General features: G+C 68.7%; 61 protein-coding genes (1 of these 61 only partly in view). 31 read left to right on the top strand and 30 right to left on the bottom strand.

All coding sequences use genetic code 11. From position 1 onward, the window contains the following. Nucleotides 1-1,175 carry the 5' portion of an NAD(P)/FAD-dependent oxidoreductase gene (locus ASD13_RS15910; protein WP_055871392.1) on the bottom strand. It extends 79 nt beyond the left edge of the window, so only the first 1,175 of its 1,254 coding nucleotides appear in the window; it begins with the start codon at nt 1,173-1,175; its stop codon lies off the left edge, out of view. A gap of 231 nt (nt 1,176-1,406) precedes the next feature. Continuing rightward, nucleotides 1,407-2,111, bottom strand: a complete 705-nt coding sequence (locus ASD13_RS15905) for a hypothetical protein (protein ID WP_235562648.1) — start codon at nt 2,109-2,111, stop codon at nt 1,407-1,409. Between the two features lie 255 nt (nt 2,112-2,366). Here ASD13_RS15905 and rpsF point away from each other — a divergent pair, with 255 nt between their 5' ends. From rpsF to rplI, 4 genes are read left to right on the top strand one after another with little or no spacing between them, the layout of a single operon-like run. Further along, complete coding sequence (gene rpsF, locus ASD13_RS15900) at nt 2,367-2,735, top strand: 30S ribosomal protein S6 (RefSeq protein WP_017829852.1); 369 nt, start codon at nt 2,367-2,369, stop codon at nt 2,733-2,735. 5 nt (nt 2,736-2,740) lie between these two features. Then, entirely contained in the window at nt 2,741-3,256 is a 516-nt protein-coding gene (locus tag ASD13_RS15895; RefSeq protein WP_021201451.1) for a single-stranded DNA-binding protein, read from the top strand. A 56-nt stretch (nt 3,257-3,312) separates the two neighbouring features. Next, nucleotides 3,313-3,567: a 30S ribosomal protein S18 gene (rpsR, locus tag ASD13_RS15890; protein WP_017829850.1), complete on the top strand. Its 255-nt coding sequence runs from the start codon at nt 3,313-3,315 to the stop codon at nt 3,565-3,567. A gap of 11 nt (nt 3,568-3,578) precedes the next feature. Next, nucleotides 3,579-4,031 carry a 50S ribosomal protein L9 gene (gene rplI, locus ASD13_RS15885; RefSeq protein WP_017829849.1) on the top strand — a complete coding sequence of 151 codons (453 nt, stop codon included), beginning with the start codon at nt 3,579-3,581 and terminating at the stop codon, nt 4,029-4,031. Nucleotides 4,032-4,103: 72 nt separating this feature from the next. Here rplI and ASD13_RS15880 read toward each other — a convergent pair whose 3' ends face one another. After that, nucleotides 4,104-4,802 carry a helix-turn-helix transcriptional regulator gene (locus ASD13_RS15880; RefSeq protein ID WP_055871387.1) on the bottom strand — a complete coding sequence of 233 codons (699 nt, stop codon included), beginning with the start codon at nt 4,800-4,802 and terminating at the stop codon, nt 4,104-4,106. Nucleotides 4,803-4,872: 70 nt separating this feature from the next. Here ASD13_RS15880 and ASD13_RS15875 point away from each other — a divergent pair, with 70 nt between their 5' ends. Continuing rightward, entirely contained in the window at nt 4,873-5,613 is a 741-nt protein-coding gene (locus tag ASD13_RS15875) for an alpha/beta fold hydrolase (RefSeq protein ID WP_055871383.1), read from the top strand. Nucleotides 5,614-5,757: 144 nt separating this feature from the next. On the opposite strand, the gene ASD13_RS15870 is transcribed toward ASD13_RS15875, so the two are convergent. Then, the gene (locus ASD13_RS15870) at nt 5,758-9,375 is read right to left on the bottom strand and encodes an efflux RND transporter permease subunit (protein ID WP_055871381.1); all 3,618 of its coding nucleotides are present in this window, start codon (nt 9,373-9,375) and stop codon (nt 5,758-5,760) included. Between the two features lie 209 nt (nt 9,376-9,584). Between ASD13_RS15870 and ASD13_RS17455 the strand changes: the two genes are divergently transcribed. After that, entirely contained in the window at nt 9,585-9,794 is a 210-nt protein-coding gene (locus tag ASD13_RS17455; protein ID WP_127483271.1) for a hypothetical protein, read from the top strand. A gap of 149 nt (nt 9,795-9,943) precedes the next feature. Next, nucleotides 9,944-10,414 (top strand): hypothetical protein, encoded by a 471-nt coding sequence (locus ASD13_RS15865; protein ID WP_055871379.1) that lies wholly within the window; start codon nt 9,944-9,946, stop codon nt 10,412-10,414. Between the two features lie 22 nt (nt 10,415-10,436). On the opposite strand, the gene ASD13_RS17450 is transcribed toward ASD13_RS15865, so the two are convergent. Further along, nucleotides 10,437-10,733 carry an ABC transporter ATP-binding protein gene (locus ASD13_RS17450; RefSeq protein WP_162246303.1) on the bottom strand — a complete coding sequence of 99 codons (297 nt, stop codon included), beginning with the start codon at nt 10,731-10,733 and terminating at the stop codon, nt 10,437-10,439. Then, nucleotides 10,658-10,849: an ATP-binding cassette domain-containing protein gene (locus ASD13_RS17840; protein WP_442922332.1), complete on the bottom strand. Its 192-nt coding sequence runs from the start codon at nt 10,847-10,849 to the stop codon at nt 10,658-10,660. Before ASD13_RS17840 ends, ASD13_RS17450 begins: the two co-directional genes overlap by 76 nt. Nucleotides 10,850-11,014: 165 nt before the next feature. On the opposite strand from ASD13_RS17840, the gene ASD13_RS15850 reads away from it, so the two are divergent. Beyond that, nucleotides 11,015-11,272, top strand: coding sequence for a hypothetical protein (locus tag ASD13_RS15850; RefSeq protein WP_157535662.1), 258 nt, complete (start codon nt 11,015-11,017; stop codon nt 11,270-11,272). A 60-nt stretch (nt 11,273-11,332) separates the two neighbouring features. Next, nucleotides 11,333-11,791, top strand: a complete 459-nt coding sequence (locus ASD13_RS15845; RefSeq protein WP_235562673.1) for an NUDIX hydrolase — start codon at nt 11,333-11,335, stop codon at nt 11,789-11,791. Here the strand turns inward: ASD13_RS15845 and ASD13_RS15840 are convergent. Both ASD13_RS15840 and ASD13_RS15835 read right to left on the bottom strand, forming a co-directional pair. Then, nucleotides 11,782-12,039, bottom strand: coding sequence for a type II toxin-antitoxin system RelE family toxin (locus ASD13_RS15840; protein ID WP_055871362.1), 258 nt, complete (start codon nt 12,037-12,039; stop codon nt 11,782-11,784). The genes ASD13_RS15845 and ASD13_RS15840 overlap by 10 nt on opposite strands. Continuing rightward, the gene (locus ASD13_RS15835) at nt 12,036-12,305 is read right to left on the bottom strand and encodes a type II toxin-antitoxin system Phd/YefM family antitoxin (protein ID WP_055871358.1); all 270 of its coding nucleotides are present in this window, start codon (nt 12,303-12,305) and stop codon (nt 12,036-12,038) included. Before ASD13_RS15835 ends, ASD13_RS15840 begins: the two co-directional genes overlap by 4 nt. Before the next feature lie 168 nt (nt 12,306-12,473). On the opposite strand from ASD13_RS15835, the gene ASD13_RS15830 reads away from it, so the two are divergent. Next, nucleotides 12,474-12,821 (top strand): hypothetical protein, encoded by a 348-nt coding sequence (locus ASD13_RS15830; protein WP_157535661.1) that lies wholly within the window; start codon nt 12,474-12,476, stop codon nt 12,819-12,821. Nucleotides 12,822-13,178: 357 nt separating this feature from the next. Here the strand turns inward: ASD13_RS15830 and ASD13_RS17760 are convergent, their stop codons facing one another. Both ASD13_RS17760 and ASD13_RS15820 read right to left on the bottom strand, forming a co-directional pair. Beyond that, nucleotides 13,179-14,723, bottom strand: a complete 1,545-nt coding sequence (locus tag ASD13_RS17760; protein ID WP_055871351.1) for a chaplin family protein — start codon at nt 14,721-14,723, stop codon at nt 13,179-13,181. Nucleotides 14,724-14,825: 102 nt separating this feature from the next. Beyond that, nucleotides 14,826-15,821, bottom strand: coding sequence for a hypothetical protein (locus tag ASD13_RS15820; RefSeq protein ID WP_055871348.1), 996 nt, complete (start codon nt 15,819-15,821; stop codon nt 14,826-14,828). Between the two features lie 559 nt (nt 15,822-16,380). On the opposite strand from ASD13_RS15820, the gene dnaB reads away from it, so the two are divergent. From dnaB to ASD13_RS17285, 3 genes are all read left to right on the top strand, one after another. Continuing rightward, nucleotides 16,381-17,754, top strand: a complete 1,374-nt coding sequence (gene dnaB / locus ASD13_RS15815; protein WP_082524306.1) for a replicative DNA helicase — start codon at nt 16,381-16,383, stop codon at nt 17,752-17,754. Between the two features lie 673 nt (nt 17,755-18,427). Continuing rightward, a complete protein-coding gene (locus tag ASD13_RS15810) occupies nt 18,428-20,632 on the top strand; it encodes a PQQ-like beta-propeller repeat protein (RefSeq protein ID WP_235562643.1) in 2,205 nt (734 codons plus the stop codon). 183 nt (nt 20,633-20,815) lie between these two features. After that, nucleotides 20,816-21,130, top strand: a complete 315-nt coding sequence (locus ASD13_RS17285; protein WP_235562641.1) for a Gfo/Idh/MocA family oxidoreductase — start codon at nt 20,816-20,818, stop codon at nt 21,128-21,130. Between the two features lie 111 nt (nt 21,131-21,241). Here ASD13_RS17285 and ASD13_RS15805 read toward each other — a convergent pair whose 3' ends face one another. Continuing rightward, entirely contained in the window at nt 21,242-21,580 is a 339-nt protein-coding gene (locus tag ASD13_RS15805) for a hypothetical protein (protein ID WP_157535660.1), read from the bottom strand. Nucleotides 21,581-21,917: 337 nt separating this feature from the next. Next, on the bottom strand, nt 21,918-22,289 hold the full coding sequence (locus ASD13_RS15800; protein WP_082531540.1) for a rhodanese-like domain-containing protein: 372 nt from the start codon (nt 22,287-22,289) through the stop codon (nt 21,918-21,920). A gap of 55 nt (nt 22,290-22,344) precedes the next feature. Between ASD13_RS15800 and ASD13_RS15795 the strand changes: the two genes are divergently transcribed. Then, nucleotides 22,345-23,037, top strand: coding sequence for a DUF4395 domain-containing protein (locus tag ASD13_RS15795; protein ID WP_082524304.1), 693 nt, complete (start codon nt 22,345-22,347; stop codon nt 23,035-23,037). Between the two features lie 25 nt (nt 23,038-23,062). Here the strand turns inward: ASD13_RS15795 and ASD13_RS15790 are convergent, their stop codons facing one another. Continuing rightward, nucleotides 23,063-23,653 carry a DUF2165 domain-containing protein gene (locus ASD13_RS15790; RefSeq protein WP_055871336.1) on the bottom strand — a complete coding sequence of 197 codons (591 nt, stop codon included), beginning with the start codon at nt 23,651-23,653 and terminating at the stop codon, nt 23,063-23,065. Nucleotides 23,654-23,758: 105 nt separating this feature from the next. Here ASD13_RS15790 and ASD13_RS15785 point away from each other — a divergent pair, with 105 nt between their 5' ends. Next, nucleotides 23,759-24,373, top strand: coding sequence for a class I SAM-dependent methyltransferase (locus ASD13_RS15785; protein WP_055871957.1), 615 nt, complete (start codon nt 23,759-23,761; stop codon nt 24,371-24,373). 28 nt (nt 24,374-24,401) lie between these two features. Here ASD13_RS15785 and ASD13_RS15780 read toward each other — a convergent pair whose 3' ends face one another. Next, entirely contained in the window at nt 24,402-24,857 is a 456-nt protein-coding gene (locus ASD13_RS15780; RefSeq protein WP_017829836.1) for an Lrp/AsnC family transcriptional regulator, read from the bottom strand. Nucleotides 24,858-24,955: 98 nt separating this feature from the next. On the opposite strand from ASD13_RS15780, the gene ASD13_RS15775 reads away from it, so the two are divergent. Continuing rightward, the gene (locus ASD13_RS15775; protein ID WP_055871334.1) at nt 24,956-25,579 is read left to right on the top strand and encodes a LysE family translocator; all 624 of its coding nucleotides are present in this window, start codon (nt 24,956-24,958) and stop codon (nt 25,577-25,579) included. A gap of 37 nt (nt 25,580-25,616) precedes the next feature. Here ASD13_RS15775 and ASD13_RS15770 read toward each other — a convergent pair whose 3' ends face one another. The 5 genes from ASD13_RS15770 to ASD13_RS15750 form a co-directional block, all read right to left on the bottom strand. Beyond that, the gene (locus tag ASD13_RS15770) at nt 25,617-25,844 is read right to left on the bottom strand and encodes an RNA-binding S4 domain-containing protein (protein ID WP_017829834.1); all 228 of its coding nucleotides are present in this window, start codon (nt 25,842-25,844) and stop codon (nt 25,617-25,619) included. A 124-nt stretch (nt 25,845-25,968) separates the two neighbouring features. Next, on the bottom strand, nt 25,969-26,829 hold the full coding sequence (locus ASD13_RS15765) for a hypothetical protein (RefSeq protein ID WP_055871329.1): 861 nt from the start codon (nt 26,827-26,829) through the stop codon (nt 25,969-25,971). Nucleotides 26,830-26,908: 79 nt separating this feature from the next. After that, the gene (locus ASD13_RS15760) at nt 26,909-28,225 is read right to left on the bottom strand and encodes a sensor histidine kinase (RefSeq protein WP_055871326.1); all 1,317 of its coding nucleotides are present in this window, start codon (nt 28,223-28,225) and stop codon (nt 26,909-26,911) included. Beyond that, the gene (locus ASD13_RS15755) at nt 28,218-28,895 is read right to left on the bottom strand and encodes a response regulator transcription factor (RefSeq protein WP_017829831.1); all 678 of its coding nucleotides are present in this window, start codon (nt 28,893-28,895) and stop codon (nt 28,218-28,220) included. The genes ASD13_RS15760 and ASD13_RS15755 overlap by 8 nt, the downstream gene beginning before the upstream one ends. 53 nt (nt 28,896-28,948) lie before the next feature. Beyond that, on the bottom strand, nt 28,949-29,482 hold the full coding sequence (locus tag ASD13_RS15750) for a putative immunity protein (RefSeq protein ID WP_055871324.1): 534 nt from the start codon (nt 29,480-29,482) through the stop codon (nt 28,949-28,951). A 273-nt stretch (nt 29,483-29,755) separates the two neighbouring features. On the opposite strand from ASD13_RS15750, the gene ASD13_RS15745 reads away from it, so the two are divergent. Next, nucleotides 29,756-30,700: a TY-Chap domain-containing protein gene (locus ASD13_RS15745; protein ID WP_055871321.1), complete on the top strand. Its 945-nt coding sequence runs from the start codon at nt 29,756-29,758 to the stop codon at nt 30,698-30,700. A gap of 71 nt (nt 30,701-30,771) precedes the next feature. On the opposite strand, the gene ASD13_RS15740 is transcribed toward ASD13_RS15745, so the two are convergent. After that, a complete protein-coding gene (locus ASD13_RS15740; RefSeq protein WP_055871317.1) occupies nt 30,772-31,521 on the bottom strand; it encodes a DeoR/GlpR family DNA-binding transcription regulator in 750 nt (249 codons plus the stop codon). Between the two features lie 54 nt (nt 31,522-31,575). Here ASD13_RS15740 and ASD13_RS15735 point away from each other — a divergent pair, with 54 nt between their 5' ends. Continuing rightward, a complete protein-coding gene (locus tag ASD13_RS15735) occupies nt 31,576-31,941 on the top strand; it encodes a DUF4406 domain-containing protein (protein ID WP_200942494.1) in 366 nt (121 codons plus the stop codon). A gap of 9 nt (nt 31,942-31,950) precedes the next feature. Further along, on the top strand, nt 31,951-32,127 hold the full coding sequence (locus ASD13_RS17585; RefSeq protein ID WP_055871313.1) for a hypothetical protein: 177 nt from the start codon (nt 31,951-31,953) through the stop codon (nt 32,125-32,127). Between the two features lie 7 nt (nt 32,128-32,134). On the opposite strand, the gene ASD13_RS15725 is transcribed toward ASD13_RS17585, so the two are convergent. Beyond that, complete coding sequence (locus tag ASD13_RS15725; protein ID WP_055871310.1) at nt 32,135-33,076, bottom strand: SDR family oxidoreductase; 942 nt, start codon at nt 33,074-33,076, stop codon at nt 32,135-32,137. Nucleotides 33,077-33,199: 123 nt separating this feature from the next. Between ASD13_RS15725 and ASD13_RS15720 the strand changes: the two genes are divergently transcribed. Next, entirely contained in the window at nt 33,200-34,042 is an 843-nt protein-coding gene (locus ASD13_RS15720) for a helix-turn-helix transcriptional regulator (protein WP_055871307.1), read from the top strand. A gap of 4 nt (nt 34,043-34,046) precedes the next feature. Here the strand turns inward: ASD13_RS15720 and ASD13_RS15715 are convergent, their stop codons facing one another. Beyond that, the gene (locus ASD13_RS15715) at nt 34,047-35,429 is read right to left on the bottom strand and encodes an LLM class flavin-dependent oxidoreductase (RefSeq protein ID WP_055871303.1); all 1,383 of its coding nucleotides are present in this window, start codon (nt 35,427-35,429) and stop codon (nt 34,047-34,049) included. Nucleotides 35,430-35,552: 123 nt separating this feature from the next. On the opposite strand from ASD13_RS15715, the gene ASD13_RS15710 reads away from it, so the two are divergent. The 6 genes from ASD13_RS15710 to ASD13_RS15685 all read left to right on the top strand — a co-directional run bounded on the left by ASD13_RS15710 (nt 35,553) and on the right by ASD13_RS15685 (nt 41,257). Next, entirely contained in the window at nt 35,553-36,995 is a 1,443-nt protein-coding gene (locus tag ASD13_RS15710) for an adenosylhomocysteinase (protein ID WP_055871300.1), read from the top strand. Continuing rightward, on the top strand, nt 36,992-38,305 hold the full coding sequence (locus ASD13_RS15705; protein ID WP_055871297.1) for an amidohydrolase family protein: 1,314 nt from the start codon (nt 36,992-36,994) through the stop codon (nt 38,303-38,305). Before ASD13_RS15710 ends, ASD13_RS15705 begins: the two co-directional genes overlap by 4 nt. After that, the gene (locus tag ASD13_RS15700; RefSeq protein WP_055871295.1) at nt 38,302-38,730 is read left to right on the top strand and encodes a cupin domain-containing protein; all 429 of its coding nucleotides are present in this window, start codon (nt 38,302-38,304) and stop codon (nt 38,728-38,730) included. Before ASD13_RS15705 ends, ASD13_RS15700 begins: the two co-directional genes overlap by 4 nt. A 78-nt stretch (nt 38,731-38,808) precedes the next feature. After that, nucleotides 38,809-39,660, top strand: a complete 852-nt coding sequence (locus ASD13_RS15695; protein ID WP_055871287.1) for an ABC transporter substrate-binding protein — start codon at nt 38,809-38,811, stop codon at nt 39,658-39,660. After that, nucleotides 39,657-40,523 carry an amino acid ABC transporter permease gene (locus ASD13_RS15690; RefSeq protein ID WP_017829818.1) on the top strand — a complete coding sequence of 289 codons (867 nt, stop codon included), beginning with the start codon at nt 39,657-39,659 and terminating at the stop codon, nt 40,521-40,523. The genes ASD13_RS15695 and ASD13_RS15690 overlap by 4 nt, the downstream gene beginning before the upstream one ends. Beyond that, nucleotides 40,520-41,257 carry an amino acid ABC transporter ATP-binding protein gene (locus ASD13_RS15685; RefSeq protein WP_055871285.1) on the top strand — a complete coding sequence of 246 codons (738 nt, stop codon included), beginning with the start codon at nt 40,520-40,522 and terminating at the stop codon, nt 41,255-41,257. The genes ASD13_RS15690 and ASD13_RS15685 overlap by 4 nt, the downstream gene beginning before the upstream one ends. Before the next feature lie 22 nt (nt 41,258-41,279). On the opposite strand, the gene pnuC is transcribed toward ASD13_RS15685, so the two are convergent. The 3 genes from pnuC to ASD13_RS15670 all read right to left on the bottom strand — a co-directional run bounded on the left by pnuC (nt 41,280) and on the right by ASD13_RS15670 (nt 43,850). After that, nucleotides 41,280-41,990 (bottom strand): nicotinamide riboside transporter PnuC, encoded by a 711-nt coding sequence (gene pnuC / locus ASD13_RS15680; RefSeq protein WP_055871280.1) that lies wholly within the window; start codon nt 41,988-41,990, stop codon nt 41,280-41,282. Between the two features lie 2 nt (nt 41,991-41,992). Further along, nucleotides 41,993-42,520, bottom strand: coding sequence for a GNAT family N-acetyltransferase (locus tag ASD13_RS15675; RefSeq protein ID WP_055871278.1), 528 nt, complete (start codon nt 42,518-42,520; stop codon nt 41,993-41,995). Nucleotides 42,521-42,644: 124 nt separating this feature from the next. Then, a complete protein-coding gene (locus ASD13_RS15670; protein WP_055871275.1) occupies nt 42,645-43,850 on the bottom strand; it encodes a hypothetical protein in 1,206 nt (401 codons plus the stop codon). 82 nt (nt 43,851-43,932) lie between these two features. Here ASD13_RS15670 and ASD13_RS15665 point away from each other — a divergent pair, with 82 nt between their 5' ends. Beyond that, nucleotides 43,933-45,282, top strand: a complete 1,350-nt coding sequence (locus tag ASD13_RS15665; RefSeq protein WP_055871273.1) for an HNH endonuclease — start codon at nt 43,933-43,935, stop codon at nt 45,280-45,282. Nucleotides 45,283-45,330: 48 nt separating this feature from the next. On the opposite strand, the gene ASD13_RS15660 is transcribed toward ASD13_RS15665, so the two are convergent. Together ASD13_RS15660 and ASD13_RS15655 are read right to left on the bottom strand one after the other, a co-directional pair. Further along, nucleotides 45,331-45,570, bottom strand: coding sequence for a hypothetical protein (locus tag ASD13_RS15660; RefSeq protein ID WP_055871270.1), 240 nt, complete (start codon nt 45,568-45,570; stop codon nt 45,331-45,333). A gap of 89 nt (nt 45,571-45,659) precedes the next feature. Beyond that, the gene (locus ASD13_RS15655) at nt 45,660-46,577 is read right to left on the bottom strand and encodes a DUF808 domain-containing protein (protein ID WP_017829806.1); all 918 of its coding nucleotides are present in this window, start codon (nt 46,575-46,577) and stop codon (nt 45,660-45,662) included. Between the two features lie 164 nt (nt 46,578-46,741). On the opposite strand from ASD13_RS15655, the gene msrB reads away from it, so the two are divergent. Together msrB and msrA are read left to right on the top strand one after the other, a co-directional pair. Beyond that, the gene (gene msrB / locus ASD13_RS15650; RefSeq protein ID WP_055871267.1) at nt 46,742-47,242 is read left to right on the top strand and encodes a peptide-methionine (R)-S-oxide reductase MsrB; all 501 of its coding nucleotides are present in this window, start codon (nt 46,742-46,744) and stop codon (nt 47,240-47,242) included. Beyond that, nucleotides 47,239-47,784 (top strand): peptide-methionine (S)-S-oxide reductase MsrA, encoded by a 546-nt coding sequence (gene msrA, locus ASD13_RS15645; RefSeq protein ID WP_055871264.1) that lies wholly within the window; start codon nt 47,239-47,241, stop codon nt 47,782-47,784. The genes msrB and msrA overlap by 4 nt, the downstream gene beginning before the upstream one ends. A gap of 45 nt (nt 47,785-47,829) precedes the next feature. On the opposite strand, the gene ASD13_RS15640 is transcribed toward msrA, so the two are convergent. The 3 genes from ASD13_RS15640 to ASD13_RS15630 all read right to left on the bottom strand — a co-directional run bounded on the left by ASD13_RS15640 (nt 47,830) and on the right by ASD13_RS15630 (nt 50,745). Further along, a complete protein-coding gene (locus tag ASD13_RS15640) occupies nt 47,830-48,630 on the bottom strand; it encodes an alpha/beta fold hydrolase (protein ID WP_157535658.1) in 801 nt (266 codons plus the stop codon). A gap of 163 nt (nt 48,631-48,793) precedes the next feature. After that, complete coding sequence (locus tag ASD13_RS15635) at nt 48,794-50,245, bottom strand: catalase (RefSeq protein WP_017829798.1); 1,452 nt, start codon at nt 50,243-50,245, stop codon at nt 48,794-48,796. 77 nt (nt 50,246-50,322) lie between these two features. After that, nucleotides 50,323-50,745 (bottom strand): Fur family transcriptional regulator, encoded by a 423-nt coding sequence (locus tag ASD13_RS15630; protein ID WP_017829797.1) that lies wholly within the window; start codon nt 50,743-50,745, stop codon nt 50,323-50,325. Between the two features lie 196 nt (nt 50,746-50,941). Between ASD13_RS15630 and ASD13_RS15625 the strand changes: the two genes are divergently transcribed. Continuing rightward, nucleotides 50,942-53,227 carry a DUF7507 domain-containing protein gene (locus ASD13_RS15625; RefSeq protein WP_055871261.1) on the top strand — a complete coding sequence of 762 codons (2,286 nt, stop codon included), beginning with the start codon at nt 50,942-50,944 and terminating at the stop codon, nt 53,225-53,227. Further along, nucleotides 53,128-53,589 (top strand): DUF7507 domain-containing protein (locus ASD13_RS17835; RefSeq protein ID WP_442922331.1); only part of this gene is annotated, 462 nt, incomplete at its 3' end. The genes ASD13_RS15625 and ASD13_RS17835, both read left to right, overlap by 100 nt.

Here is a 53,589-nt window from a genome sequence, read left to right as displayed (position 1 = left end):
GTGTCACGGTGATCGCCGGCGATGTACATCCGCGCGGCGAAGCGCGGCGAGCGGGCCGGCTCCAGGGGCGCCGGTTGGGTCGGGAGTGCGTCGGCGATGTCATCGCGACGAAGCAGCTCCCACGCGCTCACGTCGGTGCCCCAGATCCCGCTCAGGTGGCGGCGCACCTCGCTCTCGGTGGAGGGATCGCCGCCGTGCGGAAGCAGACATGTCGCGGCGATGAGATGGCGTCCGGCCGGGGCATACGACGGGACCGTGTTCGTCATCACCACCGTGTTCACGATCGGACCTCGGCGCCGGCCGTCGACGGTGAGCAGTGCGGAGGAGGTCGGCGCTTCGGCGGCGGCGAACCACCAGGTCTGCAGGCCGTTCGTCGCCGGCGTGGAGAGTCCGGTGAGTTCGTTGACCGCTTCCGGCCCGACCGCGACGACGACCCGGGCCGCGTGGAGGGAGTCGCCGTCGGCCACCTCCACCTGCACGCCCTCACCGAGTGAGCGCACGTGTGCGACGGGGGAGCCGAGACGGAGTTCGGCTCCGGCTCTCCGTGCCTGTGCGGCAAGCTGCTCCGGCACCGCAGCGATCCCCTGAGCCGGCAGGCCGGGGCGCCCGAGCGCGAAGTACCGCACCAGCAGCCGCGCGAAGGCGTTCGATGTCACGCCGCGGTCCTCTGCCAGCACCCCGGCGAGGAACGGCTCGAGCACGGCGGTGCGGAGAGGGCCGCGCAGACCTGCGGCATCCCACCCCTCACGTACCGTGACATCGTCCTGCGCGAGACGGGAGAGCGGGCGCACCAGAGCCGGCGCCGCCCAGCGCGCGAGCGCGACGGCATCTGCTCCGTTCACCAATCCGCTGCGCAGCGTGGGGATGATCGAGAGTGGATGCCGCAGGGGATGCCGTAGCTCAGCCGTGCCGTGAGCGGTGCGTACCCGCACGCCGACCGGGAAGCTGCGCAGGGCGAGGGCATCCAGATCGATGCTGCGGCGCAGTGCCGGGTAGGCCGGATTCAGCACCTGGAAGCCGCGATCCAGCCGGAACCCGTCGACGATGTCGGTGCGCTGGCGGCCCCCGACGGCATCCGAAGCCTCGAGCACCACGACCTCGAGTCCCTGTGACGCGAGCATCCCGCCGCAGCGGAGTCCTGCCAGCCCTGCCCCGATCACGATCACGTCAGGCATTCGCTCCGACCTCTCCTCTGCGGATCGCCGCCGCGCGTCCGCTGATCGCGGCCCGTTCCTCTTCGTCGAGCAGACGTGTATTGCGCAGCCTCGGGCTTCCCCTCCGGTCTCATGAGGATCCCGAAGCGTCGACGCTGTTCGCGGTGCGGACGGGCTGCATGGCACCAGCGTACGACCGTCACGCACGACGGGCCGAGGCAGCTGCCCCGGCCCGTCGTGCCACGCTCCCGCTCAGACGGGTGCGACGATCTCCTGCCTCACGTCCCACTCGGTGATCTCCATCGTGACCTCCACCGTCTGGCCCTCAAGCGACGCGCTGCTGGACGAGGCGAGGACGACGTAGTCCGCCGTGACCTCGAAGACGACCTCGACCGCGGTTCCCTGCTGCTCCATGGTGCCGGACAAGAGGTAGACCGCCTGCCCGAGGCGCTCTCCGGTGCCGGTCACGGTGAACGCGCCCGTGACGGCGTCGGCGGCCTTGGTCGGGTCGAGCAGGGAAGCATCGGCGGCGCTCGCGCTGAGCGCGGCGATGACCGGGTCGCTCGACGACGGGTCCGCGGCCTGCCAGTCGCTCGTCGCCGACTTCACCCAGACGTCATCGCCGATGACGATCAGGGAGCCCGCGGGCGAGATCGTCTCGATGGCCTTGTCGGACGGATTGACGCGGGCCGTCGAATCGATGCCCATGACGCTGGACGTGGCGGCATAGCCTGCGGTCTCCGACATCGCGTCCGCGACGCAGTCGCCGAGCACGGAACCGTCGAGGCTCGCGCCGTCCTTCAATTCGGGGCAGTCCATCTCGGGTGCTTCCGCCTCCTGCGAGGCGCCGGCACTGGGCTTCTTCTCGGTGGTCGAGTCCGACCCGCCTCCGGTGCAGCCGGTGAGCAGTACGGCGGTGGCGAGTACGACGCCGACCCCCCATTTGTTGACGTGCATCGCGTCCCCCCTCTGGTCGAGTGCCCGATGACCGTCATCCGGCACTCTCTCCAGCATGCCAACAACCGCCGTCGTCCCGTCACCGCTTGCCGCTGTGCCCGGGGATCCGTTCGCGGCATCACTACTCTTCCGCTAGACTGTCAAGGTTGTCTGTCTCGCGGCGTCCATTCGGGATTCCAGAGACCGGCACGTGCACACACCCTCCTGCTCCCGGGAAAGTCCCGAGAGCCGTTCTAGTCCGAAGGAGGTGGGTAAGTGACGCACCAGTACGAACTCATGGTCATTCTGACCCCCGAGATCGACGAGCGCACGGTCGCCCCGACGCTCGACAAGTTCCTGAAGGTCATCACCAACGATGGTGGCTCGATTGACAAGGTCGACATCTGGGGCAAGCGCCGTCTGGCTTACGAGATCCAGAAGAAGACCGAGGGCATCTACGCCGTCGTCAACTTCACCGCTACCAGCGAGGCCACGCAGGAGCTCGACCGTCAGCTGAAGCTGAACGAGCAGATCATGCGTACCAAGGTCCTCCGCTCGGAAGAGGCTCAGGCGATGGTCGCTTCGGAGGCCAAGCGCTCCGAAGAGAAGGCTGCTCGCAAGGCCGCCAAGGCTGCGAAGGCCTAAGTCCCATGGCCGGCGAAACCGTCATCACCGTGGTGGGAAACCTCACGGCCGACCCCGAGCTGCGCTACACGCAGAACGGGCTGCCGGTGGCGAACTTCACCATCGCATCGACGCCTCGGAACTTCGACCGTGCCGCGAATGAGTGGAAGGACGGCGACGCGCTGTTCCTCCGCGCATCCGTCTGGCGCGAGTTCGCCGAGCACGTGGCGGGTTCGCTGACGAAGGGCATGCGCGTCATCGCGCAGGGCCGTCTGCGTCAGCGCTCCTACCAGGACCGCGAGGGCAACCAGCGCACCGCGATCGAGCTGGAGGTCGACGAGATCGGCCCCTCGCTCCGGTACGCGACCGCGCAGGTCACCCGTGCGGCCTCGACCGGCGGTGCCGGCGGTGCCGGTGGCGGTGGACAGTCCCGTCCCGCGCAGCAGCAGGTGTCGGAGGAGCCGTGGTCCACGCCCGGTTCGTCGACCAGCGCGGATGCCTGGAGCACTCCCGGCAGCTTCGGCGACGACACCCCGTTCTGAACAACTTCTGGATCCGGCCTTCACGGCCGGCATCCGCTCATCACTAAGGAAAAACAATGGCTGGAAAGTCGAGCGGCGACCGCCGCAAGCCGCGGAAGGGTGGCAAGCCCACCGCTCCCGCGAAGTCCATCCGGGTCGGTGTCATCGATTACAAGGATGTCGCCACCCTTCGCAAGTTCGTCTCGGAGCGCGGCAAGATCCGTGCCCGTCGTATCACCGGTGTCTCGGTGCAGGAGCAGCGTCTGATCGCCACGGCGATCAAGAACGCGCGCGAAATGGCGCTCCTGCCCTACGCTGGCGCCGGCCGGTAAGGGGTATCGAGATGGCAAAGCTGATTCTCACGAACGAGGTCGCCGGGCTGGGTAGTGCCGGTGACGTTGTCGAGGTCAAGAACGGGTACGCCCGTAACTTCCTCATCCCGCAGGGCTTCGCTACGGCGTGGACCCGCGGTGGCGAAAAGCAGGTCGCATCGATCCAGGCCGCGCGTCAGGCACGCGCGATCCACGATCGTGACGACGCTGTCGCGCTGAAGAACGCTCTCGAGGGCACCAAGGTGCGCCTCACGGTCAAGGCCGGCAAGGAGGGTCGTCTCTTCGGCTCCGTCAAGACGGACCACGTCGCGGATGCTGTCGCAGCCGCCGGCCTGGGCTCGATCGACAAGCGCAAGGTGCACATCACGTCGCCCATCAAGGTGACCGGTGAGCACGAGGCGACCGTGCGTCTGCACGACGACGTCACCGCAGTGATCACGCTGCAGGTCGTCGCCGCCAAGTAAGGCACGTCGAGAACGCCCCTGTCCTCCGGGACAGGGGCGTTCTGCATTCCCCGGCCCGGTCGCTCGTGCGCCTCACCCGTCTCGACCGTGCACCGGCCGTGCACCGGCCGGCGGCTCTCCGACCTCATCGACGGTGTGACCGCTGCAGGCCGCCTTCGTGACGCTGGCCCTCTCGACGCGCGACACGGCGAACCACCGCATGGCGTCACGCAGACGGCACCACCCGACCAGGTACCACTGGCCGTTCGTGGAGGCGAACAGCACGGGCTCGACATCACGCGTTGTCGTGTTCCCGTCTCTGGCCGTGTACCGGAGGCGGACCACGCGCTGGTCCGACATCGCCTCCTCCAGCGCCGACCGGATCGCGCGGGAGGAAGAGGGCGGCGCATCGATCCACACACGGTGGGCGAGCGCGTCGGCTCGGGCGCGCGTGTGAGGGTCGAGGACGTCCAGGATCTTCCGCACACCCGCCGCGGCCAGGTCGGCGTAGGGGGCGTCGGGCGCTGCGGACACGGCAGCCATGAGCGCCACGGCCTGCGCGGGAGACAGGCTCACCGGCGGCAGCGATGCTCCCACGGCCAGGCCGTAGCCGCCTCCGGGACCCGGGCGCGACCACAGCGGTGCGCCGCTGCGCTCCAACGCCGCCAGGTCGCGCTTGACGGTGCGCACGGAGACGTCGAACTCCCGCGCCAGACGCTCGGCCGAGCAGCCCCGCGATCCGCTGCGTCGCAGCATCTCGGACAGGGCATGCAGGCGCTCTGCGCGCTTCACGATTCTGCCTGGAAATTCATGACATAAATAGTGACACACACCTGCCCGCAGTGCGGAACAAGCTGGGGGTATGACACAGACGACGAGCAGCCCGACCATCCTCTTCATCGCCGGCCACTGGTTGGGTGCCTGGGCGTGGGATGAGGTCCTCGAACACCTGAACGCCGCGGGCCCTCGTGCGGTCGCGATGACGCTGCCGGGTCTCGACGCGAACGATCCCGAGCGTGCGACGAAGACGCTCGACGATCAAGCCGCCGGGATCCTGGGGGAGCTCGCCCGGCTCGGTGTCTCAGAGCAGCATCCCGCGATCATCGTCGCGCACAGCGGCGCGAACGCGCCCGTCAGCCTCGTGCTCGATCGGCACCCGGAGCTGTTCGGCCGGGTGGTGTGGGTCGACTCCGGCCCGGTGGCGACCGGGAGCGTGTTCGCGCCCGACCTCCTGGAGCAGGTGGACGAGCTTCCTCTGCCGCCGTTCGAGGTGCTGGGGCAGCAGGCGAGCCTGGAGGGACTGAGCACGGAGGTGCTCGAGCGCTTTCGCGAGCGGGCAGTGCCGCAGCCCGGCCCCGCGCTGCGGCAGCCCGTCGAGCTCGTGGACGATGCGCGTCGCAGGATCCCGACCACGCTCGTGTGCTGCTCGATCTCGGGCACGCAGGTGCGGGAGCTGGCGCAGGCGGGTCATCCCATGTTCGTCGAAGTCGCGGAGCTCGACCACCTCGACGTCATCGACCTGCCGACGGGGCACTGGCCGATGTGGAGTCGTCCCGGCGACCTCGCGGAGCTGATCCAGGCGGTCGCCTCCTCCAGCGACTGAACCCTGCGCCGTGCGGGCCTCAAGCCCGCACGGATGTCGGGAGAATGCACGGAAGTCGGGAGGATCCGGCAGATCCGTACGGGATCCGCGGGAACCTCCCGACATCCGTGCGGCGATCACCGCACCTCAGGGGCGCGCGAGGGGTTACTCCCTGTCGGCCGCCACCTCGAAGACGTCCGTCGTCTCCTCGGCGGAGGCGGCACGGCGTTCCTCACGGCGGGCCCGTCGCTCGGCACGCTTGGCGATCCGGCGATCCCGGCTGCGCTCCACGAGCGTGTACAGGACCGGCACCAGCACCAGGGTGAGCAGCGTCGATGAGACCAGTCCGCCGATCACCACGATCGCCAACGGCTTCGAGATGAACACGCCACCACCGGTCAGGCCGAGCGACATCGGGACCAGCGCGAACACGGTCGCGGCCGCCGTCATCAGGATCGGACGCAGACGCAGACGCGTTCCGTGCTCCACGGCCTCGTCCAGGCTCGCCCCGGCCACCCGGAGGCGGTTCACGAGGTCCATCAGCACGATGGCGTTCGTCACGACGATGCCGATGAGCATCAGCAGTCCGATCAGCGCCGGAAGCCCCATCGGCGTACCGGTGAGGAGGAGCCCGAGGATCGCACCGGTCGCCGCGAACGGGATCGAGATGAGCAGCACGAGCGGGCCGCGGAAGTTGCGGAACGTCGCCACCATCACCAGCAGCACGAGAACGATGGCCCCCAGCATCGCCAGACCGAGCTGACTGAACGCCTCGTCCTGCTGGGCGGACGCGCCGCCCTGCTCGAACGTGACGCCCGCCGGCAGGTCGGTCTCGGCGATCGCCTCGTCGATCGCCCGGCTGGCCGCCGACAGACCACCCTTCTCCGGCGTGACCGTCAGGGTGACCTGCCGCTCGCCTTCCGCGCGGGTGATGGTCGGAGCGGTGAGCTCTTCCTCGACCGTGGCGATCGCGGCCAGAGGGATCGCGGTGCCCGTGACCTCGGTGGCCGCCTTCTGCTCCGCCTCGGCGGCTTCGGCCTCGACCTGCTGGGCGGCGGCGTCGGTGCGGCTCTGACGCAGGGCCTTGATCTGCTCGTCCGCCGCCTTGATGCCGGACTGCGCGCCTTCGATCGCGCTCTGCAGCGCCGAGAGCTGCTCGGCGCGCTCCGCCTGCGCCTGGAGCACCGCCTCGTCCTCAGGACTCAGCGGGTCTGCGGGGACGATCGGCGCCGCCGACAGCTCCGCGAGCTGCTTGTTCAGGGCGCCGATCTGACCCGCGAGCTCGGCCCGCTGCTTCGTGGCCGTGTTGATCTGCGAGTCGAGTTCTTTCTCGGCCTTTGTCTTGGCCTCCTCGGCCTTGGCCTTGGCCTTGGCCTCGAGTGCGTCGGCGGCGGCCTTCTGCGCCTCTGCCGTCTGCTGGGCCGTGACGGGCAGCATGATCTCGCCGAGCTTGTCGGCGGTTCGTGCCGAGCCCGGCGTGCGCACGACGATGTCGCGCTCCCGACCCTCGTACATGAGGGTGCCGACGGTGGTGCCCGAGAGCGCCTCCTGCACGGCCTTCGCGATCGTGGCCCGGTCGAAGCCGAGGCGCGCGGCCAGCGGCTCGTCGACCTTCACGCGCAGCACCGGCTGCTCGCCCGCGAGCTCGCTCTTCACGGAGCGCACCCCGTCGGCGTCGGCAAGCTGCTTCTCCAGCAGATCGCTCGCGGTCCGCAGCGCGGCCGGGTCGTTGCCCTGGATGGCCAGGGCGATGCCGTCACCGGCACCTGCGAGGGAGGCGTCCTGCGAAGCGAGCTCGATCGTGCCGCTGTCGGCAAGACCGTCCAGCGCCTTCTGCACCTTCGACTCGACCGCGGCGACGTCGGCTCCGTCCTTCACCCGCAGGTCGTAGGTGATCGACGTCGGGGTGCCGGGTGTGGGGACCGGGATCGAGGTGGTGATGTCATCGATCTCCGCGATCTTCCCGAGCGTCTTCTCGACCGGCTCCGCGGCGGCGACCAGGTCGGCCGTGGCCTCCTTCGGGGGCGTCTGCACGACCTGCAGGCTCGCCTGACCCGATGAGCCCAGGAAGTCGGTCTGGATGAACGGCGTCATACCCAGCGTCGCGACGAGCAGCAGGGCCGAGGCGACCAGGGTGATGACCGGGTGTCGACGGGTCGCGTTCAGGGCCGGCATGAACGTGCGCTGCAGGCGGTCGGGAGCCGTATGGATCTCGTCGAGCTCGGACGGCACCTCGTTCTCGTGGGCGAGCGGTGCGTCGTCCGCCGATCCCTCGGACACTGGCTGAGCCGCTTCGGCAACTGCGGCACGGTGCTTCGGAGCCCTGTTGAGGAACCAGGAGGCGAGCACCGGCACGATGGTGAGCGAGACGACGAGAGAGGCGAGAAGGGCGATCGAGACCGTCACCGCGAACGGCCGGAACAGCTGCCCGGCGATTCCGGAGACGAAGGCGATGGGCAGGAAGACCGCGACGGTGGTGAGCGTCGAGGCGGTGATGGCACCGGCGACCTGGCGCACCGACGCGACGATGCCGTCGATGGTGAGCGGTCCGTCGCCGCGTCGTCTCGAGATGTTCTCGATCACCACGATGGAGTCGTCGACGACACGTCCGATGGCGATCGTGAGCGCGCCGAGGGTCAGGATGTTGAGGGTGTTGCCGCTCCACCACAGGCCCACGAGCGTGATCAGCAGCGACAGCGGGATCGACACGGCAGCGATGACCGTCGAGCGCCACGAGCGCAGGAACGCGAGGATCACGAGCACGGCGAAGAGCAGGCCCAGCCCGCCCTCGACGGAGAGGTCGTGGATCGACTGCTCGATGTAGGGCGCCTGGTCGAAGATCGTCACGAACTCGGCCTTGACGATCGGGGCGAGCCGGTCGAGCTCGGCGTTCACGCCGTGCGAGATGTCGACCACGTTGGCTCCCTGCGACGGGATGATCTGGAGCGTGAGCGACGGGTTGCCGTTGACCCGTGAGATGGTCTGCGCCGGCACCGTCTCGATCGAGACGTCGGCGAATTCGGCGACCGTGACGGCTCCCTCGGGCGTGGGTACAGGAAGGGCCTGGATGTCTTCGAGAGTGGCGAGTCGCGACCCCACGGTGATCGACAGAGGCCCCTCGGCGGAATCCGCCTGCCCTGCCGGAAGCGCGGCGCCGTGCGCCTCGAGGATCGGGCCGAGCGTCGAGGGCTCGACCTTGAGCCGCGTGACATCCGCGGGGCGGAGATCGATCGTGATGCGCTGCGTCTCCTGGCCCGCGAGCTCGACGGCGCGCACACCCGGTACGCCCTTGAGCGCCGGGACGACGGTCTGCTGCAGAGCATCGCCGAACTTCTCCTGGTCGCCGCTGGTGCCCGCGCTGAGGACCATCGCGGGCAGATCACCGGCACCGCCCGACGCCACCTGGACCTCTGTGCCCGAGGGGAAGCTCGGCTTCAACGACTCGGTCGCACTGCGGATCGTGCGCAGGGTCTCCTCGTCGTTCTCCCCGAACGACCACTCGACGAGGATCTGCGCACCCCCGCTGGAGGTGGTGGACGTGACGCTCGTCACGCCGGGCACGGCGCGGACGGCCTGCTCGACGGGCTCGGTCACGCTGCTCGCCATCTCTTCGGGCGCGAGACCCTGCGACTGCGCCGAGATGAACGCCATGGGCGCCTGCAACGACGGCATCAGCTCCTGCTTGAGCGAGCCCATCGAGATCAGGCCGAGAGCGACGATCGCCAGTGTCGCGAGCGACAGGATCAGGCGGTTCTTGAGACTGCTGCGTGTGAGGAACGACATGGAGCGATGAGGTGCTTTCGGCTGGGTCGCAGCGGCGGGCGAAGTGGCACGCGCGCGACGCGGAAGCCGCCTGTGATCACTCGACTCACGTCGCCCCGTGCCGAATCCTGTGGGTCCGGCTCAGCGCGACGAGAGGCGACTGAGCTCCGGCGACACGATCGACGATTCGAGCCTGCCGGGTCGCGCGCGCCGGGGCATCCTCCCGCAGGGTGATCCTCGTCCCCCCGCGGGAGGACTCGGGCGCCCTGGGCGCATGGGAGGCGGCCGTGTGCGGAACCGCTGCGGCCACTCTCGCCGCCGCAGCGCTCGACTCGGCAGCGCTCGACTCGGCAGCGCTCGACTCGGCCACCACTGCCCCGTTCGCGGTCGATTCGGCCTCGAACGGCCTCGCTGTGCACGATCTGACCCAAAAGTCGTAGTCCGAGGCGCGAAAACACTGGCCGAAAGTTCTCAGGGTTTCGGCGTAATGACTGGGCCCTCACCTTCGTCTCTTCACTGTGAGGGTTGTCCGGCCGAAAGGGGGCCGGGCTTTGCGAGGGGTGAGGGAATCGTGAGTGGTCGAAGTCGAGTGGATCGACTCTTCGAAGAGTTGGAGGTCGAGTGCGGCACGAGTGTGCAGTGCATCCTGGAACGAGCGTCCGCCCTGCTGAGGCTGGACATCGAGGTCGAGGTGCTGAACGAGGAGGAATGGAACGCGGTCCCGCGCTTCGTTCTCCTCGACGGTGACCGGGCGAGGATCCCGGTCCGCCGGGCCGATCCTCAGTGGTTCCGCCTGCACGTGGTGATCCACGAGCTCGCGCATCTGCTGTGCGGACATGCGCGTTGCGAGAGCCTGCCCATGACTTTCGACCAGCTTCGAAAGCCCGCGCAGGCCTGTGTTCTGGCGGGAGTGGGCGGGGGTGCCGGATCCGCCGCGTTCGCCGATTCTCCGCAGGAGGCGGATCAGCAGGCGGATCAGGAGGCCGAGGCGGAAGCACTCGCGCACCGACTGGGCTCATTCGTCGTCGTCCCGCAGTTCGCCTCCGCCGAGGCCGGCTGAGGCTGCGGCCGTACGGTTCCGATCAGCGCGCGAGTGCGTGCTCCGCGTCGAACACGATCAGCGGGCGGTCGCTGCCAGGGCGTGACAGCACCTCGGCGTCGACGCGCCAAACGCGGGCGATGAGCTCGCGCGTCAGCACGCTCTGCGGGGAACCTGCGGCCTGCACGTGGCCGTCGGCGATCACTACGACCCGGTCGGCGAAGGCCGCGGCGTGGTTGAGGTCGTGGAGCGCGGCCAGCGCCGTCATGCCGTCGCGCGCGAGGACGTCGAGAAGGACGAGTGCGCCCGGATGTCGAGGTGGTTCGTCGGTTCGTCGCACAGCAGCAAGGTCGACCTCTGGGCCAGGGCCCGCGCGAGGTTCACCCTCTGGCACTCACGGCCGGACAGGGTCGCCGCATCACGATCCGCGAACTCGAGTGCACCGGCGCGGAGCATCGCCGCATCGGTGGCCGCCGACCGCGTCATCGGCCCGATCGCCTGGACTATCTACGCGACGCCGTCGATCGCGTATCAGTACGTACTTCGGGGCGGATGGAGAGGGAGCCTTCGATGGTTTGGTGATGCGTGGCCCACAACCCATCCTTAGCGTTCGCTTCTGACATGGCCTCTGTTGCATCGGGAAGCCGTGAAGTAGCATCGCTCATCATGGAGCGCTATGGAAAATGGAATCTGCTGGGGGCGGCCGCTTTCTTGAGCGTTGGTATCTTCTCGCTCGTCAAGGGTGTGGGACCGGAGTGGTACTCGTACGTCACTGTGGTCGTCGCGTTCCTCGCATCTGCGGCGTGGATTTTTCGCTTTGTCTATGAGGTGCGCAAGAGCAAGACTGAGGAGTCTTCAGATCGCGCCCCCAGCACCTAAACCCACTGGACGGACGGTGCGTGATTTGGTCGTCGTGTTCAGGGGATCGCCGTGGCGATCATGGTAGAGCCTGCTCCGTCAATCGATCGAAGTCATATCCGCGTCAAGGCGATGCTCGTCGCGCCGAACGTGAAAGGGACCGCGCATGCGGTCAGCGTCAATGCCGCGACCGCGGAGAATCCGGGCGGGTATCACCGCCTCATCGGCGGCAGCGTCGAGGTCGGCGAGACCCACATCGATGCGGTCCGGCGCGAGGTGCGCGAGGAGCTGTCGGCGACGATCCAGGATCTGAGCTACCTCGGGGTGGTGGAGAACATCTTCCACCTGGACGGGGACGTCGGACACGAGATCGTCTTCGTGTACACCGGACGCCTCGATCCGGAACCCGCAGCGGAGGGCGCGACGCTCACGGAGAGCGACGGGGCGGTGGTTCCCGTCGTCTGGCGCAGCTTCGACGACGCCGCCGAGGTGCTGCCCCTCTATCCCGCCGGGGTCATGGGGCTCTTCGCTCAGCGGTAGATCTCGCGGCGATGCCCTGCGGCGAGAACGAGCACGACCAGACGATCGTCCTCGATGTCGTAGATCACCCGATAGTCGCCCACGCGGACGCGCCACGCGCCATCGCTGTTGGCGAGCATCTTCGCCGCGGGCGGTCGTGGTTCTTCGGACAGGAGTTCGATCGCCGCCTGCACGCGACGTCGGGCCTGCGGATCCAGCTTTCGCAACTGCCGCTGTGCCGGCGCAGCGATGTCGATCCGATAGCTCACACGAGCCCCAGTTCCGCCTTCACTTCCTCCCACGGCACGGGGAGCGATTCGGTTTCCGCAGCTTCGCGGCGTGCTGCCACGGCGGCGGCAGCGTCCTCGGCGTCCTCGGCGATCTCGCGAAGTCGATCGAATTCATCCGCGTCGACGATGGCCACGACGCGACGCCCACGGCGGGACAGGAACACGGGCTCGTGCGTGAGGTGGGCACGATCGACGAGCGCGCCGAGTTGACGCTTGGCATCGGAGACGGGCAACACATCAGTCATGGGCTAATGGTACCAAACGATCAAATCGATCGTTTGGTAGCTCGGCCTCAAGGAGAAGTCGCGCCGGAAGATCCTGCTCGCCGCGATGCAGGGCCGCCCCGCCGACCTCGCCGAGGCGACGACCTCGCGCTTCGCATCCAGTCCGTTCTTCCTGTGGAGGGCCGCATCGTGAGCCGGTACATGATGAACAAGTTCATCCGCGCCGTCGAGATGAGCACCGCGAACGTGAACGCCTACGTCGCCGACACCGAGGGTTTCGTCGATGGCTGGCTCGCCGGGGGAGCGGGCCCCGATGCGGCTGCCGACGACCGGGTGCTGACCCCCGAGGAGCGCACTGCTTTCGTGGAACGCGACTACGGGGCGCTGTACGGTCTCGGCGCGCACCCCTATCTGCTCTGGCACTTCACCGAAGCGGTCTACGAGCACGAGTACACCGAGGGTTCCGGATGGCGGGAACTCGTGGAGCGCTACCGCGCCGCGATCATCCCGCACGGCGAGGTCGACGACATCCCCTGATCCTGCCTCACCGCGTGCACCGGGTGCCCCCGATTCCCGGCGCGGGTTCGCGGGACCAGCTGCGCACCGGTTTCGCGGGACGTCTGTCGGGAGGATCCGGCCGCGCGCGGTCCGGGCGGGCACTTGCTCCCTGCATCCGTCCGAACTCCCGACAGGCGGACCGCCGGGTGCTTCCGCGCGGGCGCGACGGATGCCCCGTGGGTGGGGTTTCCACGGGGCATCCGCCCGATCTGCGCCGGCGTCGCACGACGGGGTGAGCGGGGGGCTACGACCTCGTCGATGTGTGGGGTGGACGCAGCGGCGCACCGGCGGTGCGGGTCTCCTCCCCCGAGGACGGCCGCACCACCGGCGTCATCGCTACGCCGTCAGGCGACGTCGCAGGAGTCCCGCACCTCCGAGGAGGAGCAGGACGGCGGCGAGTGCGACCAGTCCGACCGACGACGTGCCGCCGGTCATCGCGAGTCCTGAAGCCTGACCGGTCGTCGCCGCGCCAGAGGCGAAGGCGGCTGCGGTCGTGCGGACAGGGGTCGTGCCGGGGTCGGTCCCCGGGTTCGTGCCCGGGTTCGTGCCCGGGTTCGTTCCCGGGTTCGTGCCGGGGTCGGTGCCGGGGTCGGTCCCCGGGTTCGTCCCGGTGCCGGGGTCGGTCACCGTCGCCTCGCCGACCACGGAGATGGCGTTGCCGCCCAGCGTGATCGGAAGGCTGATCGGCAGCGCCAGCTGGGTGCCGCCGAGGATGCTGTCAGCTCCCGTGGTGGTGCTGCCTCCGGTCGCGGGTGCGGCCGGAGCGGTGGAGGCACCGGTACCGGTGCGGGTGACGGTGGCGTCGTCGAGCAGCGAGATCGCGTTGCCGGTCACGCCGATGGGAGCGGTGACGGGCGCGGTGATCTGGGTGCCGCCGAGGACGCTGTCGGTGCCGGTGGTGGTGTTGCCTCCGGTGGCCGGGGTGACCGCTGCGGGGGTGGTGCCTCCGGTGCGGGTGACGGTGGCGTCGTCGATCAGCGAGATCGCGTTGCCCGACACCGTGACAGGTGCCGTGATGGGCGCCGTGACCTGCGTGCCGCCGAGGATCGCGTCGTCACCCGAGGTCGCCGCCGAGGTGGCGGGAGCGGTGGAGCCGCTCGGACCGGCAGCGCCGGTACTCGTCGACCGCGCGTCGTCCAGAAGCGAGATCGCGTTGCCCGACACCGTGATCGGTGCCGTGATGGGCGCCGTGACCTGCGTGCCACTGCCGATGCCGTCGTCGCCGGACGTCGTGGCGTCCACCGGGGCGGAGGATGCCGGTGCTGCGGCGCCCTGCCCGGTCGGCGCGGTGCTCTCGCTGTCGCCGAGCAGCGACACGGCGTTTCCCGTGACGGTGATGGGTGCGTTGACCGCGAGCAGCGCCTGGGTGCCCGAGAGCACTCCGTCCAGGCCGTTCGTGGTCACCAGAGGCGCCTCGGCCGGGGTCCCGGCCTGGGGAGCCGGGCTCTGGGGAGTCGCGGCCGGGGCGACGGTCGTCGACGTGTCGAGTACGCTCACCGCGTTGTTCGCCACGGTGACCGGGAGGTTCACGGTGACAGCCGCCTGGGTGCCGGATGCCGTACCGGAAGCGCCGTTGGTCTCGACGGCGACAGGCGCCGGGGCCGGAGCGGGTGCGGGAGCCGGTGCTGCGGCGGGTGCCGGAGCCGGAGCGGGTGCCGGAGCCGGTGCTGCGGCGGGAGCCGTGGACACGGCGTCGCCCAGCACTGAGATCGCGTTGTTCACGACCGAGATCGGTGCGGTGATCGCCGTCTCCACCTGTGTGCCGGAGAGAAGTCCGTCGTCCCCGGTCGTCTCGGCCGCGTTCGCGGCCGTCGCGCCGAGAAGCGTGACGCCTCCGGCGATGAGCGCGCCCCAGAGGGCCCGCTTGATGAATGTACGCATGGTCTTTCTCCTGACTGGATCGTTCGTCTGAAGGGTGCGCGCGATCAGAGTGCGCGCGCAGCACTGCTTCTGTCGTTCCCGGGGGAACGACGTGACGAACCGTCAGTCAGGAGAGACGTCGGTGTCGGCGACCGGCGACGAAGGAAGCTCGTCGTCGGAGGCCCCGGATGTCCGCTCACCAGCACGGAGCGGAGAAGAGTTCGCGTCGCTGAGGCGCGCGGGAGAGGCGCCGCTTCCTCCGCCGGAACCGGCGGAGGACGACGCGGGAACCGTGCTGCCCGGCGGGCTCGACGGCGGCGGGTCGGCGGGCACACGAGTGGTGTCGTCGCCGGCGCCGGTGGCGCCGTCCGCGGCGGAGAGCACGCTCGGAGGCGGGGATCCGGCCGGGGGCAGAGCTGTCGACGTGACCGGGGGTATCGTCGCGATGTCCTCCGCGATGATCACGGTCGGGGTCGTCGTCACCGCAGGCTCGGTGATGCTCTCCGGCCCCTCGCCGGGTTCGGGCGAGGTCGGGTCGAGGGCCTCGAGCACGGGAGGAATGGTCTCATTCGTGACGTTCCCGAGAAGTGCGGTGGTGTCATCGACCACGCCGACCACGTCGCCCACCGCGGAGATCAGGCCGAGGTCGGAGGCGAGCCCGCCGACCACCGGGATGCCGGAGACCGTGTCGAGAATCGGATCGGTGATCTGGGAGACCGGTGCGCCGGTCAGTACGTCGGTGACCGGCGCGACGACCGCCGTCGTGGTCTCCGTCACGGCATGGACCACGGGAGCGACCGCCGGCCCGACGACCGGAGCGTTCACGACCGGCGCGGTCACGGTGGTGACGACGGCCGGGACGGCCTGCTGCACGGGGGCGACCACCTGTGTGACCACGGGAGCGACGACCTCTGTGACGATGGGTGCCACGGGGGCCGTGACGGCCGACACCGTGTTGCTGACCAGCGAGGTGAGCCCGTCGAGCGGCCCGTCTTCCTGGTCGTCCGCATGCGCGGATCCGCCCGAGAGGAGGACGGTGAGCGTCGCCCAGGCGAGCACGCCGATGCCACCCCAGAAGACGACGGCAGGTGTGCCGCGTCGGGTGGCCCGAACGTCCACGTCAACCTCCCCCTCAGAAGGTGATCTCGTGTGCCTCCCCCTCAGAAAGCCACGAATCTCGACGGAGCTGCGTCGATTGGAGGCGACGATACTCGCGGCCGCACGATCTGTCTAGGGGGTTCTCCGCGCGTTTCCGGGGATGTCGGGGTGTGACGCGCCCGGAGAAATCTCGGCTTGACTTTCCCCAGGTTCTACACATCCCATCCCCGAAGAGGGCAACCTTCAACGCCCGATTTAAACTGATTTTCATCCACAGGCTGGGGAAAGGGTAAACGCCAGATCAGGGCAGATAAAAAAGTTTGCTTTCCCACTCCTCCACGGGGTTATCCACACCCGTTGTGCACAGACACTCCGACTTTGTCCGCACGCTTTCCACATGGTTATCCACAGGCCGTGTTGCATGTGGAAAGAGTCGCTCGTAGCGTGGGCGAGCGACCGAATGTCGGAGGCACCTGTTTTGCTGTTCAGGGTGGCGTGAGGGCCGAGATCCATACAGGCCCCGCCGTCGAGGCGTCTCCTCGGAACATCGCATCGGAAACGTCGCATCGAAGGGAAGACTGTGTCGATCGCTGACATCTCAGAGGAGCGCATGGGCGCGAAGCGCGCGCCCGAGCGCACGCCTCCCCACGACCTCCTCGCCGAGCAGAGCGCGCTGGGCGGAATGCTCCTGTCGAAGGATGCGGTCGCCGATGTGATCGAGACGCTCAAGGGCGCCGACTTCTACATCCCCAAGCACGAGCTGATCTTCGAGGCCATCCTCTCGCTGTACTCGCACGGCGAGCCCACCGACGTGGTCGCCGTCACCGATGAGCTCATCAAGACGGGCGAGCTCGGCCGTGCCGGCGGTGCCGACTACCTGCACACCCTGACCTCGATCGTGCCCACGGCCGCGAACGCCGGCTACTACGCCGGCATCGTCTCGGAGCGCGCGATCCTGCGCCGGCTCGTCGACGCCGGCACCCGCATCGTGCAGCTCGGCTATGCCGGTGAGGGCGACGCGACCGACATCGTCAACAACGCCCAGGCCGAGATCTACTCGATCACCGGATCCGAGACCGCCGAAGACTACGTCCCCCTGCAGATCGCCGTCGATGCCGCCCTCGAGGAGATCGAGGCCGCCAGCGGTCGCGACGGATCAATGACCGGCGTTCCGACCGGCTTCAAGGAGCTCGACGAGCTCACGAACGGCCTGCACGGCGGTCAGATGATCGTCGTCGCCGCTCGACCCGCCATGGGTAAGTCCACGCTCGCGCTCGACTTCGCCCGCTCGGCATCCATCGGCCACAACCTCCCCTCCGTCTTCTTCTCGCTCGAGATGGGCAAGAGCGAGATCGCGATGCGTCTGCTCAGCGCCGAGGGTGCGATCCCTCTGCAGAACATGCGAAAGGGAAACCTCGACCCGCGCGACTGGACCACCGTCGCCGCGACCCGAGGCCGCATCAACGACGCCCCGCTCTACATCGACGACAGCCCGAACATGACGCTCGTCGAGATCCGTGCCAAGTGCCGTCGACTCAAGCAGCGCGAGGGCCTGCGCATGGTCATCATCGACTACCTGCAGCTCATGACATCGGGCAAGCGCGTCGAGTCGCGTCAGCAGGAGGTCTCGGAGTTCTCGCGAAGCCTCAAGCTCATCGCCAAGGAGCTGCAGGTTCCGGTCATCGCCCTCTCGCAACTGAACCGTGGTCCCGAGCAGCGCACCGACAAGAAGCCCGCGATCAGCGACCTGCGAGAGTCCGGCTCGATCGAGCAGGACGCCGACATGGTCATCCTGCTGCACCGCGACTCGGTCTACGACAAGGACGTGCGTCCGGGCGAGGCCGACCTCATCGTCGCCAAGCACCGTAACGGACCTACCGCGACGATCACTGTCGCGTTCCAGGGGCACTACTCGCGCTTCATGGACATGGCCCCCGGCGGCGACTTCAACTGAGTGTAGGGTCCAGCTGAGTATGGCGGATTCCACGCTTAGCTGGTGGCGACATGGCGGGCCTTCGGCCAACTGCATCCTGGACCTGGGGACAGAACGAGATTGCACTGGCCTGTCCAGGCAGGCTGGTAGGGGGAGAGGTCCCAAGCAGTCGCGGAACTGACGCGGAGCTCTTTCCTCCGGTCGTCGTCGAGTGGTCAAGCCTGCCCAGTCGACGGAGAAGCCGACTTCGGTGATCGCGAGGGATCCCGGGGTTCGGAACCGCGTCTCCGCGACGAAGGCGAGCGTACCTTCGGATCCGACGATGAGGTGTTCGAGGATGCGCACGGGCTCGCCGGTATCGGGTCGGCCAGCCGTTGACCGACCGCAGTTCACGGCTCACCGGCACCTCTCGGCCCCAGAGATCAGGTGTCACCTATCCGTGACGCAGACCCTCTCGGTTCCTGCGTCACCGGGTCGAGGCTTCAGGTCTTGTGCTCCTGCCGGGACAGAACCGCATCATTCCGCTGGTTCCGCCTGCTACTCTGCTAAAGTTGCGGGTCATTTTGCCTGTGACGGGGGTTCGCAAGTGCGTGCCGACCGTGCGTTGGGCTTCTGGGGAAGCTGTCTCGGTACGGATCGCACTGCGATGTCATGCCGGCCCAAAGTTGGCATCAGATCACTGGGGAAGTAGAACATGGGGAAAAAGCTCGTCCTTCGGCGCGCCCGCAAGACGGCCGTCGGCGTGGTCGCCGGGGCATTGATCCTGACCGGAATGGTCTCATTCGGTGCCGGAGGGGCGGCTGCGGAGGTCTCTCCTTCCTTGCCGCCGCTGCTGCAACGTGACGACAACGTCGTCACCTCGGATCCGATTCCGACGGTGCAGATCGACAACGGCTATGTGTGGGCGCAGACCACCATCGGCTCCACCGTCTACGCTGTCGGCAAATTCGACAACGCCCGCGAGCCCAAGGCAAAGCCTGGCACCGCGCTCACAGCACGGTCGAACGTGCTCGCCTACGACATCAACACCGGGGCCCTGCTGCCGTTCGCGCCCACGGTGAACGGCGTCATCAAGGCAGTCACCGCGTCACCGGATGGCAGCAGGATCTACATCGGCGGCTCATTCAACAAGGTCAACGGCAAGGACCGCTGGAACATTGCGGCGATCGACGCGAAAACTGGCGAGCTGGTCCCCGGATTCATCCCCGCCATCGGCGGATCTGGCGTGTATGCACTGACGGCTTCCGGGACGTCCGTCTACGCCGGCGGGCTCTTCACTCAGGCCAACGGCACGGCGCGAAAGAACCTCACCGCGTTTGACGCGTCGAACGGCAAGCTCATGCCCTGGGCCCCCAGGACCGATCTGCAGGTGGATGCAATGGTGATGGACCCCGCGGGGAGAGACGTCATCATCGGTGGACGGTTCTCGCAGATCAACGGCAACACCGAGATGCGCGGGAGCGGGGCTGTGGATAAGACCACAGGAGTGCTGAACACGGCCTGGGAGCTGGCCAAGACGGTGAAGAATGGCGCCGGCAGCGGCACCTACGCCGGAAAGGCCGGGACCTTCGGCCTCACGACCGATGCTACTGGCGTGTACGGCACCGGCTGGGGCTATGCCGATGCTGCCACGGGCCAGCTCGAAGGCACCTTCGCCGCTGAGGCCGGCACCGGCAAGGTCCGTTGGATCGCAGACTGCATCGGCGACCACTACGGCGTCTACTCCACCGGCAAGGTCGTCTACACGACCAGCCACACACATGACTGCAGGACGATGGGCCTCCATCCAGAGCAGACTCCGCGCGTGCACCGCTACTCCGAGGCGTATACAGCGGATGCCCGGGGCGTCCTGGGACACCGGACGGGAGGCCGCAAGGACTGGGGCGGCTCGCCCGCACCGTCCGCCTACAACTGGACTCCGGACTGGGCCGTCGGTCTGACCACCGGCATGGGTCAGGCTGGTCTCTCGATCACGGGCACGGGCAACATGATCTCGATCGGGGGCGAGTTCCGCTCCGTCAACAACGGCCAGTTCGAAGGACTCGTCCGCTTCTCGACCACGCCTCCGGGCGGCGCGAAGGATGGCCCCCGGCTTTCGGGTGAAAACTGGGTGGGCATGGCGACCCGCAACGCGGACGACCCGAGCCGGGTCACAGTCTCCTTGCCCACCAACTGGGACCGAGACGACCTGACCCTGACTTACGAGCTCTATCGATCGGGGACGACGACCCCCGTGGCGACGGCCAAGGCCGACGCCACCTGGTGGATCCGACCGAACGTCGACCTCGTCGACACGACTGCGCCCGCCGGAGAGCTGCAGTACACTGTCGTCGCGCGAGACAGCAACGGCAACACCGCGACCAGCGGGATCGCCGTCGCGGGGACCACGGATCTTGCCCTCAAGTCGCTCACGAACGCCAATAGCACCATACTCAACCAGGCGTCCATTTACCCCTACCAAGGGCAACCCGTCTACATGGACAACCAGAGCTACCACCACTATGCAACGATTGAAAATCGGGGCAATCAGGCGATTCCGGCGGGCTCGACGATCACCTTGCGGTATCCAACCGGGACGGGGGTCCAGGTGGTCAACAGCACCAAGGTCAGCGAGGTGAAATCCAACTCCTCGGGAGTCACCCTTGGCTCGGTGACGGCAGTAACCCCCGGGGCGCTGGTAAACGGTGTCTTCACGCGAACATTCGCTATCAACGCGCCTATACCCGCAGGGTCCGTTTTCTCCTTGGTGCTGGAAATCGGAATCCTCAACAAGGACCCGGGGCTCTACCCACACAACTTCGTCGAGGGCGTGGTCACTCAGCCCGCGGGGACGGGAGACGCCAATCCAGAGAACAACAGTCTCGCTCCGACCGCACGCTACGCGATCGCCGGTTCGTAGTAGGACGCCGCGGGTCGCAACTCATGTTGCGACCCGCGGCCTGCGTCCGCTGCGGCTGGACAAAGGGGTGCCATACGGGGGTGGGGGCGGGGCAGTGCCTCGCGTGCGTCCTATCATCGGGGGAAGAGTCCCGAGATAGCCTTTCCACGCGTTGCGAGCGCCCCGCTCCGCGGCGGGCCGGTCGTGAGATGGGGCGTCGTCGCTCCCGGCACCATCGCCGACGACTTCGTTTCGACTCTGCACGCGAACACCGATCAGAGAACGACAGTTGTTGCTTCACGGAGCCCGGAACGTGCTGCCGCGTTCGCTGCGAAGCACGGCATCCCGACGGTCCGCCTCTCCTACGAGGCGCTTGTTTCGGATCCTTCCGTAGACATCGTGTATGTTGCGGCACCGCACAGCGAGCATCAGATCTTGCGAGGCGCCGGCTGCTTCGTCAGCACGCCTGGGGCTCGCTCCAGCGATGCACCGCGACGATCTCGGGCGGCGTGCGAATAGGATCTCGCTATCTTGAGTGGAAACCTGATCGCCGGGGTCACGCCATTTGCCCTGATTCTCGGTAGCGAGCGCCATCTCGATCGAGAACCTACACGATCGCGGTCCAGCGCCTCACAGCGCGGCCGGAACCAGTGCCACGAAGTCGACGGGGTCGGAATCCTGTCGGTTCACGTCGGCCCGGAGCCACTCGACCGCGTCGTACAGATCGTCGCCGATGCGTGCCAGCGAGTCGAAGCGCGTGGTGTGGAAGATCGGCAGTTCGCCGTCGTGGCTCCGGCTGCCGGTGTCCCAGGCGAGATAGTCGCCGTTCTCACTCATGGCGAACACCACCGGGCGGTCTGCAAGCTCCCAGGAGCCGTCGGGCTCGATCTTCCAGTTGTAGCCCTCGGTCCGACCTTCGCGGAAGTCCGGGCGTAGTCGGTCGGTCAGATGCCCGCCTCGGCCCACCACGCCGTCGCCGAACCCCGAGGGAACAGGGGGGGTAAACGAGCCAGAGCCCGTGCAGGCGTCCCCAGCCGAACGTGCGGACGAACGAGAGGTACGAGGGCGGAAACCCGGCACCGTCGCGCAGCCGGTGGTGCTCGATGGTGTGCTCGTCGAGCAGCGGAGTCGGCGCCTGGCCGACGGTCAGGTTCCATCGCGATGTGTGTTCCACTCCTGAAGACTACTGAGCGCGACGCGGTGTGATGTCGGTGCGGCTGATGGTGTCTCGGAGGTTGTCGCCGGTGACAGTGAGAGTGGTCATTGTGGTCCTTTCATTCCGAGCCGTGGGTAGCGGGGGCGGACGTCATCGGATGACGGGGAGACCGGTGGCCTCTGCGGCCTCAGAGATCCCGCCCGCGTCCTGCACGTCGAGTCCCGCGGCTTCCATCGCGGCGACCGCCTGCGCGGATCGGTTGCCGGACTGGCAGTAGACGACGTACTCATCCTCGGGATCGAGCTCCGAGATGGTCGTGTCGAATTCCGGGGATTGAAGGTCGATGTTGATGGCGCCGTCGAGATGGCCCTCGGCGTACTCCGCGGGGGTGCGCACATCGACAACGACCGTGTCTTCGCCGATCGCTACAGAGGGAGACGCCGTGGCAGCGCAGCCGCTCATCGCGACGGAGAGGGCGAGAGCCGCCCCGAGTGCGACGGCTCGCAGGCTACGCCGCGCCATGAGGGTGCCCCTCGCACCGCTGATCGTCGGGGACCCCGTAGAGCGCCTCCTCCACATGCTGACCGCAACCTTCCCACGTTGCTTTACCGCACTGGCCACACGTCACGCGAGCGCACATCTCCTGCACCTTTCCTTGGACCGAAGTGATTCCGATTATACCCCCCGGGGTATTATTTCGTCCATGCGCTCATCTCAGCCCGTGAAGGAACAGCCCGTCGTCGGTCAGTGGGTCGAGGGCATCGACACTCCGGTCGTGAACGAACGCGCGGTTCGAGCGTCAGCGGGGATCCTGTTCCTGGCTGGTTTCTCGGCGTGGCTCTGGAGTGTGATCACCGGTGACCTGCAGCCGATGCGGATCTTCGGAATCGTGTTCGCCATCGAGATGATGCTGCGGTTGTTCGTCGGAACAGCTTTCACTCCTACGCTCATCCTGGGTGCGCTGATCACTCGCCCGCAGCGTCCGGAGTGGGTGGAGGCGCGGTCGAAGATCCTTGCCTGGGGCATGGGGTTCGGAATGTCCCTCGCGGGGTGCTTCAGCTTGGGATGGTTGGGCCTGCCGACGATCGTCGCTCAGGTGATCTGCGGGGTGTGTCTTCTCCTGCTGTACCTGGAGACAGCCTTCGGGATCTGCCTGGGGTGCGTTGTCGCGCAGCGCTTCGCGCGGCGCAAGCCGCAGTTGTGTGCGGGTGACACCTGCGCATACACACCGCCGGCGAAGGGCGAGCAGCACTCGATTCTCCGCGACTGAACCCGGGTCGATGCAGCGACCTCGATCAGCGAGAGGCGTCGCGACGCGGTGCGGTGTCGTCCCAGCGGGGCGAGGGGAGGTGCAGCAGCACCAGGCCGATGCCGGCGATCACCGAGTTGCGGAAGGCGGGATCGAGTCCGTTCCACGAGGTGGAGCGCCACATCTGGAACCACTCGCCGCCGATCGAGATGAACCCGCCCACGAAGAGGAGGATGATCATCACCAGTCCGATCGACGACCACACGCGGGCGGCGTGGAAGCCGTGGTCGAGGAATCCGCGCACGAAGAACACGACCGCGACGATCAGGACGATCGCGCTCAGCGACTCCCAGATGATCACGCCGATGTAGGCGATGTTCCACAGCACGGGGTTGTCGATCGCCCGCCACATCACGTCGGGATCGAGCCCCTTGCCGGCCTCCTGGCCGAAGTTCGTGGTGTCCATCGCCAAGACGTGCTGCACGAAATCGAAGTTGGTGCCGTAGTCGGTGATGTTCCCGAGCGCCACCAGGAAGATGTAGAGCCCGTTCACGAGGACGAGCGCGGCCGCCGCGAAGGGCAGCGAACCGAGAAGGTGCCAACGAGGTGAGCGCACCGGCGCGTCGGTCGTAGTCATGACCAGACAGTATCGGTCGTCGTGTCCGGGCGTCGAGGGGGTGCTGCTGCGGGAGCCGGATACCGTGGACGACGGTGATCGCGAATGGACGCTGAGGGGAGAGCCGTGGTGGACGACTCAGGGAGTGACCGGCGCATCCGAGACGGATACGCCGCACGTGCCGCCGAGTACGCGCAGCTGTTCGGCGACATCGGGCAGATGGACGAGGTCGACCGGGAGCGCATCGGGGGCTGGGCGGATGCGGTCGACGGGCGCATCCTCGATGCCGGGTGCGGCCCGGGGCACTGGACCGCGTTCCTCGCCGAACGAGGGATCGACGCCGAAGGCATCGACCTGGTGCCGGAGTTCGTCGCCGGTGCCTGCGCGCGGTTCCCGCACGTTCCGTATCGGGTGGCATCGCTGACGGACGTCGGCGTCGCGTCGGGCTCCCTCGGCGGCGTGCTCGCCTGGTACTCGCTGATCCACGCAGGGCCGGATGAGCTCGCGGTCCTCCTCGCCCATGCTCGACGCGTTCTCCGCGACGAGGGAGCCCTGTTGGTCGGGTTCTTCGCCGGGGTCGACGGAGAGCCCTTCCCGCATGCCGTCACGACGGCGCACTACTGGTCAGTCGAGGGGCTGTCCGTGCTGCTGGAGCGCGCCGGCTTCCGCGTGGTCGACAGCGACGCCCGGGTGCAGGACGGACGCCGTCCGCACGCATCGATCAGCGCTGTCGCGGTCTGATCAGGGCGCCGGCGCTGTCCTTGCTGCGTCAGGGGATCGGCACGGCCCGATCGGCCCCGAGCCGCTTCATCACCATGGTCGAGGTGAGACGCTGCACGCCGGGCAGGGCGCCGAGGGTGTTGTCGTAGAGCTCCTGGTAGGCGCCCATGTCGCGGGTGAGGATGCGCAGCATGTAGTCGGGGTCGCCGAACAGACGCTGCGCCTCGACGACCGCGGGGATCGCCACGACGGCCTCTTCGAACGCCACGATCGTGTCCTTGTCGGTGCGCCCGATCGTCACGAAGACGATGGCCTCGAAGGTGAGGCCGACCGCTGCCGGGGCCACCACCGCCCGATACCGCTCGATCGCGCCGGACTGCTCCAGTTCTTTGAGCCGGCGATGGCAGGCGGACAGGCTCAGGCCGACCTGCGAGGCGAGGTGGGTGGCGCTCATCCGGCCGTCATCCTGCAGCAGAGAGAGGATCTCCCGGTCGAGTGCGTCCATGCCGACAATTCTTGCAGGTGAAGGCGCGGATGGCTCGAAGAATCGGAGCACCTTTCGCGTGATCCTTCGTAGTCTCTTCCTCGGATTGAGGAGAACCGATGGATATCGCTCTGGTGCTGCAGTTCTGGGTGGTCGCCGTCATGCTCGCGCTGACCCCCGGCGCCGACTGGGCGTATGCGATCTCGGCAGGCCTGCGTGCCCGCTCCCTTGCACCGTCGATCCTCGGGATGATCGCCGGATACACCGTCGTGATCGTCGCCGTCGCTCTCGGTCTCGGCGCGCTGGTCACCGCGTATCCCGTCACCCTCACGACCCTGACGGTGGTCGGTGCGCTCTACCTGATCTTCCTCGGAGCCACGACCTTGGCCAGCCGTCCGTCTCCGATCGCGGAGAGCGGCGAGCCGATCGCGACCGGAGGGTGGGGGCAGTTCCTGCGCGGATCCGGTGTCAGCGGCATCAACCCGAAGGGGCTCCTGCTGCTCCTCGCCCTTCTGCCGCAGTTCACGAGTCCGAATGGCTGGCCGTCGACGACGCAGATGCTCGCGCTGGGCGGACTGCACCTGCTCAACATCGCGATCGTCTACACGACGGTCGGTCTGCTCGCCCGTCGACTGCTGCGCACCCGGCCCCGCGCGAGTTCGGTGGTCACGCGGATCGCCGGCATCGCCATGACCGTCATCGGCGTGGGCATCCTGATCGAGCAGGTGCTCGAGTGGATGTGACGCCGGTGTGAGCGGCGGCTGACGAGGAGTCAGACAGTCACGGGCGGACGCGGACGGTTCGTCCCTCGAACGACACCAGGTCGCCGTCGCGCAACTGGCGTCCTCGGCGGCGGTCGATCTCGCCGTTCACCGTCACGTACCCGTCGATGATGACCTCTTTGGCGTCGCCGCCCGAGTCGAGGAGTCCGGCGAACTTGAGGAACTGCCCGAGGCGGATCACCTCACCGCCGATGGAGATGTCGTCGATCGGATCGGAGTTCGTCATCCTTGAATGCTAATCGGCTTCGAGGCCCGGTGGATGCGACGATGCCGCCGCCCCCGGGTGGGAGCGGTGGCACCGTCGAGCCGGGCGTCTCGGGTCCGCCCGACAGGACGCGGCCCTGATCTGCTCAGTCGATGTCGGTTCCGACGACGGCGAAGTCGGCGCTGAAATCGATGTCGATCGAGCGGTTGTCCGAGGTGAGCACTGAGGCGTCGTAGGGGCTCACGTCGTCGCCGTCGACATCGAGGTCGGTGATCATCCCCTCGGCCTCGGCGAGTGCGGCGGAGACCAGGGCGCGGATCGTCTCGTCGTCGAGGGTGAGCGTGGGGCCGGTGTCGTCGCCGTCGGCCGCGTCGGTGGAGGTGACGGATGCGACCAGGGCCTCGTCGACCCGGACCTCGGTCTCCGCCCCGGCGGCTGTGGTCAGCTGCACCTCCCAGGTGCCGTCGCGCTTCGCGTCGATCGAGGTGACCTCACCGTCGGCTGCTCCCCGCGCGGCGTCGGCGATCGCGATGAGCTCGTCGGCGGATGCCGTGCCGATTCCGGTCACCGGGCCGCGGCCGTTCGAGGGGGCGTTGCCGCGGTCGTCGTCGCCGCGGTCGTCGTCACCGCGGTCCTCGCCGCGCGGACCGTGGTCATCGGCGTCGTGGCGGGGGCCGTCGTCGGACATCGAGGAGCGATCGTCGTCGCCGAACTCGTCGCCGATCGCCGCGCCGACCGCGACGCCGCCACCCGCCAGGACGACGGCCGCAGCGATGCCTCCGCCGATGAGGAGCGCGCGCGTGCGGCCGGGCTTCGATGCGGATGTCGTGGGAGCGGGCACGGGTTCTGCGGCGGGGAAGACCGGGTGCTGTCCGGAGCCCGCGATCGGGGCTTCCGCGCCGGGCGTCGGGGGCGGGGTCACCGGCACGGTCTCGGCATCCGGAGTGCTCTGCGGCGTCTGGTCAGGAGCGGGCGTCTGGTCGGGGGTGGGTGTCTTGTCGTCCATGTCTCGATGGTCTCCCGCGGGCGCTGAAGCCTCCCTGAAGCGTCCTGAAGACCTCTTCAGGAACCTCGGGTCCGTCTGGTCAGGCGCCGAGGGGCAGGGTGAGCACGAAGCGCGCACCACCCCAGCGGGAGTCGTCGACCGTGAGGGTCCCGTGGCCGCTGGCGGCGATGCCGCGGGCGATCGCGAGGCCCAATCCGCTGCCTCCGGCGTCGCGGCTGCGGGCCTCGTCGAGGCGGACGAAGCGTTCGAAGATCCGCTCCCGCTCCTCGGCCGGCACTCCGGTGCCGTCGTCCTCGATCGTGACGAACACGTATCCGTCCGATGGCGTCACCCCGATCGCGACGCGCCCGCGGCTGTGGCGCACGGCGTTGTCGGCGAGGTTTCGCACCAGCTGCCCGAGCAGTCGCGGGTCGCCGTGCACCCGGGCGGCGTGGATCCCGGAACCGTCGACGTCGATTCCCGCGGCCCGGAGCCGGCGCACCTCGCCGAGGGCGATGTCGTCGAGGTCGACCGCCTCGTCATGGGTGCTCGCTCCCTCATCCAGGCGGGCGAGCAGCAGCAGTGATTCGACGATGCCCTGCAGGCGCAGTCCCTCCTCCGACACCACCTCGGCGAGTTCGCCGATGCTCGTCACATCGGGATGGGCCTGGGCCAGTTCGGCATGCTGACGGATCGTCGCGAGGGGCGAGCGCAGCTCGTGGGAAGCGTCCGAGACGAAGCGCCGCTGCGCGGTGGCCGCCGCGTCGAGCCGATCGAGCATGCCGTTCATGGTCGTCGCGAGCGCGGCGATCTCATCGGCGGTTTCCGGCACCGGTACCCGCTGGTGCAGGCGCTCTGCGGTGATGCCGTCGACCTCTTCGCGGATGAGCTCGACCGGGCGGAGGGCCCGGCCGACCACCGACCATGTGGTCACGGCGACGAGCAGCAGAAGCAGGGGGAGGGCGATGGCCAGCAGCGTCGCGACCGTCGCGAGGGTCTCGGCATCGTCCTCCATCGAGACGGCGAGCACGAGCGTCTGGTCGCGCTCGATGTCCTCCGAGACGACGAGGACGGTCTCTCCGTCGACAGTGGTCGTCTGCGGATCGTCGTCGACGGGGAGGGGTGTCGACCCGAGCTTCTCCCTGGCGTCTTCGCTGGCGGCGCGCACCGAACCGTCCGCACCGATGATCTGCAGGATCTCGTCTTCGAGCGCATCGATGCTCTTGCCGCCCGGGCCGCCCGCGCGTTCGGTGAGCTCTTCGAGGCGCTGGTCCGCCGCGCGCTCGGTGCTGCCGTGGATGCTGGCGCTGAGCACGCCGTAGAACGAGAAGGCGCCGATGAGGAGTGCGACGGCGACGACGACGGTGGCGCCGAGCGTGGTCCTGCCGCGCACAGAGCGCCAACTGCGACTAGCCACCGTCGGCCGCCAGCCGGTAGCCCGCTCCGCGGATGGTCTCGATCGCCTCGCGTCCGAACGGCTTGTCGAGCTTGCGGCGCAGGTGCCCGACGTAGACCTCGACGATGTTGGGATCGCCGTCGAAGTCGTCGTCCCAGACGCCGTCGATGAGGGTGCGCTTCGACAGCACCTGGCCGCGATGACGCATCAGGTATTCGAGCACCGAGAACTCCCGAGCGGTCAGGCTCACGGGAGTCTCGCCCCGCCAGACCCGGTGCGCTGCGGGATCGAGCCGCAGATCGCCCGCTTCCAGGATCGCCGGACGCGCGACGGCTCCGCGCCGCACGAGAGCACGCAGGCGCGCGACGAGGATCGCGAACGAGAAGGGCTTGGTGACGTAGTCGTCGGCCCCGGTCTCGAGCGCTTCGACCTGGTCCCACTCGCCGTCCTTCGCCGTGAGCATCAGCACGGGGGTCCAGTTCTCTTCGGCCCTGAGCGCCTCGCACACCTTCCAGCCGCTCATGCCCGGCATCATCAGGTCGAGCACGATCGCGTCGTACCGTGTCTCACGCGCGCGCCAGAGTCCGTCGACGCCGTTGTGTGCCACGTCGACGGCGAAGCCCTCGGCCTCCAGGCCGCGGCGCACGCCCTCGGCCAGACGCACCTCGTCGTCCACCACCAGGATCCGCATGCCTCCAGTGTGGCCGCTCGACGCTGAATCGGGGCTGAAGCGGGTCGTGAGCCTCAGGCGTTGAGAGCGGCCTGGATCTCGCGGATCACCTCCCCGAGCGTGCCGGAGGCGAGCAAGCCCGGGCCGAGGGGGCCCGCGGTGTCGGAGCCGAGGGGAGGCAGTCGCCGGAGTGCGGATGCGACCTCGGGCGACAGGGCGGCGAGCTGCCACCGCACCTCGGCGGCGCGGGCATCCGGGTCCTCCGGGTGCGTGAGCTCCACGGCCTTCGCGGCGTAGGCGGCGGCTCCGAGCGCGTGGGCACCCATGTGCGCGACCCCTGCGGCCTGGGCGGCCGCGCAGGCTGCGGCGACCCCCGCGGGTGAAGCGGCGCTGTGGGCGGCCCGGCCCGCGACGAAGCGGCGACGGATCTCTCCCGCGGCCGTGAGCTCACCCCGTGCGAAGGCTCGAGCTCGCGCGATGGCGTCGCGCGCGCGGTCGTCGTCGGGTGCCTCCGCGTCGAACAGGGGCAGCACCCGTTCCGCGCAGTCGGCCGCCCACGCCGCGACGATCCGTCGCTCGGCCTCGGTCATGCCCTGCGCAGTGGTCATGCTCGCCCCGCCCGCCGTTCGGCACCCTGCGGGAAGCCACGGACCGTCTCGATGATCTCCTGCATCTCCATCCCTCAATGATGAACGTCACGTGCGTAGGTGCACTCGGATGCCGAAAGGATGGGGAACATCATGGCAAACCCTCCAGAGCATGTGATGACCACGGTCGTGCTCGGGTGACGGGTGGGGTACTCGGCGCAGCAGCTGCGCGACCTCGCCCGGGCGCTCGTCATCCGCGGCGTCGGACGGCTCGCCTAGGGTGGCTCGTATGACATGCAGCTCTCTGTCGGCGACGCCGACGCGCGGGGTCGCCGCGCCGACCCGGAAGCCGGGGGGCTGAACGTGCAGAAGTCAGGACGCTACGTCCGCGTCGGGAACACGGAGTACCCGCTCGCCACACCCGGAGGCCATTGGGCGCTCTGGAGCTCGACCCCGGTCGAGGGTTTCCGGCGGATCGGGAACGGGTGGGTCCGCAACATCGCTCCGGATGAACAGCTGGAGTGCTTCCGCGTCGAGTACAGCGGCACGTATCGCGGCATCACGGTCACCGTAGAGCCTGGCGGAGACGGGCCGGACCGTCGAGGGCTGGCGCGGCTCGACACCCTCGATCCGCGAGCAGCCGAGCAGGGATTCGAGATGCTCGGGTTCGAGCGGCCGGAGCTGCAGCCGTGGCTGAAGTTCGTACCCATGGATGATCCCGACCTCGACTTCGAGACGATCCGCACGCCTGAGCCGATGCCGTGGGCTGCGACGAGCCGAGACGCCGTCGCGCAGCGTTCCGTCCCGCGGGCATCCGACGCGCAGCCGTCGGCGTGGGGAGCCTTCGGGCTCCGTCTCGTCACGGCGCTCCGCGGTGTGACCGACCAGGTGTTCCTCATCGTGTCGGTCGACGGTGACCCGCTGCGCTACGTCCAGTTCGCCGGAGATCCCGACAAGCTGTACGCCGAGGCGCCGGGACTCGATGTGGTCACGGATGCCGACGTGACGGTGCTGAAGGCCGCCGGCTGGGAAGAGCCGGGGGTCGCGCAGCCGAACTGGACCTCGGAACTCGCGCTGCCTGCGTACGCGGCCGACTATCGGGAGTTCGCCGATCGGTGCGTCGCTGCGCTGCGCGACGCCTATCGGGTGTCGAGTCCCGACGTCCTCGTGCACCGTGCCTGGCGCGATCAGGAGCAGACCTCGCTCGACTTCCCCGGACTCGGTCGCGCCCAGCTCTGATCGGCGTCGGCCGGAACCGAAGGGGCGTGAAACTCAGGGGATCATGCTCGTGCGCTCGCCGCCCACGCCCATCACTCCCGTCCGGCGATCCTCGACTCGACCTCCGCGGTGAGCGGGTTGTCGTCGGCCGGGTCGGTGATGATCGCGGTGACGGCGTCGAGCGCGAGGATGGGATAGCGCGCGACAGCGCCGATCTTCTCCTCGCTCGCGAGCACGACGGTCTCGGTGCAGCGCGAGGCCAGTGCCCGCTTGGTGACGGCATCCTCGAGCTCGCCGGTGGTCAGGCCGCGTGCGGGATCGATGCCGGTGGCTCCGAGGAAGAACGTGTCGGCCGCGAGGTGCTGGATGGCCTCCATCGCCATTCCGCCGCCGGTCACCAGTGAGTGTCGAGAGAGCTCCCCACCGACCATGATCACCCGTGCGTCCGAGTGCTCCGCCGCCGCGAGTGCGACAGTCGGGCTCGCCGTGATCACCGTGAGCCCCGTGCCGGAGGGCAGTATCCGGGCCATGGCGAGAGTGGTCGTGCCGGCATCGAGGATGATCGTCGAGTCGGGCCGGATGGTGGCCACCGCCGCGCGTGCGACGCGCTCCTTGCTCGCGGTCGCCAGCTCGGTGCGTTCGCTCACCGGGGCCTCCGGGGCAGGGATCGGCAGGGCGCCGCCGTACACGCGCTGGAGCTTTCCCTCTTCGGCGAGTTCCCGGAGGTCGCGTCGGATCGCGTCCTCCGAGACCCCGACCTCGTCGGCGACGGTCTTGGCCACCACCCGTCCATCACGGGCGAGAAGGTCGAGCAGGTGGTCTTTGCGCTGGGCGGCGAGCATGCGTTTCCTCACGAAGTTGCACGATTGTGCATGATTCAGACTACAGTCATCCCCATGACGACGCCACTGCTGATCCTGATCGCCGGCCCCTACCGCTCGGGCACCGACGGCGACCCCGCCCTCATCGCGAGGAACCTCGCCCGCCTGGAGGAGGCCGCGGGCCCGATCTTCCGCCTCGGCCACGTGCCGATGATCGGAGAATGGGTGGCGCTCCCGGTGCTGCGCACGCTCGAACCGGTGGATGCCGGAGAGGGCGACGTGATGTACGAGACGGCCCGCCGCCTGCTGCAGCACTGCGATGCCGTGCTGCGTCTGCCGGGGGAGTCCTCGGGTGCGGACAAGGACGTCGAGATCGCGCAGGAGCTCGGACTTCCCGTCTACCGGTCGCTCGACGAGATTCCCTCAGCCGCGACTCCGTAGGCTGGAGGCATGACCAAGAACATCTGGACCATCCTCGGCGTCATCCTCGCCGTCGTGATCGCGTGGTGGATCGTGAGCGCGCTGTTCTCGGTGCTGGCCTTCATCTTCAAGCTCATGATCGTCGCCGTCGTCGCGGTCGTGGTCTTCCTGGTGCTCCGCGGGATCTTCAGCCGCAGCGACGACTGACCAGCCGTCACCGCGGGTAGGTCACGCCGCTCAGCTGCTCCGAGAGGTCCCAGCTGCGCGCGGCATCCGCCGTGCTCCGCAGCGGACGGTACAGAGCCTGCTCGGCTGGAGCGCCGCCCATGTGACCCGGACCGCGCGGTCCGTACAGCCGCCCGGGGACGGCGGATGGCGACACCGCCGCGAACAGGGCGGGCAGAGCGGCGCTCTCCGCCGTGCCGACTATCAGCCCGCGCTGGGAAGCCCACCGGATCACCCTCACCTCGACGGTGTCGTCGGCGCGACCGAGTTCCGGACGAGCGGCGAGCAGGCTCGTGGGGGCGACTCCGGGGTGGGAGAGGTTCGACGTGATGCCCCATCCGAGCGCTCGGCTGCGCCGATCGAGTTCGAGCCCGAAGAGTCCGAACGCGATCTTCGACTGCCGGTAGGCCCGCATCCCGTCGTAGGACTGCCCCCAGTTCGGGTCCTGCCAGTTGATCGTTCCACGGGCCGCGGCCACGCTCACCTGGGAGGTCACGCGCGCCTGCCCGGCGCTGAGCAGGGGGAGCAGGTGCGCGACCAGGGCGAAGTGCCCGAGGTGGTTCGTCCCGTACTGCACCTCGAACCCGTCGATGGTCGTCTGACGGTCAGGCGGGGTCATCACCCCGGCGTTGTTGATGAGCAGATGCACGGGGCTGCCGTCCCTCCGCATCGCCTCGCCGAACTCCGCCACGGAGTCGAGCGATGAGAGGTCGAGCGGCGACGTCCGCACCTGCGCATCCGGCGCAGCATCCCTGATCGTCGCGGCGGCGGCATCCCCCTTCCGCGGATTGCGCACGGGAAGCACGATCTCGGCTCCGGCGCGGGCGAGACGCGTGGCGATGTGCAGGCCGATGCCGTCGCTCCCTCCGGTCACGACAGCGCGGCGGCCGACGAGAGAGGGGACCTGGATGGGGGGAATGCGCGGGGTCATGATGCTCCTTCGTTTCTTCTGCCAGCGTGGAGGCTGCGCCGGCGCGCAACCAGGACTCCCCATGCAGTGGATAAGCGCATCGGGCGAGTGCGAGGATCGGGACGTCGGCAGGAGGACGCGGATATGGCCATCGACAGGGCGGCACTCGCAGGGTTCCTGCGACTACGGCGAGACAGCCTGCAACCGGAGGACGTGGGGCTGACGCGCGGAGCGAGGCGTCGGACCGAAGGCCTTCGGCGTGAGGAGGTCGCCGCCCTCAGCCACATGTCGGCCGACTACTACGCCCGTCTCGAACGGGGTGATGGCCCGCTGCCGTCGGAGCAGATGCTCGCTGCCATCGCGCAAGGGCTTCACCTGTCGATCGATGAGCGCGACCATCTGTTCCGCCTCGCCGGGCACCCTCCGCCCACCCGAGGAGGAGTGAGCGACCACATCAGTCCCGGCATGCTGCGGATCCTCGATCGGCTGCAGGACACTCCGGCCGAGATCGTGACCGAACTCGGAGAGACACTGCGGCAGACCCCTCTCGGCAGGGCGCTCACCGGCGAGACATCCCAGCTCACCGGGCTGGAACGCAGCCTCGGATACCGCTGGTTCAGCGACCATTCGACCCGCGACCTGTACGACCCCGCTGAGCATGAGTTCCTGTCGCGGCTGTGGGTGTCGAGTCTGCGCGAGGTCATCGCTCGGCGGGGTCCGACATCGCGCGCTGCGCGTATGGCCGACTCGCTGCAGGAGCACAACGCCGAGTTCCGCGAGATCTGGGAGCGTCACGAGGTCGGGCTCCGGCCCCGCGAGACGAAGCACTTCGTGCATCCCGAGCTCGGCGCGCTGGAGCTGTCCTGCCAGAGCCTCGTGGACCCCGAGCAATCGCACTTCCTGCTCGTGTACACCGCGGTCCCGGGCTCCGCGAGCTACGAGAAGCTCCGACTCCTCTCCGCCCTGGCGCCGCGCTCTCTCGTCTAGCGGCTCACGCCTTCGCGAACGCCCCGACGCGGTACTTCGCGGCGCGGTGCGTGTCCTGCACCCGGTCGCCGCGGCCGTGGAGCTTGTTGCGAAGAGTGCCCGGCACGTACTCCTCGGGATAGGCGCCGCGCTCGCGCAGCACCGGAATCACGTGCTCGATGATGTCCTGCCAGGTGCCGGGGGTGACCGCGTAGGCGAGGTTGAAGCCGTCGATGTCGGTCGCCTCGACCCAGGACTGCAGCTCGTCGGCGATCTCGACGCCGGACCCGACGATCGTGGGGCCGAGGCCGCCGATCGCGTTGTGGCGTCCGAAGTCGCCGACGGTCCATTCGCGGCCGAGGTCGGCCTCTTCCTTCAGGTGCTGCAGAACCGACTGGATCGCGTTCGACTCGACGTTCCCGACCGGCTCGTCTTCGGCGTACTGCGACAGATCCACGCCCATCCACCCCGACATGAACGTCAGGGCGCCTTCGGGGCTCGCATAGGAGAGGTACTCCGCGTGCTTCGCCGTCGCCTCTTCGGCGGTGGCGGCGGTGATCACGGTGAGCAGCGTGTAGATGCGGGCGTCGTACCGGTCGCGTCCTGCCGCCTCGAGGGCGTCGCGAATGCGCTTGACCGTTCCGGCGAGCACCTCCTTCGAGGGGGCAGCGACGAAGATGGCCTCGGCGTTCTCGGCCGCGAACTTCACGCCGCGCGGACTCGCACCGGCCTGGTAGATCACCGGCGTGCGCTGTGGCGAGGGTTCGGAGATATGGATGCCGGGCACGCTGAAGTGCTTCCCCTCATGCCCGATCGGGTGCACCTTGGCCGGGTCGGTGAAGATGCCGCGCTCGCGGTCCTCGACCACGGCGTCGTCCTCCCACGACCCCTCCCAGAGTTTGTAGAGCACCTCGACGTACTCGTCCGCGTGGTCGTAGCGGTCATCGTGGGCGAGCTGGTCCTCCTGGCCCATGTTGCGCGCGGCGCTGGGCAGGTATCCGGTCACGACGTTCCAGCCGACGCGGCCCTGCGTGAGATGGTCGAGGGTGCTCAACCGGCGCGCGAACGGGTAGGGATGCTCGAACGCGGTGCCGGCCGTGATGCCGAAGCCCAGGTTCTCGGTGACCGCGGCCATCGCGCTCACCAGCAGGATCGGGTCGTTCACCGGCACCTGCGCGCCGTTGCGGATGGCGGCCTCGTTCGTGCCGCCGTACACGTCGTAGGTGCCGAGCACGTCGGCGATGAAGATGCCGTCGAAGGTCGCGCTCTCCAGCAGCTTCGCAAGCTCCGTCCAGTACGAGATGGTGTTGTACTGGCGCGAGCGGTCGTCGGGGTGCCGCCACAGGCCGGACGACTGGTGGGCGACGCAGTTCATGTCGAAGGCGTTGAAGCGGATCTGACGGGTCATGCCCCCCATGAAAGGGGAAGGGCACGGACGAATCCAGAGTCCCCGAAATGCACGGACACATTCCGGGTGCTGGTCTGCCTCGCCCTGGCATTCGGCCACCCCCGCGGGCTCTACCCTTGACTGGTGACCGACGAGACCGTGACCGCCCAGCGGCTGGTGCGCCGCTTCGCCCGTGAGACCAACCTGCTCGTGTCGGGCCGGGACTTCTCGGTCATCGGGACGGATGGCGTGGCCGAGGCTCTCCGCGCTCTGCTTCCGGCGCTCGGTGCGCATCTCGGCGACGCGGGGGTCGTGTTCGCGCCGGGAGGGACGCCCGAGATCCTGCTCGACGGTGAGGCGCTGCCGCCCCGCGAGAGGGCCGAGGATCGCGTCGATGCGGCCGGACGCCATATGCCCGTCGCGACCGACCGTGCGCGGCGTCTGCGCGAGAACGGCACGGTGCGCGGAGTGCGCATCGGCATCGCGATGGTGCTCGAGCCGAAGACCGCCCAGCTCGCCCTGCTGCTGCGGGATGCGGGAGCCACGGTCGCCGTCTACGCCCACCCCGATGAGATCGACGTCGAGGTCGCCGAGGTGCTGCGTTCCCGCGGGATCCCGGTCGACGGCGATCCCTCGCTCTCGGGAGCCGCCGAACGCGCCGCCGCCGTGTCGTTCCTGCGCCGCGGCTTCGACCTGCTGCTCGACGACGGCTCGCACCTGATCCGCCTCGCGCATGAGGAGTCTCTCGCGCCGCAGCTGCGAGGTGCGGCCGAGGAGACCACGAGCGGTCTCACACCGCTGCGGCTCATGGAGCGGGAGGGCGTGCTCGAGATCCCCGTGATCGCGGTGAACGACGCCCTGACGAAGACCTCCTTCGACAACCGGTACGGCACCGGGCAGTCGTGCGTGTTCGCGATCGCGGACGCGTTGGACGACGCCGGCATCGACCTTCGTGACCAGCCGGCGGTCGTGGTCGGCTACGGGCCCGTCGGCGAGGGCGTCGCCGCCCATCTGCGTGCGCTCGGCGTGCAGGTCGGCGTCAGCGAGACCGATCCGGTGCGCGCCCTCCGGGCCGCGCACGACGGGTACCGCATCGGACGTCTGCACGATCTCGCCCCCGGTGCGCTCGTCGTCTCGGCCACAGGGGCGCCGCACACGGTCGACGCCGAGGTGCTGCGCACGGCGGCGATCGTCGCGGTCGCGGGTGGGGTCCCACACGAGATCGACCTCGATGCGTCGACGCTGCGACCGTATGAGGGTGTGAACGGCGAAGCCTCCGCTTTCGTCGAGCGCGCCGGCACCGGAGCGCTCGTGATCGCCCGCGGCGGATGTGTGAACCTGTCCGCGGGGGAGGGCAACCCGATCGAGATCATGGACCTGTCGTTCTCGGTGCAGCTCTTCGCCGTCGAGCACCTTCTCGCCCACGAACTGCCCGCCGGCGTGCATCCGCTCCCGGCCGAGGCCGACGTCACGATCGGCACCGCCGCTCTCGCCCTGCGCGGAGAGCACATCGACCAGCGCAGCCGCGCGCAGGTCGACGCGCAGCGCGAGTGGCGCTCGCCGCGATTCCGAGGAGAGTCCGCATGACCGCCGTCACCGTCTACTCGGCAGGTCTCGTGGTGCCGATCACCGCGCCTCCCATCGTCGACGGCGCGGTCGCCGTGCGCGAGGGGCGGATCATGCATGTCGGCGAACGCGAGTGGGTGCTCCGATCGCTGTCCGAGCGCGGCATCGACGCGGACGAGGTGCACTGGCCGGGCGTGCTGACCCCCGGACTCGTGAACGCCCACACGCACCTGCAGTACACCGGCATGGCCTCGGTCGGCCGTGGCCAGTACGACGGCTTCGACGACTGGGTGCGGGCATTCGACCCGGTGTACGAAGGCGGTCGCGACTGGGCGGCGGATGCGGCGGACGGCGCGGCTCAGGCGCTGCGCTCCGGTACGACGGCCGTGGCCGACGTGGTGACCGATCGTGCGGCGGCGACCGCTCTGCACGACGCCCGGCTGCACGGCATCACCTACTGGGAGGTGATGAGCTGGACCAACGCCGACTGGGCGCGCACCGGACGCACCCAGGTCGAGCAGGCCCTCGACGCGCTGCCGACCCCGCCCGGAACCGGCCTGTCGCCGCACGCCCCGTACTCGCTCGACATCGAGCCGCTCCTGGAGATCCCCGACATCGTGCGCGAGCGCGGCGGGCGCATCCACATCCACCTCGGAGAGGCCGCGTTCGAGAGCGAGTTTGCGCACGAGCATCCACAGGCCTGGCATACCGCGGGGCTCGCCAGCTTCCAGGAGCTGCGCAAGGCCGGATTCGGTACCAGCGCCACGGAGTTCGTCGATCAGCTCGGCGTGCTCGGGCCCGACTGCCACATCGCCCATGGTGTCTACATGAGCGCCAGGGACCGTGCCATCCTGCGCGAGCGCCGCACGACCGTGGCCCTGTGCCCGCGGTCGAACGCCGTCATCGGACTCGAGGAGCCGCCGATCGCGGCGTATCTGCGCGAGGGCAGCCCGATCGCCGTGGGCACCGACTCGCTGTCGTCGAGCCCCTCGCTCGATGTGCTGGCCGACGTGGCAGAGCTCGCGCGCATCGCCCGCTCGCAGGGCTACACCGACCGCGACCTGCACGCCCGCCTGCTGGGCGCCGCGACTCTCGGCGGGGCGCACGCCATGGGGATCGACGTGGGCCCCGACCGCACCGGCTACCTCGCTGTGGGGGCGCTCGCCGACCTGACGTTCTTCGACGTCCCGGCCGGCCCCGACGCCGTTCCCGAACTCGTCGAGCACGGGGCGGGCCGCACCGCTGCCACGATCGTCTCCGGCGAGGTCCGTTTCGCGATCGACTCCTTCGACCGCGCCGCGGTCACCCCCGAGACCGGAGGTGTCTCATGACACAGCGCCCCACGACCGCCGAGCGGCTCGACCTCGCCCCGCACCCCGAGGGTGGGTGGTTCCGCCGAACCTGGACGAGCCCTCTGCCGGTCGAGACGCCGAACGGTCCACGACCGGCGGCCACCTGCATCCACTACCTCCTGCGTCCATCGGAGAAGAGCGAATGGCACGTCGTGACCAGCGACGAGCTGTGGCTGTGGCACGGACCTGGGCGACTCGAGCTGAGCCTCGGCGGCGATGGCGCGGAACCGGGCGAGGCGACCGCCGTGGTGCTCGGCCCCGACGACGCCGCGCAGGTGCTGGTGCCCGCCGGGGTCTGGCAGGCCGCCCGTCCGCTGGATGCGGAGGAGGTCCTGGTGTCGTGCTTCGTGTCCCCAGGTTTCGATTTCGCCGATTGGCGACTGGCCGCATCGCCTACTCTGTAGAGGCAGACCCGTCTCTGCAGAAGCAGACCCGTCCTGCCTCGCCGTCTTCTCCATACCCTTCCTCGCCCTGGAGTCATCGTGCCCTTCGCCCCCTCCCTCCGCCGCGCGACGGTCGTCGCCGCTGCGGCCGCCGCCATCGCCCTCACCCTCTCCGCGTGCAGCACGCCGTCGACCGACTCCGGCAGCGGAGACGGCTCGGGACTTCCGACCGTGACCGAGGGCAAGCTCACCATCGCCACGGGTGAGCCCAACTACGAGCCGTGGTTCGTCGACGACGACCCCTCCAACGGCGAGGGCTTCGAGGGTGCGGTCGCCAACGCCGTCGCCGAGCAGCTCGGCTACACGGCCGACGACATCGTCTGGGTGCGCACCACCTTCGATGGCGCCATCGCCCCCGGCCCCAAGGACTGGGACATCAACCTGCAGCAGTTCTCCATCACCGACGACCGCAAGAAGGCCGTCGACTTCTCGTCGCCGTATTACACGACCACGCAGGCCGTCGTCGCGGTCGGCGGCTCGCCCGCGGCGTCGGCCACGACCATCGACGAGCTCAAGGCCACCAAGGTCGGCGTCGCCAGTGGCACCACCAGCTACACGGTCGCCAAGGCTCAGCTCGGCGAGGCCGACCTCAACGTCTTCAACTCGGTCGACGACGTCGTGCTCGCACTCAAGGGCGGTCAGATCGACGCCATGATCACCGACCTCCCCGGCGCCTTCTACGTCGTCGGCGCCCAGCTCGACGATGGCGTGGTCACCGGACAGTTCGCCGACGCGAACGGCGGAGACGACTTCGGCATCGTGCTGCCCAAGGGCTCAGCCCTCACCGCCGATGTCACCAAGGCGGTCGACGCCCTGCGCGACAACGGCACGCTCGACGAGCTGCAGCAGAAGTGGCTCAGCGACGCGGTCGACGTCCCCGTCCTGAAATGACCTCGACCTCCGTCGACGCGGAGTGGCAGCCGAGCGAGCTCGAGCTGTCACGCCGCGCTCTGCGGCGTCGGGCGACCACCCGATCCGTCCTGATCGCGTTCGGCAGCAGCATCGCGCTGTTGGCGGTGCTGATCGTGGTCGTCGTCAACACCCCGGGTTGGGCGATCGTCAGCCAGACGTTCTTCGACCCGCAGGTCGCACTCCAGAGCATCGGACCGATCTTCCAAGGCCTGCTCGTCAACCTGCTGGTGCTCGTCATCGCCGTGGTGTGCGTCGCGATCCTCGGCACGCTCCTGGCCACCATGCGCTCGCTGCGCGGCCCGGTGTTCTTCCCGCTGCGCGCGCTCGCCGCGGCCTACACCGACTTCTTCCGCGGCATCCCGCTGCTGATCGTGCTCTACCTCGTCGGCTTCGGCATCCCCGCGCTGGGGATCTTCCCGCGCATGCCTCCGATGTTCTGGGGCACGATCGCGCTGGTCCTGACCTACTCGGCCTATGTCGCCGAGGTGCTCCGTGCGGGCATGGAGGCGGTGCACCCCTCGCAGCGCATCGCGGCGCGCTCGCTCGGACTCACTCACGGCCAGACCCTGCGGATCGTCGTGATCCCGCAGGGTGTGCGCAAGGTCGTCCCCGCACTCATGAACGACTTCGTGTCGATGCAGAAGGATGTCGGTCTGATCTCGGTGCTCGGGGCGGTCGATGCGGTGCGCGCGGCTCAGCTGATGGTCGCCGAGACCTACAACTTCACGCCCTACGTCGTCGCCGGCCTCATGTTCATCGTGCTCAGCTGGCCGATGATCCGCCTGACCGATGTCGTCACGGCGCGTCTGAACAAGCGCGAGCAGGCCGGAGGAGTCGTATGAGCGTCCCCGTGATCGAGGCCAGGGGCGTGCGCAAGCGCTTCGGCGACCACGACGTGCTGCGCGGCATCGACCTCTCGGTCGGCACGCACGAGGTCGTCGTGCTGATCGGCGCCTCGGGCTCCGGCAAGTCGACGCTGCTCAAGACCATGAACCTCATCGAGGGCATCGACGACGGACAGATCTTCCTGTCCGGCGAAGACATCACCGACCCGCGGGTCGACGCCGATGCCGTGCGGGCGCGGATCGGTGTCGTTTTCCAGCACTTCAACCTGTTCCCGCACCTCACCGTGCTCGACAACGTCACGCTCGCGGCGGTGCGCGTGCACGGCATGCGCAAGACGGAGGCGCGGGCCAAGGCGCGCGAGCTGCTCGATACTCTCGGGCTCGGCGCCAAGGCCGACGAGTATCCTGACCGGCTCTCGGGCGGACAGCAGCAGCGCGTGGCGATCGTGCGCGCCGTCCTCACGCAGCCCGAGGTGCTGCTGCTCGACGAGATCACCAGCGCGCTCGACCCGCAACTGGTCGGCGAGGTGCTCGACCTGGTGCGGCAGCTGAAGCAGCAGGGCGCCACGATCGTGATGGCGACCCACGAGATGTCGTTCGCCCGCGAGGTCGCCGACCGCATCGTGTTCCTCGAGCACGGCGTCGTCGTCGAGCAGGGCCCGCCCTCTCAGGTGTTCGACGCCCCGCAGCACGCCGCCACCGCGGAGTTCCTGGCACGCGTGCAGCACTGAGTCGAGGTGCTCGACGAAGCGCTCAGGCGAGCTCGTCCTCCGGCCGTCGAGGACTCGGGTCGGGCGGCAGGATCTCGATCGGATGCGCGGCGGTGCGCTGAGCCCGCCACCAGATCACGAAGCCGATCGCGGTGAAGACGCCGTAGAACACGTACATGAAGCCCGTCGCGTAGTAGCCCGAGCTGAACAGCAGGGGCACCCCGACCACGTCGACGGCGATCCAGACCAGCCAGAACTCGGTCCAGCCCTTGGCCATGCCGTAGGTGGCGAGCAGCGACCCGACGAATGTCCAGGCGTCTGCCCAGACCGGCTCCCACGACCCCAGCAGACGGAACAGCGGCGTGAGGGCTACGGTGCCGACGACCATCACCAGCACCATGCCGATGCGCGCGCTCGTCGGTGCCCAGCGCGGCACCACACGTCCGCCGTCGAGATTCCGCCAGCGGATCCAGCCGTAGATCGCCACGGCGATGAACATGATCTGCCGCCCGGCCTGACCCAGCAGATGCGGCAGTGACGGATCGGGGCTGAGTGCGGAGCCCAGGAACACCGTGAGCAGCAGCAGGTTGCCGATGATGCCGACCGGCCACGCCCACACCTTGCGACGCATGCCGCCGAGCGCACTCGCGAGACCGAACGCGTTGCCCACGACCTCGCGCACCAGGAGCGTCTGCCCGCCGGGCAGCATCCACTGTGAGTTGAAGGCGTCGACGAACCACTCGAGCAGGTTCATCGTCAGGAACCGGCGTCGGGCTCGACGCGGTCGTCGAGCACCAGCTGCAGCATGCTCAGATCGAGCCAGCGCCCGAACTTGGTGCCCACCTGCGGCATGCGTCCGACCTCGACGAAGCCCAGGCGTTCGTGCAGGGCGATGGAGGCGGCGTTCCCGCTCTCGATCCCCGCGATCATCACGTGCATCCCCGCGGCGGTGGCGCGCTCGACGAGCGCGGCCATCAGGGCCGTTCCGATGCCGCGACCGTGCTGACCGCCGAGAACGTAGACCGAGTGCTCGACCGTGAGTCGGTAGCCGCTGTGGGGACGCCACTGCGCGTATGACGCGTAGCCCAGCACGCCGGTGTCGTCGACCGCGACGATGACCGGGTAGCCGCGGGTGGTGCGATCGGCGAGCCAGGCGACGCGGTCGGCGAGGTCGACCGCCTCCTCGTTCCAGATCGCGGTGGTGTGCAGCACGGCATGGTTGTGGATCGCGGTGATCGTCTCGAGATCGGCGGTCTCGGCATCCCTGATTCGCACGGCTGTCATCGGCGGGCGGTCTCTCTTCTTCAGCGCTTCGGGTGCGCGTGCTTCGTCGGCGCTCGGGTGCGCATCGCCGACGCTAGCAGGAGGAGCCGGCGTCCGGGGGGAAGCAACCGAACAGTTACGCAGCTCAGCCCACGGGCCTCGCGCTCACGGCCTCGCGCACGAGGATCGCGCGCCTCATGTCGACCATGATCGGGTCGAAGAAGCGCTCCCGATAGCGGGCCTCGCTCACGGCGGAGAACACGAACGGCAGGGCCGCGATCACCGAGAGCAGGGTGGCCGCCTTGAGCAGGTTCACGGTGAGCGGCAGCTTCGCTCCGAAGAACTCCAGAGGCTGGACGGCGAGCGGCTGCGCGGCGCTGCCGGGGCCGAGCCAGATGCCGACGACCCCCGTGGGGACCGCGATGCCGCCGATCACGATCAGCAGCGCCGCGAGGAGACCCGCGAAGAACAGCGCCTGCACCAGCTGCGCGACGGTCATGGCGAGCAGGATGTTGATGCGCTGCGGTGCGCGCAGTCGACCCGGAGCGCCGGGCACGAGGCGGCGCCCTTCGGCGGGGGTGCCGAGCAGCAGTGCGCTTCGCTGTTCCGCCGTGGGCGCCTGCGCGTCGTCGTCGATCTCGGAGGCGCTGACCCGCAGCACGACGATGCCGGCGAGCACGGCGACGACGAGGCCGAGCAGGGCGATCGATCCCCAGGACAGGGCGGACGCCATCTGCCACACCTCGGCCGAGAAGAAGGAGAACACGACCAGCATCAGGATGACCGGGAGAGCGATCGAGGCCATGTGTCCGATCGCCGAGGCGTTGCGCACCGCGAGGCGCGAGGCCCAGGAGATCATCGCGCCACCGCCCATGCCGGTGACCAGGATGCAGAGAGCGAGGACGAGGATCGTCCGCAGGACCGGACCGACGGTCGCATCCGGCTGGACGCTGTAGCCGTAGCTGATCGTGAAGGCGAGGCACGCGGCGATCAGGAGGAGTGCGACTGCCGTGCCGATGCCCATCGGGAGGCGACGCAGCACGGCGCGCACCAGGAAGTAGGCGGCCCAGGCGAGCCCTGCCGAGAGCGTGAAGAGCACGACGGCGACGACCACGACGAAGGCGGCCTCCTCGGCCGAGTCGTCGAGGGCGAAGTCGAACACGACCTCGATCCCGTCCTGGAAGAGATAGGCCGCCACAGCGACCCAGGCGATCAGCGGCGCCACGCGTCGCGGAAGGTCGGTGAACCAGCGCCGCAGCGGCACGAACGTCGGAAGGCCCTGTTCGCGGAACCAGCGGTCGGCGTCGCGCTTCGTGCTGTGCGGCTTCGGCGAGGGCGGGGACGTGGGCATGGCGATGAGATTACGGCATCCGCGATGCCCGAGTTATCCACAACCCTTCTGAAGCTTCGAATATATGTTCTAAACTGGAGACATGGCGAACCCGCATCTGAACCCCGTCCTCGAGGCAGTGAAGTGCCTCGAAGACGCGTGGGGCGATGCGACGAACGCGAGCGACCTGACCCGAGCGGAGCTGCTCGAGGCGCACCGGGCGTTGGGGCTGGTGCAGCGTCGGCTCGACGGCGTCCACGCCGAGATCGCGGCGAGCATCGCCCGGGAATCGCGTCCCGAACTGGGAGCTGCGGGTCTCGCGAAGCAGCAGGGCTTCCGCAGCCCGGCGACCATGATCGCCGCAACGACCGGCGGATCGACAGGCGACGCGGTGCGGCTCGTGAAGGTGGGGGAGGCGACCGCGCCTCGGACGAACCTGATCGGCGAGCCCCTTCCGCCGCGGTATCCCGAGGTGCAGCGGGCGATCGGTGCCGGCGTGCTCGGTGCGGCATCCGCGGCGCTGATCGTGACCCTGCTCGATCGGGCGCGACTCAAGGTCGGCGTCGACCGCCTCCTCGAGGCCGAGCGACTGCTCGTCGAGCGTGCCGAGGGGCTCTCGCTCGATGATGTGCGCAAGCTCGTCGCGCATGCCGAAGCCTGGCTCGACCCCGACGGTGTGGCACCGCGCGAAGAAGAGGCCAGGTCGCGGCGCTCGCTGACCATGTTCGAGCGCGACGGGTCGCTGCACCTCACCCTGCAGACCGACATCGCCTCCGGGGCTCCCGTGAAGGCGGCGATCCAGGCCTACGTCACGGCGACGTTCCAGGCGCGGGCGCACGCGCTCGACCCCGAGGCGCCCGATGCCGACCGTCGCACGGTCGGAATGATCCAGGCCGACGCGCTCACAGAGATCTGCGCGCATGCGAGCGGATGCGACAACGGCGGGCTGCCGGTGTCCGGGGCGACCGTCGTCGTCCGTGTGGGGCTCGGCGACCTGACGACCGGCGCCGGGTTCGCGACGGTCGACGGCCTCGACGAGCCGGTCAGCATCGCTGCATGTCGTCGGATGGCGGCGGGCGGTGGCATCATCCCCGTCGTGCTCGGCGGAGAAGGCGAGATCCTCGACTGGGGACGCGAGAAGCGGTTGTTCACCCGTGCGCAGAGGCTCGCGCTCGTGGAGCGCGACGGCGGCTGTGTCATGTGCGGGCTGCCCCCGCAACTGACCAGGGCGCATCATCTGCGCTGGTGGCAACGTGATGGCGGATCGACCGATCTCGACAACGGCGTGCTGCTCTGCGACAGCTGTCATCACCGCATCCACGACAACGAGTGGGAGATCAGGATCGAGGGGTGCGGCTTCGCCGCGCGGGTGTGGCTCATCCCGCCGCCGAACGTCGACCCCGAGCGCAGACCGAGACTCGGCGGCAGAGCCCGGTACGACATCGCGGCGTGAGGGTGCCGTCTGCTCGGACAGACACCTTCGTCGCGCTCGCCGGTGGACTCAGCGCGCCGAGGTCGAGGCGGTCTCGATGGATCTCAGTCGGGAGGTGATGGTGGCGAAACCCGCTGACCAGGCGGTGCCCAGCCCCGCAGCCGTGGCTCCGGCAGCAGTGAGTTGGCCCCCGGACTCGTCGATGGCGGCGAAGACGAACCAGACCGCGGCCGCACCGATCCCCACGATGGCGGTGGCGGAGATCAGGCGCCGGGTCCGACGCAACTGCGTGGCGTGATCGGTGCTCATGCTCCGATCAAACCGGAGCGGACGACAGGCCACATCCCCCGCACGGCGGACGCTCAGGCTCAGGCTCAGGCTCAGGCTCAGGCTCGGGCTCAGACGTGCACGTCGGCGGGGGATTCCTCGCCCTCGTGGAAGTTGGGCGTCTTGCCGAACAGCCGCGCGATGCCCAGCACGATCCCGACGATGACCAGTCCCAGAAGAAGACCGGCGATCGCGGAGATGATCGTGTCCACGATCCAGACCACGACCGGACCGAGGCCGTGGAGCGCGTGCTCCACGGCGTGCAGCATGTCGACCGGGAAGTGCCAGCCCACCTCGCCGAGGTTGACGAGCACCAGGTGGCCACCGACCCACAGCATCGCGACCGTGCCGAGGATGCTGATGAACCGGAAAACCGCGGGCATGGACCGCACGATCCTGGTGCCGGTGTGACGCACGCGCTGCACCGGGTTCTTCGCCATCTTCAGGCCGATGTCATCGATCTTCACCAGCAGCGCGACGGCGCCGTAGACGACGCCCGTCATCAGAAGCGCGATCACGGCGAGGATCGCCAGGGTCGCCCAGATGTCGAGGCCCTTGTCCAGGCTCGCCAGCGAGATCAGCATGATCTCGGTCGAGAGGATCAGGTCGGTGCGCACCGCACCCAGCACGAGCTTCTTCTCATCGCGCGCGCCTTCGTCGGCGTGGCCGTGCTGCACGCCGAACCACTCCAGCACCTTCTCGGCACCCTCGAAGCAGAGGTACGCGCCACCCAGGATCAGCAGATACGGCAGCACCCAGGGCGCGAACGCGGTGAGCAGCAGGGCGGCCGGGATGATGATCAGGAACTTGTTCGCAAGCGACCCCAGAGCGATCTTGCCTACGACGGGCAGCTCCCTGGCCGGTGTGAGGCCCTGCACGTACTGCGGGGTGACCGCGGCGTCATCGATCACGACGCCGGCCGCCTTCGCCGACGCCTTCATCGCAGCGCTCAGGATGTCATCGACGACGGCGAGCAGTCCAACGGACATGGGCGGTTCCCCTCGGCAGGTGTGCAGTGCGGAGGCAACTCTATCGAGTCGGAGGGGCCTGGAAACTCACAGCCCGCTCCCAGGGCCACGGGACCAAAACGGGCCGCTCGTCGGTTCTCCTTCTATGACGCCGCAGCCAGCGGCGTCGGACAAGGAGTCAGATCATGTCGAACGACTACCGCAAGACCCCCGAGGCCGTCAGCGGCCTCAGCCACCTGCAGTACGAGGTGACCCAGGAGGACGCGACCGAACCGCCGTTCCGCAACGCGTACTGGAACAACCACGAAGACGGCATCTACGTCGACGTCGTCTCGGGAGAGCCCCTGTTCTCGTCGACAGACAAGTTCGACAGCGGCACCGGGTGGCCGAGCTTCACCAAGCCCATCGAGGCGGACGCGGTGACCACGCGCACCGACCGCTCGCTGTGGATGAAGCGCACGGAGGCGCGGTCGGCCGGGGCCGACAGCCACCTCGGGCACGTCTTCGACGACGGGCCCCGCGCCGAGGGCGGACTGCGCTACTGCATGAACTCGGCGGCCCTCCGCTTCATCCCGGCTGCCAGTCTGGAGGAGGAGGGGTACGGTCGCTACAGTCCCCTCTTCGCCGCGACGACGGACACCCCCACCACCGACACCCCCACCGACACCTCTGAGGAGCAGTCATGACCGACACGGGAAACATCACCCGCACCCCTGGCACCGAGACCGCCGTGCTCGCCGGCGGCTGCTTCTGGGGCATGGAAGACCTGATCCGCCGCCAGCCCGGTGTGCTCAGCACCCGGGTCGGCTACACCGGCGGCTCGAACGACCACGCCACGTACCGCAACCACCCCGGTCACGCCGAGGCGGTCGAGATCGTGTTCGACCCGGCCCAGACGACCTACCGCGACATCCTGGCGTTCTTCTTCCAGATCCATGACCCGTCGACCCTGAACCGTCAGGGCAACGACGTCGGGTCGAGCTATCGCTCCGCGATCTTCCCGCTCTCCCCTGAGCAGGAGACGGTCGCCCGCGACACGATCGCGGATGTCGACGCCTCCGGCCTCTGGCCCGCGAAGGCCGTCACCACGATCGAGCCTGCCGGCCCGTTCTGGCAGGCCGAGGAGGAGCACCAGGATTACCTGATCAAGTACCCCAACGGCTACACCTGCCACTTCCCCCGTGCGGGATGGGTGCTGCCGAAGCGCGACGAAGCCGCCGCCGTCTGACGACAGCGGTCTCCGGCTGCGCGTAGCCCGGTCGTTTCGACCGGGCTACGCCTCTGCCAGGAACGCCACGGCCGCGTCCTTGAAGTCACGCGAGCCCGGGGCGTTGAAGTGATTCCGGTTCGGGATCTCGAAGAATCGTCCGTCGGGGGTCGCTGAGGCCAGCGCCCGCGAGCCCTCGATGATGGCGTCCTTCGATCCGGTGGCGAACAGGATGGGCCGGGTCGGCGCATCAGAGGGGTCGGGGTCGATCATGCCCGACGCCCGCATACCCTCCGCGAGTGCGACCAGCGCCTGCAGGTCGTTGCCCGGCACCCGCTCGGTCAGCGCGATGTAGTTCTGGGTCGTCCGATCCGCCACCGGCGTGCCGTCGGCGATGTATCTGCGCACCTGGTCGAGATCCAGGCGGGCCAGCGGAATGCCGTCAGGAACTCCGCCCAGCACCGCGCGTCCGATGCGGTGCGGCAGCTCGCGCACCACCTCCCAGCCCACGCGCGCACCGAGCGAGTACCCGACATAGAACGCGTCGTCGACGAGATAGGTGTCCATCACCGTCTCGACATCGGTGACGAGGGTGCGGATGCGGTAGCCGTCGGGGTTGTGCGGCTTCTCGCTGAGCCCGTGCCCGCGCTGGTCGAGCGCCAGCACGCGATAGCCCGCGCGGGTGAGCTCACGCACCCAGCCGGTCAGCACCCAGTTGTCGCGTGCGTTCGAGGCGAAGCCGTGCACGATCACCACGACGGGGGCGTCAGGCTCGCCCCAGGTGTAGGTCGCCAGCCGGGTGCCGTCGGCGGCGTACACCTGCTGGGGCTCGGGCATGCTGGTCAGGTCGGAGAGAGGGACGGCCACTCCTCCATCTTGGACCCGTTCCCGGGTCGTCGGCGCAGGACGGTTCCCCCGGGAAAGGCGACACGACGAAACGGCCTCCCGGGGACGAGGTGTCCCCGGGAGGCCGTGCGGATCAGGTGACCGTGCGGATCAGGTGACCCAGCCGATCAGATGATCGTGCGGATCAGAAGCGCGCACGCAGCGCGGCGCCGAGGTCGGCGTCGACGTTCGTCCAGTACTGGAAGAAGCGCTCGCGGATCGCGTCGATCGTGATCGAGCGCCCCTGGCCGGTGAGGGTCTCCAGGAAGCGCGCCCGCTGCTCGGCGTCGAAGACCTCGCGGTAGAGCGTGCCGGCCTGGCCGAAGTCGTCGTCTTCGGAGTGCAGGGTGGCGGCGGCGCGCATGAGCTCGCCGTCCGACTCCCAGCTCGCCTCGACGCCGGCCGCGGGATCGGCCTCGGGGCCGCCCGCAGCGCCGTAGGAGTTCGGGGTGTAGGTGCGGTGCTCGGCCGGGTTGAACCGGTACTGCATCTGCCCCTCGTGCATGTAGTTGCGCACCTCGGCGGCGTGCGGCTGGTTCACCGGCAGCTGGTTGTAGTTGGCGCCGATGCGGTAGCGCTGCGCGTCGGAGTAGGAGAACACGCGGGCCATAAGCATCTTGTCGGGCGAGATCCCGGTGCCGGGCACCTGGTTCCCCGGCGAGAACGCGGCCTGCTCGATCTCGGCGAAGAAGTTCTGCGGGTTGCGGTTCAGCGTGAACGTGCCGACCTTGATGCGCGGGTAGTCCTTCTTCGACCAGGTCTTCGTGAGGTCGAAGGGGTTGAAGCGGTAGTCCTTGGCCTCGTCGTACGGCATGATCTGCACGAACACATCCCACGAGGGGTTCTCGCCGCGCGCGATCGCGTCGAACAGGTCGCGACGGTAGTAGTCGGCGTCCGAGCCGGCGAGCTTCTCTGCCTCGTCGGCCTCCATGGTCTCGAAGCCCAGGGTGGAGAGGAAGTGGTACTGCACCCAGAACCGCTCGCCGGCCGCGTTCACCCACTGGTAGGTGTGCGAGCCGTAGCCGTTCATGTGGCGCCAGCTGCGGGGAAGGCCGCGGTCGCCCATGAGGTACGTGACCTGGTGGGCGGTCTCGGGCGAGAGCGTCCAGAAGTCCCACTGCATGTCGGCATCGCGCAGACCCGAGTCGCCGAGGCGCTTCTGCGAGTGGATGAAGTCGGGGAACTTCATGGCGTCGCGCAGGAAGAACGTGGGGGTGTTGTTGCCGACGATGTCGAGGTTGCCCTCGGTCGAGTAGAAACGCAGCGAGAATCCGCGCACGTCGCGCCAGGTGTCGGGCGACCCCTGCTCTCCGGCGACCGACGAGAAGCGGATGAGTGTCTCGCTCACGGCGCCGGGCTGGAACACCGCGGCCCTGGTGTACGCCGACACGTCTTCCGTGACGACGAACTCGCCGAACGCGCCGCCGCCCTTCGCGTGCGGGTTGCGCTCCGGCACACGCTCCCGGTTGAAGGAGGCGAGCTTCTCGACCAGGTAGCGATCGTGCAGGACGGTGGGGCCGTCGGCGCCGACCGTGAGGGAGTGCGCGTCGCTCGCGACGGGGGTCCCGGTCTGGGTCGTGGTGGCAGGTTTCGTCATGGTGTTCTCCTTCTCCTTATCCGCATCCGTGCAGGCGCGACGAACACCCCATCCGAGGATGGGCGATCGGCGGACTGCTACTGTGCGGCGTTCTGGCAACTGGGACAGAGGCCCCAGAAGGTGACTTCGGCTGTCTGGACGGTGAATCCCCCCGTCGAGGACGGGGTGAGACACGGCGCTTCACCGACGACGCAGTCCACATCGCCGATGGCACCGCAGGAGGTGCAGACGACGTGATGGTGGTTGTCGTCGATGCGCCGCTCGTAGAGCGCCGCGGAGCCTGCCGGTTCGATCCGGCGGATGAGGCCCGCCGTCGTCAGGTCCGCGAGGATGTTGTGCACCGACTGGATCGACGTGGTCGGCAGCACTTCGGACACAGCGCGGTAGAGCCGTTCCGCGTCTGAATGGGCCATGGAGTCGAGAGCCTCGAGAACGGCGACGCGGCCCGCGGTCGCACGAAGCCCGGCACCGCGAAGCGCTGAGTCGAGTTCCGTCTCCATGCCTTGAGTGTACCCCGTGATTTGAATAACTCAAAAGAAGGAATGCCGGGATGCTGCCTCGGGTCCTTCAGGCCGTTCGGACCTCACCCAGGTGAAGTGGAAAAAACCTGTCGGCTCCGGTGACGCCTCCTGTACTCTGGGCAAAATCTCAGCTTGAGCGACGAGGACGTCGCTTCTGCGACGCGAGGGGGCCTCGATGCATTCTCAGACCAGCACGTCCGGTGCCATCCAGCGAGTGCGCGAGCGGCGACGCGAATCGTTCCTCGCTCGTCTTCGGCTCTCCCGGGCGCGTCGCAAGCCCTTCGCCGTCGTCGCACTGCTGACGCTCGTGCTCGCGGGTCTCGTCGTTCCTGCGACGACGGCGGCGGCCGCCCCCGGTGACGCCGCCCAGCTCTACCTCGGCCCGTCTTTCGAGGCCGCGGTGGTGGGATCCGACAAGGATCTGACCGCGCCGACCGAGTGCCCATCGAACTCCGTGCTCACGGGAGTGCAGACCGAGAACCGCCAGAACATCAACCCGACCAGCGCGAATGCCATCCTGACGCGCTTCGCCGTGCAGTGCTCGACGATCACGGTGAGCAACGCCGGCGTCGTCACCGGCACCGTGAACCCGACGTGGATCAACGGCCCGGTCTACGACCAGAGCCGGGGCAACCTGCGGACCGGCACGTGTCCCGCCAACACGTTCGTGCATCGCATCACCGGCACGACCTTCGTCGGCGACGGGGTGGCACGCTGGCCGTCATCCGTCCAGATCACCTGCCGACCGATGATCCTCACCGCAGCCGGGCAGCTCCGTGTCAACCTGGCGGCCACCCCGACGGTGCTGACCATCGGCGAGAACTTCAACACCACCGGGGGGCTCCAGACTCCGACCCCTCGCTGCGGTCCCGGGACCACGACCGGCACGAGCGACATCGTGGTGCGCGGCTACCGCGCGCAGAGCGGCGGCGAGGGCATCGACGGATTCAACCCCTCGTGCGCCACCATCCCGGACGACTTCGGCGATGCTCCCGCCAGCTACGGCTCCGCCTCCCACGAGCTGAACGCCGCGACGTATCTCGGATGGTCCGCCGACACCGAGGCGGCGATGCAGTACAGCGCGAACGCGACCGGTGACAACCAGGTCGGCGGCGCGGCCCCGAACCAGTTCATCAACGACGAGAACGGCGTCTCGACATTCGGGCCCATCACGGCCGGCATCACGAGCAGCTACTCCGTATCGGTGCTGGTGGCGAACAAGGCGCCGGGAACGAACGCGACCCTCGTCGGCTGGGTCGACTTCAACCGAAACGGTGTCTTCGACGCCAACGAGGGTGTCTCCGCGCCCGTGCCTGCAGGAACTGCGGACGGTTCGTCCGTCACGCTCACGTGGCCGGGGATCATCTCCCAGACGGTCGCCGGCCCGACGTTCGCGCGATTCCGGATCGCGAACGGCACGGATCTGACGACGGCGACTCCGACGGGTGCCGCCATCACCGGCGAGGTGGAGGACTACGCCCTCACCATCGCCGCCGTGAACCCGGGGATCTCGCTGGTCAAGTCCGCGACACCCTCCGGCCCGGAGGCCTTCACCGTCGGGCAGGTCATCGACTACTCGTTCTTGGTGACCAACACGGGCGACGTGACTCTCACCGACGTCGCGGTCACCGAGACCGCGTTCGACGGCTCGGGGACGATCTCGCCGGCAGTGTGTCCGACGACGACCCTCGCCGCCGGCGCCTCGACGACCTGCACGGCGAGCTATACGCTCACACAGGCCGACATCGACAGAGGCTCCCTCTCCAACACGGCGACGGCGACGGGAACACCTCCGGGCATCCTCGTTCCTCCGGTGTCTCCCCCCTCCACTGTGACGGTGCCCGCCGCGGCGGCCCCGGCGTTGACGGTGGTCAAGAGCGCTGACACGACGGAGATCACTTCGGCGGGTCAGACGATTGCGTATTCGTTCCTGGTGACGAACACCGGCAATGTGACGTTGACGGACGTGAGTGTGGATGAGACGGCGTTCACGGGGACGGGGACTGCTCCGGTGGTCACGTGTCCGGCGGGTGCGGCATCATTGGCTCCTGAGGCGGCGGTCACGTGCACGGCGACGTATACGGGTACTCCGCCGTCGGGTGAGCCGCCGGTGTCTCCGCCGTCGACTCTGGAGATTCCGGTGGTGCCGGCTCCGGGGATCACGGTGGTGAAGTCGGCGGATGCGACGGAGATCAGTTCGGCGGGTCAGACGATCGCGTACTCGTTCCTGGTGACGAACACCGGCAATGTCACTCTCACCGATGTGAGTGTGGATGAGACGGCGTTCACGGGGACGGGCACCGCTCCGGTGGTGACGTGTCCGGCGGGTGCGGCGTCGCTCGCGCCGGGGGCCAGCGTGACGTGCACGGCGACGGTACTCCGCCGTCGGGTGAGCCGCCGGTGTCTCCGCCGTCGACTCTGGAGATTCCGGTGGTGCCGGCTCCGGGGATCACGGTGGTGAAGTCGGCGGACACGACGGAGATCAGCTCGGCGGGTCAGACGATCGCGTACTCGTTCCTGGTCACGAACACCGGCAATGTGACGCTGACGGACGTGAGTGTGGATGAGACGACCTTCACGGGGACGGGGACTGCTCCGGTGGTGACGTGCCCGGCGGGTGCGGCGTCGTTGGCTCCGGAGGCTGCGGTGACGTGTACGGCGTCGTATGTGGTGACGCAGGCGGATGTGGATGCGGGTGGGGTGTCGAACACGGCGACGGCGACGGGTACTCCGCCGTCGGGTGAGCCGCCGGTGTCTCCGCCGTCGACTCTGGAGATTCCGGTGGTGCCGGCTCCGGGGATCACGCCGGCTCCGGGGATCACG

It is taken from the genome of Microbacterium sp. Root1433D1 (genome assembly GCF_001426835.1).
Classification (GTDB): domain Bacteria; phylum Actinomycetota; class Actinomycetes; order Actinomycetales; family Microbacteriaceae; genus Microbacterium; species Microbacterium maritypicum.
This window is presented reverse-complemented; position numbering and strand designations above follow the sequence as displayed.

Coding starts and splice junctions, on each gene's coding strand:
- ASD13_RS15905 (WP_235562648.1), bottom strand. CDS start 2,111: ATGCACGTCAACAAATGGGGGGTCGGCGTCGTACTCGCCACCGCCGTA.
- ASD13_RS15895 (WP_021201451.1), top strand. CDS start 2,741: ATGGCCGGCGAAACCGTCATCACCGTGGTGGGAAACCTCACGGCCGAC.
- rpsR (WP_017829850.1), top strand. CDS start 3,313: ATGGCTGGAAAGTCGAGCGGCGACCGCCGCAAGCCGCGGAAGGGTGGC.
- rplI (WP_017829849.1), top strand. CDS start 3,579: ATGGCAAAGCTGATTCTCACGAACGAGGTCGCCGGGCTGGGTAGTGCC.
- ASD13_RS15875 (WP_055871383.1), top strand. CDS start 4,873: ATGACACAGACGACGAGCAGCCCGACCATCCTCTTCATCGCCGGCCAC.
- ASD13_RS15870 (WP_055871381.1), bottom strand. CDS start 9,375: ATGTCGTTCCTCACACGCAGCAGTCTCAAGAACCGCCTGATCCTGTCG.
- ASD13_RS17840 (WP_442922332.1), bottom strand. CDS start 10,849: ATGCTCCGCGCCGGTGCACTCGAGTTCGCGGATCGTGATGCGGCGACC.
- ASD13_RS15850 (WP_157535662.1), top strand. CDS start 11,015: ATGGCCTCTGTTGCATCGGGAAGCCGTGAAGTAGCATCGCTCATCATG.
- ASD13_RS15845 (WP_235562673.1), top strand. CDS start 11,333: ATGGTAGAGCCTGCTCCGTCAATCGATCGAAGTCATATCCGCGTCAAG.
- ASD13_RS15835 (WP_055871358.1), bottom strand. CDS start 12,305: ATGACTGATGTGTTGCCCGTCTCCGATGCCAAGCGTCAACTCGGCGCG.
- ASD13_RS17760 (WP_055871351.1), bottom strand. CDS start 14,723: ATGCGTACATTCATCAAGCGGGCCCTCTGGGGCGCGCTCATCGCCGGA.
- ASD13_RS15810 (WP_235562643.1), top strand. CDS start 18,428: ATGGGGAAAAAGCTCGTCCTTCGGCGCGCCCGCAAGACGGCCGTCGGC.
- ASD13_RS15800 (WP_082531540.1), bottom strand. CDS start 22,289: ATGGCGCGGCGTAGCCTGCGAGCCGTCGCACTCGGGGCGGCTCTCGCC.
- ASD13_RS15795 (WP_082524304.1), top strand. CDS start 22,345: ATGCTGACCGCAACCTTCCCACGTTGCTTTACCGCACTGGCCACACGT.
- ASD13_RS15790 (WP_055871336.1), bottom strand. CDS start 23,653: ATGACTACGACCGACGCGCCGGTGCGCTCACCTCGTTGGCACCTTCTC.
- ASD13_RS15780 (WP_017829836.1), bottom strand. CDS start 24,857: ATGGACGCACTCGACCGGGAGATCCTCTCTCTGCTGCAGGATGACGGC.
- ASD13_RS15775 (WP_055871334.1), top strand. CDS start 24,956: ATGGATATCGCTCTGGTGCTGCAGTTCTGGGTGGTCGCCGTCATGCTC.
- ASD13_RS15770 (WP_017829834.1), bottom strand. CDS start 25,844: ATGACGAACTCCGATCCGATCGACGACATCTCCATCGGCGGTGAGGTG.
- ASD13_RS15765 (WP_055871329.1), bottom strand. CDS start 26,829: ATGGACGACAAGACACCCACCCCCGACCAGACGCCCGCTCCTGACCAG.
- ASD13_RS15755 (WP_017829831.1), bottom strand. CDS start 28,895: ATGCGGATCCTGGTGGTGGACGACGAGGTGCGTCTGGCCGAGGGCGTG.
- ASD13_RS15750 (WP_055871324.1), bottom strand. CDS start 29,482: ATGACCACTGCGCAGGGCATGACCGAGGCCGAGCGACGGATCGTCGCG.
- ASD13_RS15745 (WP_055871321.1), top strand. CDS start 29,756: ATGCAGCTCTCTGTCGGCGACGCCGACGCGCGGGGTCGCCGCGCCGAC.
- ASD13_RS15740 (WP_055871317.1), bottom strand. CDS start 31,521: ATGCTCGCCGCCCAGCGCAAAGACCACCTGCTCGACCTTCTCGCCCGT.
- ASD13_RS15735 (WP_200942494.1), top strand. CDS start 31,576: ATGACGACGCCACTGCTGATCCTGATCGCCGGCCCCTACCGCTCGGGC.
- ASD13_RS17585 (WP_055871313.1), top strand. CDS start 31,951: ATGACCAAGAACATCTGGACCATCCTCGGCGTCATCCTCGCCGTCGTG.
- ASD13_RS15725 (WP_055871310.1), bottom strand. CDS start 33,076: ATGACCCCGCGCATTCCCCCCATCCAGGTCCCCTCTCTCGTCGGCCGC.
- ASD13_RS15720 (WP_055871307.1), top strand. CDS start 33,200: ATGGCCATCGACAGGGCGGCACTCGCAGGGTTCCTGCGACTACGGCGA.
- ASD13_RS15715 (WP_055871303.1), bottom strand. CDS start 35,429: ATGACCCGTCAGATCCGCTTCAACGCCTTCGACATGAACTGCGTCGCC.
- ASD13_RS15705 (WP_055871297.1), top strand. CDS start 36,992: ATGACCGCCGTCACCGTCTACTCGGCAGGTCTCGTGGTGCCGATCACC.
- ASD13_RS15700 (WP_055871295.1), top strand. CDS start 38,302: ATGACACAGCGCCCCACGACCGCCGAGCGGCTCGACCTCGCCCCGCAC.
- ASD13_RS15690 (WP_017829818.1), top strand. CDS start 39,657: ATGACCTCGACCTCCGTCGACGCGGAGTGGCAGCCGAGCGAGCTCGAG.
- ASD13_RS15685 (WP_055871285.1), top strand. CDS start 40,520: ATGAGCGTCCCCGTGATCGAGGCCAGGGGCGTGCGCAAGCGCTTCGGC.
- pnuC (WP_055871280.1), bottom strand. CDS start 41,990: ATGAACCTGCTCGAGTGGTTCGTCGACGCCTTCAACTCACAGTGGATG.
- ASD13_RS15675 (WP_055871278.1), bottom strand. CDS start 42,520: ATGACAGCCGTGCGAATCAGGGATGCCGAGACCGCCGATCTCGAGACG.
- ASD13_RS15670 (WP_055871275.1), bottom strand. CDS start 43,850: ATGCCCACGTCCCCGCCCTCGCCGAAGCCGCACAGCACGAAGCGCGAC.
- ASD13_RS15665 (WP_055871273.1), top strand. CDS start 43,933: ATGGCGAACCCGCATCTGAACCCCGTCCTCGAGGCAGTGAAGTGCCTC.
- ASD13_RS15660 (WP_055871270.1), bottom strand. CDS start 45,570: ATGAGCACCGATCACGCCACGCAGTTGCGTCGGACCCGGCGCCTGATC.
- ASD13_RS15655 (WP_017829806.1), bottom strand. CDS start 46,577: ATGTCCGTTGGACTGCTCGCCGTCGTCGATGACATCCTGAGCGCTGCG.
- msrB (WP_055871267.1), top strand. CDS start 46,742: ATGTCGAACGACTACCGCAAGACCCCCGAGGCCGTCAGCGGCCTCAGC.
- msrA (WP_055871264.1), top strand. CDS start 47,239: ATGACCGACACGGGAAACATCACCCGCACCCCTGGCACCGAGACCGCC.
- ASD13_RS15635 (WP_017829798.1), bottom strand. CDS start 50,245: ATGACGAAACCTGCCACCACGACCCAGACCGGGACCCCCGTCGCGAGC.
- ASD13_RS15630 (WP_017829797.1), bottom strand. CDS start 50,745: ATGGAGACGGAACTCGACTCAGCGCTTCGCGGTGCCGGGCTTCGTGCG.
- ASD13_RS15625 (WP_055871261.1), top strand. CDS start 50,942: ATGCATTCTCAGACCAGCACGTCCGGTGCCATCCAGCGAGTGCGCGAG.